Consider the following 54,886-nt stretch of genomic DNA (forward strand, 5'->3'; position numbering starts at 1 on the left):
GTGTGGAGAGCGCGACCATGCCTGTCTTGTGGCAGGTGCAGCGGCAGGTGCAGCGTCAAGAGGCAGTGGCCGGGGGTCAGCTGATCGCTTGGTCGACTATTTGCTTGGCCTCGCCCTGCACCTGCCGCAGGTGGTCCTCACCCAGGAACGACTCGGCATAGATCTTGTACACGTCTTCAGTTCCGCTCGGACGCGCGGCGAACCACGCGTTCTCGGTCACGACTTTGACGCCGCCGATCGCGGCGTCGTTGCCCGGGGCCTTCGACAGCTTGGCGGTGATCGTCTCCCCGGCCAGCTCCGTCGCCTCGATCGCGTCGCCGTCGAGTTTGCCCAGCTTGGCCTTCTGCTCCTTGGATGCCGCGGCATCCACCCGCTGATACACCGGGTCGCCGAACTGCTCGGTGAGCTCCCGGTAGAGCTGCGAGGGCGTCTTGCCCGTGACGGCGATGATCTCACTGGCCAAAAGCGCGAGAAGGATGCCGTCTTTGTCGGTCGTCCACGCTGTGCCGTCGAGGCGCAGGAACGACGCGCCCGCGCTCTCCTCGCCGCCGAACCCGACGGATCCGTCGACCAGGCCAGGTACGAACCACTTGAAGCCGACCGGCACCTCCCAGAGGCGACGGCCCAGTGATTCGGCAACCCTGTCGATGATCGTCGACGACACGAGCGTCTTGCCGATTGCAGCATCCGGTCGCCAGTTCGGCCGGTGCGTGTACAGGTACTGGATGGCGACGGCCAGGTAATGGTTCGGGTTCATCAGGCCGCCATCGGGAGTGACGATGCCGTGCCTGTCGGCATCCGCATCGTTGCCCGTGAGCACATCGAAGTCATTCTTGTGCCGCAATACGGATGCCATGGCCGACGGGCTCGAGGGATCCATGCGGATCTTGCCGTCCCAGTCCAGCGTCATGAAGCCCCACTGCGGATCGATCGCTGGGTTCACGACCGTGAGGTCGAGCCCGTACTTCTCGCCGATCAGAGCCCAGTAGTGCGCGCTCGCGCCGCCGAGCGGATCGGCGCCGATGCGCACGCCCGCCCTCTTGATGGCATCCACGTCGATGATGTTGCGCAGGTCGTCGACGTAGTGCTCACGGAAGTCGTAGGTGGCCACGCCGCTCGGTTCGGCCCGTTCGACACCGCGCAGCCCGTCGGCGATGAGCTCGTTGGCGCGGTTCGCGATCCAGCTGGTGGCGTCCGTGTCGGCAGGGCCACCATGCGGCGGGTTGTACTTGAAGCCGCCGTCGCGTGGCGGGTTGTGCGAAGGGGTGACCACGATGCCGTCGGCCTGAGACTCATCGGGATGCTCGCGGTTGTACTTGATGATCGCGTGGCTGACAGCGGGGGTAGGAGTGAAGTCGTCGTACTCGTCCACGAGCACGTCGACGTCGTTGCCCACGAGCACTTCGAGCGCCGTGGTCTGCGCAGGCATGCTGAGGGCGTGGGTGTCAGCGCCGATAAAAAGCGGCCCTGTCGTGCCCCGCGAGCGCCGGTACTCCACGATCGCCTGAGTGACCGCCGCGATGTGGTCCTCGTTGAACGCCGTGTCGAAGGCGCTGCCGCGGTGACCGCTCGTGCCGAACACGACGCGCTGTTCGGGCACCGAGGCATCCGGTTTCAGGTCGTAGTACGCGCGCACGAGCGCCTCGACGTCGATCAGGTCTGCTTCGGTTGCTGGTGTCCCTGCGCGTTCGGCCATGCGCCCAAGTCTCCCACCGCGGATAGCCGCGGGGCCAGGCGCGGGAAGACGGTGTATGGGCGGAAGGTCGGCGCGATCGGGCGGCGTCCCGGCGACCGTTAGGCTTCCACCATGTCGGATGCCAGCCCTGATAGCGCTTCGGAGACCGGTCGCCAGCAGCCAGAGGCATACAGCTTTCTCGGCCCCTCCGGCACCTTCACCGAAGCGGCTCTCGCGCAGGTTCCCCAGGCGGCGGGCAAGCCATGGCGCGCCGTCAACAACGTGGGGGAGGCGCTGAACGACGTCGTCGACGGACGCAGCGTCGCCGCGATGATCGCCATCGAGAACTCCATCGAGGGCGGCGTCTCTGCAACTCAGGATGCCCTCGCCACCATCCCCGGACTGCGCATCGTCGGCGAGTACCTCGTGCCCGTCGGGTTCGTGCTCGTCGCGCGGCCGGGAACGACGCTCGCCGACGTCAAGACGATCGCCGCGCATCCGGTCGCGTACGCCCAATGCAAGGAGTGGCTGGGCAAGCACCTGCCCGCGCACGACTATGTGCCGGCGTCGAGCAACGTCGCCGCTGCCACCTCCCTCCTGGAGACGGATGCCTCCGGCCGCCCCGCGAGCCCCGCCGACGCCGCGATCGCCCCGCCCGGCATCGTTGAGCACCACGAGCTCGCGCTGCTCGCCGACGACATCATCGACAACCAGAACGCCGTGACACGCTTCGCGCTGGTCAGTCGCACGCGGGGCATCCCGGAGCCGACCGGCGCCGACAAGACGAGTCTCATCGTCGAGCTGCCGTCCGACAGGTCTGGAACCCTCGTCGAGATGCTCGAACAGTTCTCGACTCGAGGCGTCAACCTGAGCCTCATCGAGTCGCGGCCCATCGGCGACGAATTCGGGCGATACCGCTTCATCATCGACGCGGACGGCCACGTCAAAGAGGAACGCGTGGCGGATGCCTTGCTCGGCCTGTTCCGCTTCAGCCCGAACATCACGTTCCTGGGGTCGTACCCCCGGGCTGACGGGGTCCCCGCCGACTTCGATCCGCGCTACGCCGACGAGGTGTTCATCGAGGCACGCGACTGGCTGCGCGGCCTGATCGGCGGCGAGCCCGGGCTTTGAGGCGCGAGCGCTGAAGCGTTCCTGCGCGTCGGTGAGCCGGGGCGCCGAGCCTCTCTTGTCCGGGCCGCACTTGCGTCAGCCGCGGTTGTGAGCGCGGGCGATCAGGCGGAGGGGACGCGCACGACAAGAGCACCGGCATCCGCCCAGAAGTGGGCCGTGCTGACCTCGCCGAAGCCGTCGCCGTCGAGTTCGATGGGCTCGGATCCCTGCACCTCGACCTGCACAGACGGACCACGCAGGTAGGTGAGCATGCTGGCGTTGTCAGAACCGGTGAACCGGATGATCTTGCGCCCGAACGCAGACCGGCGCAGCACGCGGTTCTCCCACGTCATCTTGCGCCAGATGGCCAGCCATCCGAAGATCGTGCGCGGCTGAAGCAACGCGATGTCGAGTTCCCCGTCGTCGAGGCTGGCGTCGGGCATCAGCTCCATGTTGCCCGGTAGCACGCCGCAGTTGCCTGCGAGGATCGTGCTCACGTGCGCCGAGTGCGCTGGATGCCCGGGCAACCGGTAATGGATGTGCAGCTTCTTCGTGCGCAGGGACCGCAGGCCGCCCTCGATGTAGGCCAGCCATCCGACCTTCTTCTTCAGCTGCGGATTCGTGTTCGCGAACATCGCGGCGTCGATGCCGATGCCCGCCATGACCAGAAAGACGTGATCGCTCGAAGCGCCGTTGTCGCGCGTGAGTTCCGCGACGCCCACATCGATGGCCTTGTCCCGGCCGGTGAGGGCGGTGCGAACGGATGCGTCGACATCCGAGAGCGGGAGCCCCAGGTTGCGCGCAAGCAGGTTGCCCGTGCCCAGCGGAACGATGCCCATCGGCACGCCGCTGCCGCGCATCCCGGATGCCACGGCGCGAATGGTCCCGTCACCGCCCGCCGCGATGACGAGGTCGGCTCCTTCGTCGAGCGCCCGGCGGGTGAGGCCCTGGCCCGAGTCATCCACCGTCGTCTCCAGCCACACCGGATCGGCCCAGCCTGACCCGCGGGAAGACCCCTCCCGCGAGGCGGCAACCCCGGCGTCCACGGCGGCGCGCAGCGTCTTCGCATCGACCTTCGTGGGGTTGTACACGACCACGAGACGGCGCAGCGATGCAGCCTGCGCGGCATCCTGTGCCGGCTCGGATGCCGATGCGACGGTTTCGCTCACCGGAACAACGGTACTCAGTCTTCCCCTGCGGCAGTACGGGTGGCGGTGCGGTGGGTGGATGTGCCTCCATCGGCAGCGGCGCCGCGCGAGAAATCGGAGATTCGGGCCGACGCGCCGGGTGTGCGTTCTCACGGTCGGCGTGTCGGGACAGATCTCCGACTTTTGGTGGGTGAGGTGCGGGTGGGATGCCTGGGGCTCCGCCGCCCATATCGCTGCTCCGCCGCTCAGAGGCTCAATCGGCCTGGCCAGCGCGAGCGAGCTCCCGCTGACCAGGCCTCAATCGCCCATAGACTCGGGGGGTGATCGATCCGGTACTTCTGCGCGAAAACCCAGACATCATCAGGCGTTCGCAAGAGGCACGCGGAGAGTCCCCGGGCACCGTGGATGCGGCGCTCGCCGCCGACGCGGAGCGCCGAGCGACCATCACCGAATACGAATCTCTGCGGGCCGAGCAGAACGCATTCGGCAAGCAGGTGGCATCCGCTCCGAAGGAACAGAAGAAGGACCTCGTCGCGCAGGCCCAACAGCTGGCCGCGCGCGTGAAGGAAGCGCAGGCGCGGGCATCCGACGCCGAAGACCGCTTTGACGAAGCGGTGCGCCGCATCGGAAACGTGATCGTCGAAGGGGTTCCGGCAGGCGGCGAGGACGACTTCGTCACCCTGCGCGAGGTCGGCACGATTCCGGCGTTCGACTTTGAACCCCTCGACCACCTCGAGCTGGGCGAGAAGCTGGACGCCATCGACATGGCCCGTGGCGCCAAGGTGAGCGGTGCGCGGTTCTACTTCCTGAAGGGCGTCGGCGCGAGGCTCGAGATCGCGCTGATGAACTACGCACTCGACAAGGCGCTCGGCAACGGCTTCATACCGCTGATCACCCCGACGCTCGTCAAGCCCGAGATCATGCAGGGCACCGGATTCCTCGGCGCCCACGCCGACGAGGTGTACCACCTCGGCTCGGACGACCTGTATCTCACGGGCACGAGCGAGGTTGCGCTGGCCGGATACCACTCCGACGAGATCATCGACCTCGCGAAAGGCCCGTTGCGTTACGCCGGCTGGTCGACTTGCTACCGACGCGAGGCGGGCAGCGGCGGCAAGGACACGCGCGGCATCATCCGTGTTCACCAGTTCAACAAGCTCGAGATGTTCGTGTACACGACACCGGAGGATGCCGACACCGAGCACCTGCGCCTGCTCGGCTGGCAGGAGGAGATACTGCAGTCTCTCGGCCTCGCGTACCGAGTGATCGACACCGCCGCGGGCGACCTCGGATCCAGTGCAGCACGCAAGTACGACGTCGAGGCCTGGGTGCCCACGCAGGGCCGGTACCGCGAGTTGACCTCCACCTCGAACTGCACCACGTTCCAGGCGCGGCGCCTGCAGATCAGGTACCGCACCGAGAGCGGCAAGACCACTCCTGCTGCAACTCTGAACGGCACGCTCGCCACCACGCGCTGGCTCGTCGCCCTGCTCGAGACGCATCAGCAAGCAGACGGTTCGGTCGTGGTTCCCGAGGCGTTGCGACCCTACCTCGGCGGCCTCGAGGTGCTGCTGCCGGTCGGCTCGTGAGCGGCGCCACGCGCGGCGAACCGTCCGAACGTCTTCTCATCGCGCTCGACGTCGACGGCACCCTGCTGCACGAGGACGGGTCGGCCTCCGACGCGGTGAAGGATGCCGTCGCGGCCGTCATCGACGCGGGCCACGAGGTCACGATCGCCACGGGTCGCAGCTGGGCGACCACAGGCGACCTCCTCGCACTTTTCGGCATGTCGCCTGAGTACGTCGTCTGCTCCAACGGCGCCGTGATCATGCAACGCGACGGCGACGGATACCGTCGCGCGATCGTCGAGACCTTCGACGCCCGGCCCGTGCTCGAGATGGTGCGCGCACACCTGCCAGAGGGCGGGTACATGGTCGAGGAAGCCGACGGCATGCGCCTGTACACCGAGGGCATGGGCGAGGCCGGCTGGGCACTCGGACGCGCGGTCGCTGTGCCGTTCGAGGAGCTCGGCAGGCAGCCCGTCAGCCGTGTGGTGGTCGTTTCGCCGTCGCGCGGCGCCGACGAGTTCCTCGACATCGTCGAGCAGATGGGCCTGCACAAGGTGACCTACGCCGTGGGCTGGACGGCGTGGCTCGACATCGCACCTGACGGCGTCAGCAAGGGCAGCGCCCTTTCCCGCCTGCTCGACCGGCTCCAGCTGCCGAAGGATGCCCTGCTCGTCATCGGCGACGGACGCAACGACATCGAGATGTTCCAGCTGGCCAGGTCGTCCGGCGGTCGAGCGGTCGCGATGGGGCAGGCGCCCGAAGACGTCAAAGCGGCCGCGGGCGAAGTGACGGGCAGCATCGACGACGATGGCGTGGCATCCGTGCTGTTGTCGGTCGCGGCGAGCGCACCGCCGGTGGTGGAGCAGTAGGCGCGCGGTACTCAACCAGCGGTGGGGTTGCCCCTGGCCCCACTCAGGGGGTCTTTGTTACCCTCGAACCTTGAGTGCTCCCGCCCGACGCGAGCGCTCGCCCCCAACGAATTCGTTGCGGCGCCTGGAGTAGGCGCTGCGATACCCGGAGTCCATGACTGCTTACCCCACTCGACGCGCCGCGCGTGAGGCATCCGCCTCAGCCGCTCGGCCTGCTCGGACGAAGCGGCGCGTGGCATCCACTCGTCGCCGAACGGATGCCGTCACCACCTCGGTAGCACACCGCGCGGACCCAAGGCCGTGGCGCTCGCCTATTCGCGTGACGGCCGCAGCGGCGGCGGCCATCTTCCTCGCAGGCAGCGCGATCGTGGCGCTGCCTGCGAACGCCGCCACCTCACCGACCGGCACCGTGTATGCGAATCAACTGCTCGCGCACACGTCGCTGGCCAAGCAGTCGCTGCACGTGGCGGGCGACGTTGCGCAGCAGACCGTGGAGCAGCCCAAGTACGACTCGGCCGGATTCACCAGGCCCGACGGCGGCGCGGCCATCACGGTGGGCGGCACGACGAATGTGGACTGGGCTGCGATGGTGCTGCAGGACGGGCACTTCCCGGTAACTCCGAACAACCTCACCGTGATGCTGCAGTGGATGGACTCGGAGAACGATCCGCACAGCTGGTGGCTGCGGAACAACCCGCTGAACAACGGGTTGGGCTCGGGCGGCGGAGCGGGCTTCGGCAGCTACGACAACCTGACGATCGCGGCGTCCTACGTCGCACAGCAACTGCGGCGCGATCTGTTCTCCGGCATCGCCCAGGCGTTCGACTCGAACGCCGCGGTCTCCGTCAGCGTGCAGGCGATCATCGAATCGCCGTGGGCAGGCGGCCATTACAACTATGGTGCGATCTGGCATTCCGTCGACGTGCCGATCGTTTCTGCGCCGGCCGCTGACTGGTAGGACGCACCCGTGGGCGGCACAGCGGCCCGGCTAGCATCACGTCAGTGACCGAACCGCACCGTCTCACTCGCCAGGAGGCGCGTCGCATCGCCGTGCGCGCCCAGCTGCTGGATGCCGCGCGCCCGGTCGACATGCTCGACACCGTTCGCAGGCTCACGCTGGTGCAGTACGAGCCCACTGCCGCGGTCGCGCCGAGCGCCGACCTCGTGCTGTGGAGCCGGCTAGGACGTTTCTATCGCCCCGAGGATCTGCAGCGAGCACTGGCATCCCACGTGATCGTCGAGTTGCGCAGCATGATGCGGCCGGCGAACGACGTTGCCCTGTATCGGGGAGAAATGCAGGAGTGGCCGGGTAAGGATGCTCCTGGCTGGGCGCGCGCGCAGGCAGAGTGGGTGGAGACGAACGACGCACTGCGGCGAGACATCCTCGACCGCATTCGGCGTGGCGGCCCGATGATCTCGCGGGACCTGCCCGACGACAAGTGTGTGGAGCCGTGGCGATCCAGCGGCTGGAACACCGGCCGCAACGCCGCCATGATGCTCGAGTTCATGGAGCAGCGCGGCGAGGTAGCGGTCGCCGGTCGTCTCGGCCGCGAGCGCCGGTGGGACCTTGCCGAGCGCGTCTACCCCGATGACCCCGTTGTGCCCCTCGAGGATGCCGAACGTGAGCGCCGCGCTCGCCGCCTGCGGTCCCTCGGCATCGCCCGCTCGCGCACCACCCAGACGCAGTTCGAGCCGATGGATGTCGGCGACGCCGGCGAACCAGCCGTGATCGAGGGCGTGCGTGGGACCTGGCGGGTGGATCCAGGGGCGCTGGCCTACGTCGAAGACTTCACCGGGCGCACGGCGATTCTCTCCCCATTCGACCGCCTCGTCTTCGACCGCAAACGCCTGGCCGAACTCTTCGAGTTCGACTATCAACTCGGCCTGTACAAGCCGGTGGCGCAGCGCCGGTTCGGCTTCTACCCCCTTCCCGTGCTGCACGGCGACCGACTGGTGGGCAAAGTGGATGCGACGAGCGACCTGCCGGCATCCGTCCTTCGCATCCACCGGGTGCACGAAGACGAGTCGTTCACGCGTGAGTTGACGGATGCCGTGCGCAGCGAACTCGAAAGCCTCGCAGAGATGCTGCGCCTTCGGCTCGAGTTCGAGTAGCGGCGCGGGCTCGGTAGACTCGGCGGCTGGAGGGCTGTCCGAGCGGCCGATGGAGCTGGTCTTGAAAACCAGTGGGCGGAAACGCCTCGTGGGTTCGAATCCCACGCCCTCCGCTTGAGTGAGCGGCCCAAAGTTCCTTGAGAACACTGGGAACGCGAGGGTCGTTGGGTGTGTCCAGCTACCGTTTGACGACAGATTTGACGACAATCCACTTCTCGCGGGCCTCATCGAGCGCCACTGCAACGGCGTCAAGGTCATCGTCGAAGAGGTCTGCGTAGACATCGAGAGTCATCGCCGCCGAGGCGTGTCCCAGCATGCGTTGCACTGCCTTCACGACGAGCGGGAGCTCGGACACTAAGACCAGCGGGGACACAAAGAAATGGGGACGGTGGTGACCGCCACATGAGGGCCGTTCCGCCCTGGACGATCACCTGGACGAGAGCCGTTCAAGGAGCAGCTCGCCCCCGCTGGCGGGGTTTCCGTGACAAGCGGAGAGTCGGTCTAGGAGCTACACTGCCGGCGCTGGTCGCCTCTGCGGCGACGTGCTTGCCGCCCGCAGCCGACCTGGGCATGGTCATCACCGTTGCATGCGTCGACGGTGAGAACAATAATCGCGGGGTGGCTCCCACTGAACGTGACGACCAATCGCTGCCTGAGAGATGGACGCCCTCGACTGTGTACCTCGACATGTGGGTCGATCCGGATGATGATCCCCGTGAGAAGGCTCCGCGACCGGCTGGAGAGTTGGCCACGCTGCTCGACTATCTGCGGAGGTACCGGCTCACTCTCGAGATGAAGTGTGCCGACCTGAACGCCGAGCAGCTCGCGAGCCGTTCGGTGCCGCCTTCGACGATGTCTCTGCTCGGCCTGGTCCGCCATCTGAGCGAGGTCGAGCGCAGTTGGTTCCGTCGGGATCTTGCCGGACAGGATGCGCCGTCGCTGTACTGCGCCGACGACCACGACGGTGACTGGAACGGCGCTCTGGCCGACTCTGGACTCGTGGACGAAGCGTGGCGCATCTGGCGGCAGGAGGTGGCGTTCGCCGAACAGTTCGCCGCCAACCTAGAGGATCTCGGAGCCCAGGGCACGAGCGGCAGACCGGCTCGCGACATCCTCGTGCACATGATCGAGGAATATGCGCGCCACTGCGGACACGCTGACCTACTGCGCGAACGCATCGACGGCCGCGTCGGTCAGTAGGCGGCCGCTCTCCGCTAGAGGTCTTCTCTCAGAGTCTTCGGGATTCTCGAGTTGCGGGGTGGCAAACGTGTATTGGTGAAGGTCAGACACCGCGACGCCTTCGGGCTCGTCTGTGCCTAGTCAACGAGTCCGGGCCCGCATGAGCCAACGGGTCCGAATACGACAACTGGGTGAGCTTCGACACGAGGAACGACCGTTCGGCCTCGGACGGCGCAAGGGCCACGGCCTCCTTGTAGTAGGAAGCAGCCTCCGCACGTCGGCCGAGCCGCCGTAACAGGTCGCCTCGTGTGGCGGGCAGCAGGTAGTAATTCGCGAGTTTGCCCTCCGCGACGATGCCCTCCACGAGCCGGAGTCCGACCTCCGGGCCGTCCGCCATGGCGACCGCCACTGCCCGGTTGAGCTCGATGACGGGCGATCGAACGACGAATGCGAGCTCTCCATACAGGTCGGCTATTCGTGGAAAGTTCATGGTGTCCAGGGCGTGGTGGGCTGCGATGCTCGCCTCCAAAAAGTACCGGCCGCCAGGTTCCTGTCGGTGCCCCAACCGCATGGACACTGTGTTCAGTAGGTCAACGGCCTCCGCGATCGCTTCGCGGTCCCACAAGGTGCGATCCTGCTCGCCGAGCAAGGTCGGCTCTCCCTGCGGCGTGAATCGCGCTAGGTCGCGTGAGCTGTGCAACAGCATCAACGCCAGCAGGCTCTGGGCCTCGCACAGTTGTTCGGGTTCAGTGAGGAATTCAAGAAACGCTCGCGTCAGCCTGATCGCTTCGGCCTCCAGGGCCCTGTCGATCCGCGAGCTGCGACCGGTTCCCGTGTATCCCTCGTTGAAGAGCAGGTAGAGGACGGAGAGGATGGCGTCGGTCCGGTCGATGAGCTGTTTCGGCGATGGAAAGCGGAATCCCGTGCCGGCGTCCTTGATCTTGGCTCTTGCCCTGACAAGCCGCTTTGTCATGGTGGGAATGCTGACGAGGAAAGCTCGCGCCGTCGCTTCGAGGCTCAGTCCCGCGACCGTGCGGAGGGTGAGCGCGATGCACGAGTCGGTGGACAGCGCTGTATCGCAGCAAATGAAGATCAAGCTCAGCCGGTCGTCGATCGCTCGGTCGTCGCCCGAACCCTGCCTGGTCTCACTGTCCAGGGTGAGGTCGTACGCGATCCGGCCGAGCGCACGCTGCTCGCGGGCATCGCTGCGGACGCGATCGATCGCTCTATTCTTCGCAACGGTCGTCAACCATCCACCCGGATTGGCTGGTATTCCGCGCTCGGTCCAGGTGTGGAGCGCCTTGATGAAGGCATCCTGCATGCAGTCCTCGGCCAGGTCCCAGTCGCCTGTCACGCGAACGACGTGGGCGACGATCCGGGCTGCTTCCTCTGCGAAAGCCGCGTCGACCGCATTCTGAACGTTCGGTGGAGTCATGTCTCGCGAGGCGTATCGGCAAGCGGCCAGAAGGGGCGGATCTCGATCTGTCCGTACCGTGCCATGGGATGCCTCGAGGCCACATCGACGACGTCTTCGAGGCTGTCGCACTCGAGGATGTCGAATCCGCCGATGTACTCCTTCGTCTCGACGAACGGCCCATCGGTAACTATCAACCTGCCGTCTCGCACTTTGACCGTGGCCGCGTCGCGGGGTCCACGCAAGCGGTCGCCTGCGATGGCGATTCCACGACGATCCACCTCGGCTTGCCACTCCATAAGGGTTTCGTCGTCGGCTGGAATCTCCTCGGCAGTCGAGTCGGTGCAGATGAAGAGCATGTAGCGCACGGGATCTCCAATCGATTGGTTACCCAGACGACGAACGAGCCCTCTCGAAACAGACATTTCCGGCGGCGAATCATTCGTTCTCGCGAGGTTCTGTCCTCCGAGTGGCCCGGCGAGCGTTGGTACCGCATGTTCAAGGCTCTCGAAGACAAGGATGCCCGGTCGGCGATGCCGTCCCGTTCCGCGCGGAGGAGTTCGCCGGTGCGCTCGACCGTCACGTGGATACAACGTGCGCTGACCCCCTTCACGGCGGGGAAGATCCGTCGTTCAGTGCTTCCGAGCACGTCACGGCCACTGCGCGCCGGCGCTCCCTCCGCCCCGGTCACCTGGCCTGATCCGGGCTCCACCTTCGATCCGTACTCACCGGAGGCGGTTCATAGTCACGGATACCCGCGCATGCTTGCCTGACGGCCAGGGGCATCCGAACGGGCAGAGTCATGCCTTGCCGGTAGGGGCGGGCCGCCGTAAAGGCCGTCGTATTTCGCTACGGAGAACTCAGACCCGCCTACGTCCGCGATGCCCGCAACCAATTGTCGTTCCGTCCCCGATGCTGCGGATGATTCACAGCCCGTCTTGGTCGTTCCAGTGCTCCTGCCACCGCCAGTCGATCGGTTCTGTCGCTCGCTGGTAGCGGATGTCTGTCGACAAACGGATTCGTCGCTCAAGATCGACGTTGTCCGTCGAAGCGTGAACCATGTATGCGGAATGCACCACGACGTCACCTGCACGATAGTCAGCGGTCAGCCATCGGGAATCGTGCTCATCGGCGAGCCCGGGCAGATCGGCAGTCATGGAACGGGCGGGCGGGCGCACACCTTTGTCTCGTTCATCGGCGAGCGCCCAATGGTGGCTTCCCTCTAGGTAAGTCAGCCCGCCCATCTCGACGGGACAGTCTCCGAGGGGAATCCACATCGACAGGACGCGATCACTGCCCTCCCTGAGGTAGACGAGGTCGTAGTGGGCCTGGGTGGCCGTTCCTATGCCGTTCTCACCAGGACGGATATGGCGGATGATCTTGCGCTTATGCAGGTGGACGGCGTCGTCAAAGAACCATGCGAACCAATCCCGAATGGATGGATGCGCGGTAAGTGCGGAGTAGTAGTCACCGGGCACGATGTCGTCGAACAAGATGCGTCGCAGCTCACCGCGATCTGTGGGCGCACCGGAATCTCGTCCTATTCCTGGCGCGAAGCTCTTATCGATCAGACCGATTGGGGAGAGTGCGCGGAAGTAGTACTCGCGGAAGGACTGCACGACCTCGGGATCGAGATGGCCCGTCAAGTAGAGATAGCCGTCGGACCGGAGGCGGTCCCACAACCCGTCCCTGGAACTCCGTGCTGCATCGGGAACAGGTGGCAGCTGTCCCAGGCGCGAGGGACTCTCGTTCATTACGTAACCGTTGGATGTCAACACAAGGCGAGCCTGGCCCAGCTAGTACTAAAGTTCGATGGACAAACGCATCTTTCCCTTGTGTTTTCCTGCAGATGGTGATGACTGTTGGACAAATTCTCCCCGAGCTGGGCGGCGTTTTCCACGACGTCCGAGGCGCTGGTGGATCACTCGCTCGCTGTACTCGGCGTCGGAGGCCAGAGTGGGCGCATTCCACCTGTGACGAGGAGAACGCTTTCGTCCCACGGGCTACTGATCGTCGGTTCGGGTCGGGGTACGTTCACAAACCAATTCGGGATCGTTAGCGACGTCGTCGGGCCCTGCGCTCTCTGGCTTTTTCCAGGCGTACAGCACGGCTACGGTCCTGATCGGGGAGGTTGGCAGGAACAGTGGATGCTCTTCGGCGGCATCAGCGCGCTGGTCTACGAGAACATTGGTGCCATCTCGCGCATCGAGCCGGTCATGCCGCTCCGGCACGAGTCCGACACCGTGGCGGCTTTGATCGGCGCTCTCCGGCAGAGGGTCGGCCTCGCCGGCGTCATCGACCGGTTGGCCGCTTCCTCGCTCGCGACTCAATTGCTCATCGAGGTCTTGTCCCTGGCCACCCGCAGGAGCGAGGGTCGATCGATCAAGGCGCTCCACGCCTTCTCAGCGATCGCGCACTTGAGCCTTCCGCTCGCCGACCGGGCACGCCGCCTAGGAATGACAGAGTCGGCCCTGCGCACATTGGTGTACCGCGAGACCGGCTTGACGCCGCACGCATTTCTAATCGAACAGCGGATATCCCGAGCCAAGACGCTGCTGGCCACGACATCGCTCGGCATCGCAGCGATCGGGACCGCGGTCGGATTCAACGACCCGGCGTACTTCTCACGGATCTTCACCCGCCGAGTGGGATCCTCACCTAGCGCCTTTCGGCGACAGCACCCCGGCGGTGCCGTCTAGTTGGAAAGGACTCCGCTCGCGTAACGGACCCGACGGCCTTGATGGTCTCGAAGTCGGAGTCGTCCCTATCAAGCGCGCCGGAAGGCAAAAGAGGCGCCGAGCGCCATCGCTGCAGACGCGTGACCGAGCATCCGCTGGCCGACCTGACATGGGGCTGGAGTTGCGCCCGGTCACTGCCGGATCGTGCGGAAGTTGCGGTTGCGGCTGCGCTAGCTGGCACGCTCGCGATCTTGCCGGCGGAGGCGGTATTCGCGGATGGTGAGGATGACGATGAAGATGTCGAACGCCGTCAAGCCGGCTAAGCCCCAGCTGGGGTGGGCGATCAGTTCGTAGCTTTGGTAGCCGATGAAGACGATGAGGAAGCCGATCAGACAGGGGTAGGCCCATAGTTGGCCGCGGAGCACCGCCACGACGAGGAAGACCTTGACTATGCCGTGTGCGAGTAGGTAGATCGCGCCGAACAGTGTCGTGGAGACGTTGAGTGTGTCCGCGTAGTGCACCAGGGTGTTGGCGATGAAGTCGCCTGGGTCCTCGTGGAGTTCGTGTCGGGTGAGCGCGTGGACGGCACGGTCGATCTGCTGCGGGGTGACCAGCAGCAGCGCTATGCCGCCGATGAGCTCGACGAGGCCATCGAGGCCTTTCAGGATCAGGCCGATGAAGAAGGTGCGATCCAGGAGGGCATGACCGGTGTGCGTCGCCATGTAACGGATGTTACACTCTTCTTCGTGACGGATAACGTGTCCTGGCTCTTGGTTCTGCTGCAGCTGCCCACCGACCCTTCCCGGCATCGGGTCGCGGTCTGGCGGGAGTTGAGAAAGGGTGGCGCGGTCCCGGTCTCCCAGGGTGCCTGGGCGATCCCTGATGCGCCGGCGTTCCATCCCTCGTTGGAGCGTGCCGAAGAACTCGCTCACGCGGGTGGTGGCACTTTCGCTGTCATCGAGGCGACGCCGCGAAGTGAGGCAGGGCTGGCACTGATTCGCGATGCGTTCGTGTCGGCTCGTCTGGATGAATGGAACGAGTTCGAGGCCGACTGCGGCAAGTACGAGGCAGAGATCGACAACGAGGTCCGGAAGAAGAAGTTCACTTTCGGTGAGCTTGAGGAGGAGGAGCAGAGCCTGGATCGGCTGCGCCGGTGGCACCGCGATCTGAAGAAGCGCGACATCCTCGCCCTTCCCGAGGCGGAGGCCGCGGAACGTCGGCTGAGGCACTGCGAGGATGTCTTGGCCGACTATGCCGAAATGGTCTACGAGACCATGCGTGGCAACTCCCCGGCCAGTGCCGGCACGACAGATCCAGACTCCGCGGGGTAATCCCACCTGTCCGGACCTCCCTTCGTCTCGTAAGCGCGACCAGGAGCCGAGAGAGGGCAGGTTCGTTAACCCCGTCGTGCGAGACTCAGCGCGTGGCAAAGGAATCTAAGGACGAAGAGCTCCTTCAACAGATCGTGGAACGGCTGCAGGAGAAGTTTCCCGGGGTTGCACAAACCGAGGTAGAGCGGGTCGCGCGAAGCGAATTCGAGGAGTACGTCGGTCGCCCGGTTCGCGACTATCTGACCATCCTGGTCGAGAGGTCAGCGAAGAAGAAGCTGAGGAAGGGCATCTCGTCAACGTGACCGAGACGAGTTCTGCGGTTCTATGGTCGCATTGAGCGCACAGAACGGAGTCCGGCGCCAGGTGCTTCCCGTGGCTTGTACCGTTCGACGAGATGTGCCCGCTGGCTGGCGCTGACTTGACGAGGGGTTGTGTGCGATTCGAGCATCGCGCGACTGAGCGCTTTCGAGCCTGGGCAGTCGATTCCGTCACGCTCAGGGCCGCAGGGCGGTGACGGCCGGAAGTTGACCGCGAACCTCGCCATTTGTACTCTTTGACAACGAATTGGCGAAGGGCAACGATGCGTTCGGATGGGTGGTCGCCGGACTTCCTGCCTCCCGGCCGCGCCGCGCGGAACATCCGGAGACTGCCAGGGGGATTCGCCAGCCCGGTCTGGATCTGCGAGCTCGACGACGATCAAACGGTTGTCGTCAAGGCATCGCTCGATACCGACTCGGACCTCTTCAGTGTCGAGGCCCACGGTCTGCAAGTCCTCAGCACATTGGGCGGTCTCAGGACCCCGCGAGTGCTGACGGTAGGTCGGCGGTCGATCGTGCTCGAGGCGCTGCATCCGGATCTTCCGGATGATGAGGCGTTCTGGCGGTCGGCCGGTCGTAGCGCCGCGCTCATGCACCGCAACACCGGGCATGAGTGGTTCGGCTGGGAGGAAGACGGCTGGCTTGGTCTGCTTCGGCAGCACAACGGATGGGACCCGGACGGGCACCCCTTCTTCGCCGAGAAGCGTGTGTTGCGTTACCTCGGGGAGCCGCGGGTCGAGGCGGCGCTCGACGCTGCCGACCGCAAGGGTATCGAGCGCGTGTGTGCGCGGTTGCCCGAGTTGATCCCGGACACAGGCGCGTGCCTCACGCATGGCGACATGTGGCGCAACAACGTGATCGCCGATTTCGCCGGCGGTCCGGCGTTCCTCGATCCGGCGGTCAGCTACGGGTGGGCCGAGGTCGATGTTGCCCACATGCTGTGCTCGGGCGGCGTGCCGGAATCGTTCTTCCTTGGGTACGAGGAGATCCGCCCGCTCCACCCGGATTGGCGGGAGCACGCGCGCATCCTCAATCTGCGGCAGCTCCTAGCGATGCTTGCAGGCGGCGTACCTCTCCCGACGATCGTCGCGTCGATTCGCGAGCTCGTCAGCGTGTACGCGTAACGGCGCAGAGACGAGCTGCCCCTAGAACACATCCAGGGAACCGCGCAGAGCTGTCCCCAGAACCTCGAACCGTAGAACCATCGGGCGGTCAGCGGCGGCGATCACTGCCCGTTTCCATGGACGCACGGAAGCGTTCGTCCGGGTGCCTCAGAAACCTCCGGCCGTCCTCGGCGACCTCGGTGATGTGCGCGCTCATCAGCTGACCGCAGATCGGGCAGGGAACGGCGTCCAGCGTGGCAGGAGGGTCGACCTCGGGTTTGTCATACGGACCCAGTGCCGGCGGCCCGAGATACGGGAAGAGCTTCTCGTCCAGCCATTCGACTGCCTTCTCGAGCTTGGATTCCTTGTGGTCGTGCCGATTGATCTCGCCCTCTCCGATGGGCTCATGTCTGGTCATCTCGATCTCCTCTCAAACTGGACTAATTCGTCCACTGTATGCTTACAATCGATGCGTGCAAGAAGTTCCAACCCAAGCGAAACAGCCCACGCGACTGACTGCACGTGGGGCGCAGACGCGGTCGCGGATCGTCTCGACGGCGGCTCAACTCATGCGCGCGCAAGGTGCTGGCGCAACGACGCTGGACGACGTCGTCCGTGCTAGCGGTGTGAGCAAGTCGCAGTTGTACAGCCACTTCGCAGACAAGACCGCACTTGTGCGTGCGGTCGTCGAGTACATCGGTGAGCTCAAGGTGGGTGGTGAGCGCGAGCGCCTGAGCAAGGTGAAGTCGTTTGCGGGGCTGAAGCGTTGGCGTGATGCGCTCATCGCGAATAATGCGCTCGAGCAGGGCCGATACGGATGTGCACTGGGCTCGCTCGCGAACGAGGTGGCCGATCACGACGCGGTTGCTCGCGCACAGCTTTCGGCGCTTTTCACGGCGTGGGGTGAACTCTTCGAGGATGTCCTTCGCCGATTCCAGAGGCAAGGCTTGATTCCAGAGGATGCGGATGTCGGGCAGCTCGCGACCGCTCTGCTGGCCGCGGTGCAGGGCGGGTATCTGCTCGCGCAGACCGCGCGGGACGTGGCACCGATGGCATCGGCGGTCGACACGGCGCTGGCACATCTGCAACTGCTCTCGAGCACGAGCACGAGCACGGACATAAGGAGGAAATCATGAAGGCGATCATCGCGACGGATCGTGCGGCCGAAGCGGCGGGAATCACGCTGACAGAGCTGGCGGAGCCCAAGCCCGCGATCAATGACGTTGTCGTCGAGGTGTACGCATCGGGATTCGTCCCTGCCGAGTGGGAGTGGCCGTCCACGTGGGCGGATCGCGCAGGCCGCGATCGCACGTCACCGGTGATCGGCCATGAATTCGCTGGTGTGGTGTCGGCTCTTGGGTATGGAACAAGAGGGGTGTCCCTTGGGCAGCGCGTCTTCGGGATCACCGATTGGCACCGGGATGGCACGCTGGCCGAGTACACCGCAGTGGAGGCGCGCAACCTGGGCCCCCTGCCGGGTGACGTGGACTTCACCGTGGGTGCGAGCCTGCCGATCTCGGGCCTGACCGCATGGCAGGGACTCTTCGATCACGGTCACCTTCAGTCAGGGCAGACCGTCATCGCCCACGGCGCGGCCGGCGCGGTCGGTTCGGCGGTGGTTCAGTTGGCACGCGAGTTCGGCGCCTATGTCATCGGCACGGGTCGAACCGCCGATCGTCAGGCAGCGCTCGACTTCGGCGCGAACGACTTCCTCGACCTGGGCACCGATGATCTCGAGGATGTCGGCCAGGTCGACCTGGTCTTCGACGTCATCGGCGGCGGCGTCCAGAAGCAATCGGCCGATGTCATCCGGCCCGGTGGCGCACTCGTGACCATCGTCGGGCCGACCGAGCTGCAGCCGCCAGGGGTGCGTGCCGTCGACTTCGTCGTCGAGTCCGACCGTGCTCAACTTACCGAGATCGTTCAGCGGGTGCGTGACGGCCGCCTCCGCACCAACATCGGCACCGTCACCAGCATGGATAACGCCCTACCGTCACTGAATCCGACGGAGCGCCGCAAGGGCAAGACCGTCATCACTGTTCGTTCATAGCTACTGCAGGCACTCCCGGTTTCGGTCACCCGTCCAATTCGCGCGAAGGAGCATCGACATGACCAACCCATCCCCGTCCAAGCGGTACCAATTCGAGTACCCGGATGAAGCCGGTTATCCAGACGGCGTCGGCACTCTCACCGAGGATCGGGTAACGCTCATCGACCAGGTTCTCGACGCCGACGAGAAGGCCGACACGAACATCGCCGTCGTCAACGAAGAGGAGAGCCAGGTCTACACGGCAATCGTGGGAGACACCGCGGTCGGTGGCGTCACATACAGCCGCGTCGGCGATCGCCTCGTGCTGCAGGCTGCAGCCGTCTACCCGGAGTTTCGTGGCCAAGGCATCGCAACCGAGATGATCCGCCAGGTGCTCGACGACGTGCGCAGTCACGGGGAGAAGGTCACCAACCTCTGCCCGATCGTGCGCACGTTCGTCGACAAGCACCCGCAATACGAAGACGTCATCGACCCGAAGAATCCCGGTGTCGTGAGCAGGAACCGCTCGTAACATCGGCTCCGACACCCGTCGTCTCCCGTGCGACGGCGGGTCCCGATCTCAGATCACGGTGGCACCGCCGTCGGCAACCAGCTCCATGCCGTTGACATAGCTCGAATCGTCGGACGCCAGGAACAACGCGACGGACGCGATCTCCTCAGGGCGGCCCATCTCGCGCCGCGGGATCAGCGACTCGAACGAGGCCTTCATCTCCGCGTCCATCACCTCGAGCATCATCGGCGTCGCGACCTGGCCGGGGGTGAGCACGTTCACTCGGATTCTCCGGTCCCGCAGTTCGGCCACCCACACTCGCGCATAGGCGGGCAGCACGGCCTTGCTCGCTGCGTACACGCTCCAATCGGGATAGCCCCTGAGCGACGCGTTCGACCCGGTCATGACGATCGAGCCGCCATCGTTGAACAGTGGAAGCGCCTTCTGCACTGTGAACAACGTGCCGCGAGCGTTCAACGAGAAGGCGGCATCGAAGTGCTCCTCGGTAATCTCGCCGAGCGTCCCCTGCTCGCCTCCCCCTGAACTCGCCCACAGCACGTCGATCGCGCCCTTCTCTTGCTGGACGGTCTCGAACAGACGGTCCAAGTCGGCAAGGTCGGACGAATCGGCCTGCACGCCCGTCACATTCCGGCCGATCAGCTTCACGGCTTCGTCGAGCGCGTCCTTCCGCCTGCCCGAGATGAAGACGTGAGCTCCTTCATCGACGAACAGCTTTGCGCCGGCCAATGCCATGCCACTCGTCGCGCCCGTGATCACCGCGACCTTGCCATCGAGCTTTCCCATGATTACTTGGCCCCGAACGCGATGCCGAAGCCGCCGCCGTTGCGCGCCAAGCCCATGAGCAGGATTCCCGCCCATTCCAAGGCGTGGGTCGTCTCAAGTCCTCCCGCATCGAGCGGCCGCATGCCCAGGCTCTGCAGGAACGCCGCGAACTGCGCCCTCGCCTGGGCATCGCCTCCGGCGAAGAACACGTCCAAGGGCTCGTCTGCAGCGAGCACGCCACGGAAGATCGTGTTGAACGCCTTGACGACGTCCGTGCCCTCAGGGGCGGCAGCGGCGATCTGCTGGGAGACCGAGTTGCCCGGGGTGGTCACAACCCCACTCGCATCGGCATTGAACGGGTTGGTGATGTCGACGAGGATCTTGCCTGCCAGCGCGTTGCCGTAGTGTTCGACCACGTCCACCGCCCCGGCGTAGAGAACGGCGAGGAAGACGATGTCGCCCGCCGGCCGTTCCCCGTACGCGCCGACGGAGGCGGAGTCGCCTATCTGGTCGACGGCGGCCTGCGCCTTGGCGACGTCGCGACTCATGATCTCGACGGTGTGGCCATGCTTCGCCGCCCGGGTACCGATGGCCATGGCCATGTTGCCCGAGCCGATGATGCTGATCGTGGACATAGTGTCCCCCTTCGTGGTGTGTATCCGTTGGTCGGGGTGCTCGCTCAGCCGTCTGTAGGACCGCGAAGGTGAGGCACCCCTCCGGTCTTTGTCGAACCGGAGGGGTGCCTCAGCTATTCCGAATGTGCAGATGGAATTGCCGAAGCGCCTTGTCCTCGTGGTCGGTCCGTCGTTGTCGAGCCAGAAGCTGAGGGTGCCCTCGGCTTCGGAGGTACATTGGCGAAGTGAGCACGATCGACACCGAACAGAGGCGGATGCCCCTGCGCCGCGACGCGCAGGAGCGTCACGACAGACTCATCGCCGCGGCTCGGCGCGAGTTCGCGGCCCGGGGCGTGGACGCCTCCCTGGAACGGATTGCACGCGACGCCGGCGTCGCCATCGGAACTCTCTATCGTCACTTCCCGACCCGCATGGATCTGCTCATGGCCGCGTTCGAGCCCCGATTGCGGGAATTCCTCGAGGGCTCCGAAAAGGCCATGCAGATCGAGGATCCGTGGGAAGCGTTCGTCGACTACCTGGAGAACCTGTTCCGCGTGCAGGCGGGAGACCGAGGTTTCAACGATTTCCTTTCCCGCCGCTTCCCCGGGAGCGCGGACACCGAACGCATCCACGACCAGATGTGCCAGCAGATCGACGACGTGCTCACCCGAGCTCAAGAAGCCGGCGAGGTGCGGCCCGATATCACTCTGGCCGACATCGTCAACCTCATCTGGTCCAACGGCCGCATGATCGACGCCACCAGCGTCACCGCGCCCAATGCCTGGCGGCGCCAGCTCTACCTCATGCTCGACGCCTACCGGGCCAAGCGGGCGCATCCCATCCCCGAGCCGCCGATGACGGACGAGCAGCTTTACGACGCCATGGTCCGGCTGAGCACCGCTGACCGACGCGCCGCGATCGACGTGCTGGGCAGCGATCTGAGATGATCGTGGCGCCGGGGGATGCACGATCCGCATCCGCCCGGGAGGGGGTATCACGGTGCAGAGCCGCGCGGCGGAGACCCGGGAGACACTGCTTCTGGCTGCAGCCCATGAATTCGACGAGCACGGCTACGGCGCGTGCAGCCTGCAGCGAATCGCCGAGCGCCTGGGCAAGACGAAAGGCGCCCTGGGCTACCACTTCCCGAGCAAGGCGTCGCTGGCGCTCTCGATCGTCGAGCGCTTCTACGAGGAGTTGCCCGGTCTGGCCGTGGCCTACCGCACAGGCGAACGGATGGACGTCCGCTCGCTCGTCGCTCTGTCGCTGCACGTCGCCGAGCAATTCCGCGACGACGTCATGGTGCGAGCGGCCGTGCGTCTGCAACGGGATGCCGACGTTGTGGAAGTGCCGTTGCCTGCCCCGTACGTGAATTGGTTGGCTCTCACCGAAGCGGCGCTGACCGACGCCCAGAGCAATGGGCAGCTCGTGGAGGGCGTTGACGTGGTCGCGACCGCGCGCGTGCTCGTTGCCGGGTTCTTCGGCATACAGCAGGTCGCGAGTGCCCTCGGGCACCGGGCCGAGCTGACCGCCTGGGTGCTCGACATGTGGCGCGTCATCCTGCCAGGAGTGGTGGGGGACGAGGCAGAACGAATCCTCATCGACGTCACCGCCGGAGCTTCGGGCGCCGGCGGCTATTCGAACAGGTCGAAGACGCCGAGGCTGTAGTCGACGGCCTCGGGGTTGAGCCGGTGGATCGCCTCGTGCATGTACTGCACGATGTGCAGGTTGTCCGGCTCGGCTTCGGCGCTCGCGGTGGTCAGGGCCATGACCGGAGCGGCGGCATCCAGTACCAAGTACGCGTCCACCCGTTCACCGGCCGACGTGAGCGCACGTAGTTCCACGGTGTCGGCGCTCGCGCTGCGGGCCAAGACCGCCGTGTATTCCACGACCGCATCTGCGGCATCGTCTCCCACCAGCAACGAACGGCCGGCGAACACCAGCTCTTTCACCCGGGCAATGCTATACGGCGTCACGACCCCGTTGACGGGGCTTGACAGCTCAGGTTGCCCGACGGCCTTCCGTCGCCGGCAAGGGAGCAGGGTGTGTGCGGGAGGGCCATGTCGGATGCCCACCGGCTGTTAGTGTCGCCGCCATGGGAGAGACACCAGCGGTGGCGCAGATCTCGCCAGAGCTGGCCGATGCCATCCAGCGCGGTTACGACCAGCGCGATCGGGCGAACATGGCGCCGACCATCGATTACTTCCAAGAATTGCTTGCCGCGAGCCCCGACCACCCGGTCCTCGTATATGAGGTGGGCGGCGCCTACGACACCGCTGGTGAGGAGGAGACGGCCTGCGGCTACTACGAGCGCGCGTTGTCCCTTGGGCTCGAGGGCGACACCCTGCGTCGATGCCTTTGCCAATACGGCAGCACTCTCCGCTGGCTCGGGAGGTTGGACGAGTCGTTGGATGTGCTCGCCAGGGCCCGCGCGCAGTTCCCCGATTCCGACTCCGTACGCGTGTTCCGCGCGCTGACGCTCAACGACGCCCAGCGGGGAGACGAGGCTGTGGCCGAGCTGCTGACGGTGATCACTGAGCATGCCGACGTCACCGACCTCGGGAGGTACGCCACCGGGCTGCGTGGTCTGACGGGTTGGCTCGCCGACGGTCGGCCTGAATAGGGTGCATGTCCGGGTCGAGGTGAGCGCGTTCTAGCTCGAGGGGTCCGCGGCGGCTCTTGTGCGCGGCATCCTCGTCGGACACGCTGGGCTGGTGGACTACCGAGGCCGCGTACCGGCTGCCCCGCTCGACCTGTTCATCGATGACATCTACGTTCTCAGCGGTGAGCCGACGCATCGACGGCTGAACGTTCCGCCGATGCCATCTGCCCACCTGTTCATCAACCTCGCAGAGCTCGTCACGCTGGTGGACTCGCTGCGACCGAGCGTACCCACTGTGTTCACAGACGCTTGGTTCATGGGTGTCTGGACGAGACGGTTCGAGATCGAGTTCGACGCTCGGGTTCGGGTGGTCGGCGTTCATTTCAAGCCTTGGGGCCTCTCGCCGTTCGTCCGGGTCCCATCGCACGAGGTGCGTGACAGGTGGATTCCGGCCGAGGCGCTGTGGGATGCCTCTTCGCCGCGTTTGCGCGAACGGCTCGGCTCGGCCGCTACCCCTGCCATCGCTCTGCAGATCTTGGAGGCTGAGCTCCGCTCGCAGCTGGTCGCCGCACCGCCGCGCGGACTCGAGCTGGTCAACCACACGGCGGTCCGCCTCGAGCGATCGTGGGGCGCCCTTCCGATCAGCTCCCTAGCCGACGGCGCCGGAATCAGCGGCAATCATCTGGCCACACAATATGCATCGCATGTCGGCGTCACACCCAAACGGTTGGCTCGCATCTACCGCTTCGCGCGGCTGATCCTCTCCGTCGACGCGCGGCATCCCGTCGATTGGCCCGCGCTCGCCCAGACCGCGGGATTCATCGACCAGGCCCATCTCAGCAAGGAGTTCAAGGAGTTCACCGGGCAAACACCAACGGACTATCTGGCGCTCCGGCGCCGGTTTCCGTCGCGGCAAGGGTTTCCACCTGATGCCGGGCCAATGCCGGTGATGGATTTCTTACAAGACGCACCTTCGACCCGGAGGACAGGCTAAGCACACGCATCAAATTGGAGGAGAGCCATGGGCAGCGTGGTCATGCACAGCGTCGTATCGGTGGACGGCTTCATCGCCGATGAGCACGACGACGTCGGCTCCCTCCACGAGTGGTATTTCAGCGGCGATACTCCGATCCTCGACCCCGTCGACGCAACCGACGACCACTCTTCCGAGGAGACGTTCGACCATTCCGGGGAGGAGAAGGGCTTTCTCGTCTCGCGAGCATCCGCGGGGTATGTGGGCTCCACGTGGAAGTCGCTGGGTGTGATCGTCATGGGGCGACACCTTTTCGATCTGGTGAACGGCTGGGAAGGTCAGCCGCCTGCCGGGGAGCACGTGGTCGTGGTGTCCCACCGTCCGAAGCCCGAGGGCTGGCATCCAGAAGCCTCGTACCACTTCGTCGACGACCCGACCGCGGCCATCACCATTGCCCAACGACTTGCGGGCGACCGCACGATCAGCGTGAACGCCGGGGAGGTCGGCAGCCAGATCCTGGCAGCCGGACTCGTCGACGAGGTCGCAATGGATGTCGTTCCCGTCATCTTCGGCTCGGGCAAGCGCTACTTCGGGAGCATCCGCGACCAGCACCTGCTCGAAGACCCGCATATTGTCATCCAGGGGGAACGGGTTCTGCACCTGCGCTACAAGGTGCGGCGCTAGTGAAAGCGGTGCCGATGCGGCAATCAGCTCTTCTTGCGGCGACGTGGCGCAGCGGAGCGCGGGGGCGCTGAACGCATGTGGTCGCGGACGCGGCCCAGCACGTCGGCGAGTGACTCGACGTCTTCGCGTGGCAGGGGTTCGAACAACAACTGGTCGAGCACGGCGATGTGGCCCGGAAAGACCTTCGTCAGGGTCTCGCGGCCCTGCTCGGTGATGGTCACGGTGGTTGCCCGCTCATCCTCGAGCGACGTCGCGCGAGTGACCAACCCTCGCTGCTCGAGCGACTGCGCCTGATAGGTAAGCCCGCTCCGGCTGTAGACCACTCCGTCGGCGAGGTCGGTCATGCGACAGCTGCCTTCTGGGGAGTCGCCAAGGCGCGCCAACAGCTGGAACTGCACGTAGCTGAGATCGCCGGCCTCCCGCAGCTGCTGTTCGACAGTGTGCCGCAGAAGGCTGCTCACTTCGATGAGCGAAAAGTAGGCACCCAACTCCGTGGCGTCCAGGGAACGTGCTTCAGCGGCCATGGGGACAGTCTACTTGTGCTACGAACTCAAAGCAGTTGCTACGAACTTGAAGTAGTGCTACTGTTCCTAACAGATGCTTCACATTCGAAGCAATGAGAGGGAGAACATCATGAAGGCAGTACGTTTCCACGAGTTCGGTGCTCCGGAGGTTCTCCGCTACGAGGATGCGGATCAGCCCGTCCCCGAAGCAGGGCAGGTGCTCGTGCGGGTCGCGGGATCCGCGTTCAACCCGGCCGATGCAGGCATCCGCGAGGGCACGCTGCCCTTCCCGGTGGCACTGCCGCATGTGCCGGGCTATGACCTCTCGGGGACCGTCGATGGGGTCGGGGACGGCGTGACGGGCCTCGAGGTCGGCGACGCGGTTGTCGGATTCATCCCGATGGGCGAAAACGGGTCGGCGGCGGAATTCGTCGTGGCACCAGCGGACTCCCTCGTCAAGGCGCCGACCAGGATCGACCTCGCCGACGCGGCCGCGCTGCCCTCGGTCGCGCTCACGGCGTGGCAAGCGCTCTTCGACCTCGCCGAGCTCAAAGACGGTCAGCGGCTGCTCATCACGGGAGCCGGGGGAGCGGTCGGGGGATATGCGGTGCAACTGGCCAAGCGAGCTGGTTCCTATGTGATCGCCACCGCGAGTCCGCGCAGTCGCGCGGCCGTCTCCGCGGCCGGCGCCGACGAGGTGATAGACCACACCACGTCGACAGTGCTCGACTCGGTGACCGAGCCCGTCGACGTGCTGCTGAACCTCGCACCCATCAGCCCCGACGAGTTCGAGGCGCTCGTGCCCCTCGTTCGCGACGGTGGCATCGTCGTGGCCACAACTGCATGGATGACAACGCCAGGTGACGACGAGCGCGGGGTGCGAACTGCGGGAGTGTTCGTGCAAGCGGATGCCGACGACCTGGCCGAGCTTGTTGCCCTGGTCGACAGCGGAGAGCTCACCGTCGATGTGGCCAAGCGCGTGCCGTTGAGCGAGCTACCCGCCATCCACGCCCAGGCGGCTGCAGGCGAGCTCCACGGCAAGGTCGTCGCCGTGCCCGACGCGGCCTGACCCGAGCTCACGTCGATGAAAGGGAAGGCACGGGGCTCGAACATCCGAGGCCGCCCCGTGTTTGCGCGCTACCTGCCCTCCGCAGCGCTGCCTACGACCAGTACGTGAGCTTGTGCGGGTTACGAACGACCCACAGGTTCTGCACCAGGCCGTCAGCCACGGCGATCGCCGCAACAGTGACGGTCTTGCCCGCGGCGTCCACGCCAGCCATGCCGGTTCGTCCGTTGACCGTGGTCAGCTCGAAATGCAGGTCTGGCACCATTCGGCGCAGGTTGACCAGATAGTCGGCGATGGCCTGAGCACCGACTATCGGCTTGATCGCCGCGCGCACGATGCCGCCCCCGTCGGCGATGGCCGTGGCGTTGGGGTCGAGAAGCTGGATGAGGGCTCCGACGTCGCCGCCTTCGACAGCTGCCTGGAACGCGGCGACGACTCGAGCATGTTCGGCCGTCGAGACCCTGTCGCGCCGCGCTGTGCCGATACGACGTCGAGCGGCGGATGCCAGTTGCCGGCAAGCCTGCGGAGTTCGGCCGACCATCTCACCCACCTCCGCGAAGCTGTACGCGAAGACGTCGTGCAAGATGAACGACACCCGCTCAGCCGGCGTCATCGACTCGAGTACCACGAGCATCGCCATGTTCAGAGATTCGTCGAGAGAGACCCGGTCGAGTGGATCGTCCTCACGGTCGGACCGCGTCCGACTCGTCCACGCCAGCCCCGACGGGAGCGGCTCGGGGATCCATTCCCCCACGTAGCGCTCGCGTCTGGCGCGGGCCGAGCCGAGCACGTCGAGGCAGATTCTGGTCGTGACGGTGACGAGCCAGCCGACAGGCGAGGTGATCTCGTCGCGGTCGGCGACAGGCATGGCGTACCAGCGCGCAAACGCTTCTTGAACGGCATCCTCTGCCTCGCTTGTGGACCCGAGCAGCCGGTACGCGATGCTCATCAGCAGTCTGCGATCAGCTGTCACCGTCGGCCGCCTTCTTCTGGAATCTCTTTCCCATGTCTGGATGACGAAGCAGCACTACCAAACGTCAGACCAGACATCCCGGTGAGCTGTTCCGTCATTGCTCTTTGAGGCGGGAAAGTCCCGCTCGCTGACGAATGCGAGTACGCCATCCTCTACTTCATCATCACCCTCGTCGCTGTTGCAGCGAACGCTTTCACTGCCGCCGCCACTTTCGCCCGCGCCAAGTTCGTCGTGGACACGCTGGGCGGCGTGCATCTACCTCGATCGTGGGTCCCCGTCTTCGCGTCGCTGCAGGCGGCGGGAGCGGTGGGCCTGCTGCTGGGGTTGGCAGGCATCCAAGCCATCGGGGCGGCCGCAGCGGTCGGACTCGTGCTCTTCTTCACAGGCGCGATCGTCGTTCACCTCCGAGCGCGCGCCTACCGCAGCTTGCCGTCGCCCGCTCTCTTCTTCGTGCTTGCGGTCGCGACCCTCGTCGTCACGGTCACGCGCTGAGGCGTGGTCGGAGGATACGGAGCTGCATCTCAAAATACTGATAGTAACTATCAAAAAAGTGCTACCCTCGTGATGGAGGTAGCTGTCATGAAAGTAGAATTTCGTCGGTGGTGGGCGCTCGTCGCGGTTGCGCTCAGCGTGCTCGCTATCGGTGTCGACGGAACTGTGTTGTCCGTCGCGCTCCCCACCTTGGCCGGCGCCCTGCGTGCATCCGAGTCGCAACTTGAGTGGTTCTCCGCCGGTTACCTACTGATGCTGGCCGCGGCGGTGCTGCCTGTCGGTCTGCTCGGCGACAGGTATGGCCGCAAGAAGGTGTTGCTCGCTTCGCTTGCCGTTTTCGGGGCGGGGTCCGCGCTGTGTGGCCTCTCCACAACGCCCGACGAGTTCCTCATTGCCCGGCTCCTGATGGGCCTGGCGGGTGCCGGTGTCGCCGTCATGGGACTCACCGCGGTGACGGTCTTCTTCGACGAGGCGACGCGGCCGAAAGCGGTTGGCATCTTCGCCGCGGCGAACTTCCTCTCTTTGCCGCTCGGTCCGATCCTTGGCGGGTGGATGCTCGCAAACCTCTGGTGGGGCTGGGTGTTCCTGCTCAACGTTCCGATCGTCCTGATCGGCTTGCTCGCCGTTGCCATCCTCATTCCCGAGTCACGCGCAGGCCAGCGTCCAGGGCTCGACAACGTGGGAGTGGTGGCATCGGTCGCCGGGCTCGTCGTCTTCACGTACGGCGTCATTGAGGCGGGCCAGCGAGGCTGGACGGATGCCTCGGCACTGGCGTCCCTTGCCACAGGCGTCGCCGTACTGATCGGGTTCGTCTTCTGGGAGATCGCGCTCACGAGACGGGGCGGCTCCCCGCTCGTCGACACGGGGCTATTCCGCTCGAGGGCGTTCTCCGGCGGCGCTGTTCTCGCCGGCGTGTCGGGGATGGGCATGGTGGGCCTGCTGTTCGTGATGCCTCAGTTCTTCCAGGCCGTGCAGGGCGTTGACGTGTTCGGATCAGGCCTTCGCCTGCTGCCGTTCGTCGGCGGCATGCTCGTCGGCGCGGTACCCGCGGGCCGCATAAGTGCTGCGATCGGGCCCAAGGCCACGGTGACAATGGCGTTCGTGGTCATCGCCATAGGCTCCGTGCTCGGCTCGTACACTGTGCGCTCGACCGGCGAGCTGTACATCGCGATCTGGATGGCCGTCGTCTGCGCGGGCGCGGGACTCGGGCTCACGGCATCCATGTCCTCGGCGGTGTCGCAACTGACGCCGGAGCGTAGCGGCGTGGGGTCGGGAGTAGTGCAGGCGATTCAGAAGACGAGTGCACCCCTGGGCACGGCTATCCTCGGCAGTGTGGTCGCCGCGGTGTACTCCGCTCAGCTGACCAAGGCCCTGTCCTCGATTCCCGCACTCTCCGGCTCCGGTGCATCGGCCCTGAAGTCCAGCGTGTATGCGGGAGCGGCGGTGGCTGCGAGGCTTCACTCCTCCCACCTCGCTGACGCGGTGCGCGCCGCGTTCACGCACGGAATGAGCGCAGCCATGCTCGTTTCGGCCGGCATCGCCGTCATCGGGGCCATCATGGCAGTGGTGATTCTTCCGCGATCGGTACAGACCGAGGCGGTGGCGCCATCCGCCACGATCCCAAGCCGAAAGGCACCGTATGTCGAACCGAACGGATGAAGAAGCACGACCGGGTCTGCGCGAGCGCAAGAAGGCCCGGACCAAGGCGGCGATCCAGTCGCACGCGCTTCGCCTGTTCACCGAACAGGGCTACGACGCTACGACGATCGACCAGATCATCGACGCAGCAGAGGTGTCGGAGAGCACGTTTTTCCGCTACTTCCCGAGCAAGGAATCGGTGGTGCTCTTCGACGAGTTCGACCCGACGATCATTGCCGCGTACAGCGCCCAGCCCGACGATTTGGCCCCAGCGGCCGCGATGCGGTCCGCGCTCCGGAATGCCTTCGCCGACCTCACAGGCGAGCAGCGGAAGGAACAGCGCGAGCGCCTAGCAGTGATGATGTCGGTGCCGGCTCTCCGCGGAGCAATGCTCGATCAGTTGTCGCAAGGCGTGCTCTTGCTCTCCAATGTCATTGCCGAGCGGGCCGGCCGGCGGGCAGAGGACTTTGCGGTGCGCACCCTCGCCGGTGCCATCGTGGGATGCATGTTCGCGGTGCTCGCTCAGCTGATCGAGCACCCGGAAGCGGAGATGTTCGAGCTCATCGATGAGGCGTTTTCCTACCTGGAGAACGGGCTCGCGCTCTAACACCGCACCGAGTGAAGCGTCAGTACGACGAGAACAGCGCCTTCTGGGCGATCGCCAGCGCCGCTACTGCGTCGTGTTCGCTCTGAGCCGCGCGCAGGGCATCCACGTCGAGCACGTCAAGGCCACGGTGTGCGGCCTTGAGGAACCGGATGGCATGGTTCGCGGCCGCCACGCCGTCTTCTCGGAACGGGAACTGGTCGAGCTGCCAAACGCCCTCCCAGTCGTTCTTACGGAGTGTCCAGAAGAACTCGAAGAGCTCGATCGGGTGGATGGTTCCGGCGACCATGTCGTCGTCCCATTGCCGAAGGTTGTCGTTGACGTCCATTCCGAAGAGGCGTCCGTAGTCGATGGCCATCTGTGCCGAGTCGGCGGGGGATTCGCCACCGAAGAGCGCATGGCCGAAGTCGAGGAGGATTCCCACGTTGGGCAGTCCGATCTTCTCGATGCCGAGCAGTGTGCGAGCGAGGGAGTCGAAGCTCATGTGCACGCGCGGCTCTCGCGGTTTGTATTCGATGACGAAGCGCAGGTCGGGGTTCTCGCTCGCCAGCTGTGCGACACCATCGATCGAGTTCTTCCATAGGGCACCGTGGTCGACCTGGAACGGGTAGTCCCAGCCGTCCTGTCCCGGCCACAGCTTGACGTAGCTGGCGCCGAAGTAGCGCACGACGTCGGCCGCCCGAGTGACCAGATCGTGGGCCTCCCGGCGCACACCTGGGTCGGGATTCGTGAACGCGCCCTTCGCGAACACCCTGGTGTAGATCTCGGGCGTGATGCCGATCACGCCGAGGCCGTTGGCGTCGAGGGCATTCTTTATCTGCTCGTTGGAGAAGTCTCCACCGAAGAACGGCCAGTTGAGGTCGACCACCGAGAGGTCGTCCACCTTGCCTGCCAGGTTGATCGCGTCGACAATGCTCCGAGGCTCGCCGTATCCGTCAGTGGCGTAACGGTCGACGTAGGTGGCGAAATGCCAGATGCCTGCTCCGTACTTCGGCTCACTCGACATGCTTGTACTCCCTTGAACTGGTGGTTTCGGATGTTTGCCCGCGGCGGTCGGCGGCGCTTCCGCGAGCGGATGCCACTGCTGCTGCCCACGAGCGGCGTCGCTCCTCGGCCGTGACGGAATCGAGTCGCGGGACGAAGGTGTCGCCGGATTGCAGCCCGCCGAGGTCCGGATCCCAGAGGCCCCGAGTCGCGCCGGCCAGCAGTGCTGCACCGTAGGCAGACAGCTCGGCGACCCGCGAACGTTGGACGACTCGCTGGCTGAGGTCGGCCTGAAGTTGTACGAGCCAATCGTTGGCGGACGGGCCGCCGTCCAGCAGCACGGAGCCGATCCTCAGCCCGCCGGCCTCGCAGGCCGCGAGCACGTCTTCCACCTGAAGCGCGATGGAATCGGCGGCTGCCCTGGCCAGCGCGGCGCGGTCTGTTCCCAGCGTGAAGCCGCTCAGCGTTCCCACGGCCGAGGCATCCCACCACGGAGCGGCGAGGCCCGCGAACGCCGGAACGAGGTCTATGCCGTGGAGCACCGGAGCGCCGGCCGCGATCTCGAGCAGTTCCGCGGGCGTCGTCTGCAAAAGGTCTGCGAGCCAGACAAGAGTCGCGCCCGTGGACAGGATGTTGCCCTCGAACGCGCGCATCGTCTTGCCCTGGATCGTCCAGGCGATGGTGCGTGCCAATGACGAGGGCACATACTGCCCCTCACCGACGAGCCCCATCACCGACGAGCCCGTTCCGTAGGTCGCCTTCGCCGCACCCTGGGCACGCACACCATGGCCGTACAGTGCGGCATGCGAGTCGGCGAGTACTGCCGCCAACGGTGCATCACCGCCGCGGCCGGCTCGGTCGGCGTCCGAGGCGATGAGCTCAGGTAACGCTTGCTCGGGGATGTTGAAGATCTCGAGAAGGTCGGCATCCCACGCGACCCGATCGATGTCGAGGAGAAGCGTTCGACTGGCGTTTCCGGTCTCGATCACGTGCTCACCTGTGAGGTTGTACGCCAGCCACGAATCCACCGTGCCGACCGCCAGGTGACCTGCGCGAGAGAGGCGGCGGTCTGGATCCGATTGGTCCAGGAGCCACTCCAGCTTCGGAGCCGAGAACATCGGGTCGAGCGGCAACCCCGTTCGGGCGGCCACGTCGGCGGATATCCCGTCGGCGATCAACCGTTGCACTACGCCGGATGTGCGCCGGTCCTGCCATCCGAGCACGGGGCCGACGCTACGGCCTGTCGCGCGCTCCCAGACGAGCGCCGACTCGCGTTGGGTTGAAAGTCCGACGGCGCAGATGCGGGACCCGTAGGCATCCCGAGCGCGTCGAAGAACGGTCAGCACCGATCGCAGGATCTCGGCGGCGTCTTGCTCGACCCAGCCCGGCCGCGGATGCTGTTGGGAAATCGGAACCGTGTCGACTCCGAGCACTCTGCGCTCCGAGTCCACCACCACGCACTTGGTGGAACTCGTGCCCTGGTCGACCGCGACGATGACCGGAGAATCAGGCACGCCGGAGCGCCGCCTTCGCAGCTTCGGCAATGGACTCCGCGGTCAGACCGAAGTATTCGAGGAGGAACGCCGTGCTGCCGGTGGGAGCGAAATCGCGCAGACCGAGAATCTCAACGGGCACTCGCGCGGCTGCCTCGAGACCGGAAACCACGCTGCTGACGGCGGCGCCGAGGCCACCCGAGACGTTAGCCTCTTCGGCGGTCACAATGGCACGGGTCTCACGCGCGGCGGCGATGACGGTGTCAGCGTCGAACGGAGCCAGGTAGGCGGCATTGAGCACTCGTGCTCTGATGCCTTCTGATGCGAGCAGGTCGGCGGCGGCCAAGGTTCGGCTCACCGTGGTCCCGAGTCCGATCAGTGTGACATCCGTGCCTTCTCTGAGGAGCTGGATCGTGCCGCGCTCCAGTGGGGGAGCGCCCTCGGGGAGGTCAGGTACCTTGAACCGTCCGACCCTGATGAACGCCGGTCGAGGATCCCGTGTCGCGTCTCGTACGGCCTGTCGCGTCTGCTCGCGGTCTGCCGGTACGACGATGTCGAGCCCGGGCAGCGCGCGGAGCCAGGAGAAGTCTTCGACGGAGTGATGCGTCGGACCGAGTTCGCCGTAGGCCATGCCTGGACTCATGCCGCAGAGCGTGACCGGCAGCTGGCTGTAGGTCAGGTCGGCCTTCACCTGCTCCAATGACCGCCCGGTCACGAAGGGCGCCGCGCCGCACGCGAAAGGGATCATGCCGGCGTTCGCCAGCCCGGCGGCCACACCCACGAGGTTTTGTTCGGCGATGCCGACATTGATGAGGCGGTCCGGGAACTCCTCGCGGAACGCCACCAGGTTGCTCGATCCGACCGAGTCGTTGCAGACCGCCACGACGCGCTCGTCGTCGCGCGCTTGCGCTATCAGTTCCTCTGCGAACGAAACTCGGTTGTCGAACACCTCGGCCGGCCGCGAGAGGGCTGTTTCGATCGTTGTCATGTGAGTTCCTCCAGCGCTGCACTCGCCTGATCGGCGCTCGGCACCTTGTGGTGCCATTCGACTCGGTCTTCGATGAACGACACCCCGCGACCCTTGACGGTGTTCGCCACGATCGCCACGGGCCGCCCGGCGCTGGAAGGGCCCAGCGCGGTCAGCAGTTGGTCGTAGTCGTGTCCGTCGACGACGCGTACCTCCCAATTGAACGCTGCGAGCTTCTCGTCGAGGGGATCGAGAGCGTTGGTGTCTTCTGTCCTGGCCCCTTGCTGAAGCCTGTTGCGGTCGATCACCGCGGTCAGGTTGTCGAGGCGGTAGTGCGAGCCGGCCATAAGCGCCTCCCAGTTCGACCCTTCCTGCATCTCGCCGTCGCCCAGAACCACGAAGGTGCGCGATGTGCGGCCGGCGAGCTTTGCACCGATCGCCGTTCCCACCGCTACCGGGAATCCGTGGCCGAGCGGCCCGGTATTCGTCTCCACGCCTGGCACCTTGTTGCGGTTCGGATGCCCATTCAGCGGTGAGAGCGGCGCCATGAATGCGCTCAGTTCGTCGGGTGAGAAATATCCGCACCTGGCAAGGGTCGAATACAAGGAAGCAGCGGCGTGGCCTTTGCTCAAGATGAACCTGTCACGATCCGGCCAATCGGGATGAGCCGGATCGACGTTCAATACGGCGAAGAACAGTGTGGTCAAGATGTCGGTCACCGAGAAGTCTCCGCCGATGTGACCCTGCTGGGCAGTCTCGATCATGGACACGACCGAGCGCCGTATCCAAGTCGCCTGCTCCTTGAGGAGCGCGTTGCGCTCGGCCGGAGGCGCCTCGGCGATCATGTGGCGCAGCAGTCGCCAAGCGTCCACTCGTTCAGCATCCGGATGCAGCATCTGGGTCTTTCTTCCCGTTCTAGAAGGCGAAGCGCCGGTCATCCCTTGACCGCCCCAGCGGTGAGGCCGGAGACGATCCAGCGCTGAAGGCTCGATTGAATAGTCATGGTGGAGGGAAGGGCTCGGCTCACGGCCGAGCGGCGTGGGCCTTGAGCTTCGCGAACATGTCTTCGAGTAGAAAGCGCACGTCGACGCTTTCGGCGACACGCACGGTCCTTCCTTCGACGACGACATTCGTCATGCGAGCGTCGTCACCAAACACGTGGACGGCGCGGTGTCGCCAGATCGCACCGTCGGGGTTGAGAACGACGCTGACAGCGGGTGAGTCGCCCAGCGTGCGGTACTCGATCTCGGGATCCACATGCGCCGCGTTGAATTCCTTCAACTGGCGTACCAGGTACGCGCCGAGCTCTCCGTGGGGCGCGACCTTCTCGTCCAGTTCGGCGTATCCCACGCCGACCATGCGATAGACCGACATCGGGATCTGCCACACCCGGAGGTTCGACTGGAAGACGACGTTCGCGCTGATGACGTCGTTGCTGAGATTGAACTCGCCCTGCGCTTCACCCCCGGTGATCTCGTCGTACGGGGTGCCGCCGATCCAGACGACCGTGAGATCGGGATTGTCCGCGATCGTGGGATCGAGGAGCAAGGCGCTCGCCATGTCGGTGAGCGGCCCGAGGAAGATGACGAACAATGGGCCTGGCTCATGTGCTGCTCGCACGATGAGCCGAGCGCCGTCCGAGTCCACCGGGGTGCCGGCATTTCGCATCGCGTGCGGTGCTCCGTTAGCGACTACGACGTCGGTGCGGCCAAGCAGGCCCAGTAGCAGGTCGACCTCGTCCCGACTTTCCTGCATGCTGTGCGGGCTCCGCCGCTCACCGAAATGGGCGGGAACGATGCCAACCACGTCAAGGCTCGGTGACAGCAGAGCATGCACGATGGCGTACTGATCGTCTGCCTCGTTCTTGGCATCCGTGTTGACGATGAGCCGCCGCTTCACTGTGCGTCACCCCCATCGGCACTGTGCATGCGGATCGAATTCCAAAAGCGTTCTGTCAGACCACGTCCGTGCGCCGTTGCAGGGCCCGTCATTGTTCTCCTTCGTGGGAGTTGGTGGGGAGATGGTGTCGCATGAAGATGCGATGGTGCATGTTCATGCAACAATAGGACTGCGCGCATTCCTTGTCAATGGTGGGCAAATATTCGATTGGAAGACGGCGGCAGGACCAGTGGCAGACACGGGGGCCGCCCATCCGGCTGCCGCTGCATGTTTATGCAGTAAATTCGTGCCTATGACAACTGCCGCGCCCGGGGCGTCCGCTCGGCCACCCGCGCAGAAGAAGGTCGCCCTCCTCACCAAGGTGGCCCGCATGTATCACGAACGCGGTATGACTCAGCCTGAGATCGCCGAACAACTGAACCTGTCCCAGTCCCGGGTCTCACGCTTGCTCAAGGACGCCGTGGAAATGGGTGTGGTGCGCACCATCGTCGTTGCGCCGCCTGGAGTGCATACCGACCTGGAAGACGACATACGTGCTCGGTTCGAACTCCGGGACGTCGTGGTCGTCGACGCGCCTGCCGAACACAACGAAGAGGCCCTCCTTGCGGCCTTGGGCAGCGGGGCCGCTGGGTACCTGGAGGCGTCACTTCGCCCGGATGATCGAATCGGCATCTCTTCGTGGTCTTCGACGCTCCTGGCTGTGCTCAGGGCCATGTCGCCGAGAACCACACGCATGGCCAGGGAGGTCGTGCAGATTCTCGGTGGAGTGGGCAACCCGGCAGCCCAGGTCAAGGCGACTCATCTCGCTGACGGACTGGCTCGCGTGACGGGAAGCAGCGCCGTCTATCTGCCCTTGCCCGGGATCGTGGCCGATGCATCAGTCGTCGACGTTCTTTTGAATGATTCGTACACGGGAACGGCGCCGTCTCTCTGGGATGAGCTGACGGTTGCCCTGGTGGGCATCGGAAGCCTTCAGCCTTCCGAGTTGCTGAAGTCTTCGGGGAACACGATCTCCGCGCAAGACGAGGAGCAGCTACGCAAGCGGGGCGCAGTGGGAGACGTGTGCCTTCGGTTCTTCGACGCCGCGGGCGATCCCGTCGAAAGCGACCTCGAGCGGCGCGTGATCGGGATTTCGTCCGATCAGTTGAAGCGCACGCCGCGTCGCATCGGCGTGGCGGGTGGCGACAGAAAGCACGACGCCGTCGTCGCGGCAGTGCGTGGCGGCTGGGTCAACGTTCTGATCACGGATGAGGACACAGCGGAGTACCTGCTTCGGGCAGACGAGAAGTCGCGGCGCTGACCGCGGCTAGGGCATCCGACTAGCGCGGCGCCGCCCCGGTCGAGCGCCGCACGACCACCTGCGCGGGCGTCGGCCGCAGTTCGGTCTGCTCGCCCGTCATGAGGGTGAGCAGGCGACGGAAGGTCTTGCGCCCCTCTTCTTCGAGCCCGAGGCGGATCGTGGTGAGCGGGGGACGCAGGTACGCGGCCTCGGGAATGTCGTCCATGCCGGTGACCGAGACATCCTCTGGCACGCGCAGTCCCCTGTCGGCGAGCGCCAGGATAGCGCCGATGGCCATCTGGTCGTTGGCTGCGAGTACCGCCGTGTAGGGGAGCTCGGGGCCGAGAGCTCGCACGGCGTCGTATCCGGATTTCGGCGACCAGTCGCCGTGCACGACACCGCCCAGCTCGAGGCCGCGAGCCCCCAGCGCCTCCTCGATGTCCCTCAGGCGGTTGCGGGCCGATGCCCAGCCGACCGGGCCGGCCAGGTGCAGGAAGCGGCGATGACCGAACTCCACCAGATGGCCGACGAGCTCGGCCATCGCATCGCTTCTCGGGTCTTCCTCGAAGGGAATCACGACGGGCACGTGGAACGTCGTGCTCTCGAATGCGTCGTGCAGTTCATCCGTGGATGCGAGCGCGAGGATGCCTGCAACATCCTGCTGGTTCACCAGCTTGATCGCGGCTTCGATGTTCGCCCTGTCACCGACGTCGAGGGCGATGATGTCGAGCACATAGCCGTTTGCGCGCGCCTCTTCGCTCGCACCCTTCGCGACTTTGCCGGGCCCGACCTGGGTGATCTCCTGAGTGAGGGCGACGACGCGGTGAGAGCGGCTCGTGGCAAGCGAACGGGCGGTCAGGTTTGGCCGGTACTGCAGTTCGTCGAGTGCCTTGAGCACCCGCTCCCTGTTCGCGGGCTTGATGCCCGGGTCGCCCTTCAGCAGTCGGCTCACGGTCTGATGGGACACGCCTGCGGCGCGCGCGACGTCGTAGATGGTCGGCTGCTTCGTGGGCGGATGGTCCGCCTGAAGGCCTGTGCCGTCTTGTGACATCTGCCCTCCCGTGCGCGGCGCTGCTGGCCATAACTGTAGGTGTGCCTGGCCGGGTTGCCGCACAGGAATGATCGTGGCACAAGAACGGCACTTCGTTACCGGTAACGAAATCATTACAACATATTGTTACCGGTAACGAAATGGGTTAGCGTTCACCGCGACGTTCCACTCGAGCAGCAGTTCTCAAGACCCGCAACACGCTCGCGGCAACGCCGCCCTGAACAACGCACCCCAGCCAGACAACGGAGTCCCTATGCCGGCAGCCCACTCGTTCGAGCCGACCCGCGTTCTGTTCGGCGCCGCCTACTACGCCGAATACCACACGAGCGACCGCACCGAAGAGGACCTCGACCTCATGGCTGCGGCAGGATTCTCGGTGATCCGCGTGGGCGAGTCCGTCTGGTCGACGTGGGAGCCACGCGAGGGAGTGTTCGATCTCGACTGGCTGGAACCCGTGCTCGATGGGGCGCACCGGCGAGGCATCCGCGTCATCCTCGGCACCCCGACGTACGCGGCGCCGCCGTGGCTGCAGACCGCGTACCCGGAGATCGCGGGCGAGCGCGAGACCGGGAGGCGCATCCCGTGGGGGAGCCGCCAGGAGATGGACTTCACCCACCCGGCATTCAGGTACTTCGCGGAGCGGATCATCCGCAAAGTCGTCGGGCGGTACGCGGGGCATCCTGCGGTCGTCGGGTTCCAAGTGGACAACGAGCCAGGGCTCGAGCTGTTCCACAACCACGGCACCTTCACCCGTTTCGTGCGGCGGCTGGAGCGGCGTTACGGCGACGTCGACACGTTGAACCGTGAATGGGGCCTCACCTACTGGTCGCACCGCATCGCCGACTGGTCCGAGCTCTGGGCGCCCGACGGCAACACGCTGCCCCAGTACGACTTGGAGTGGCGGCGGTTCCAAGCAGAACTGACCACCGAGTTCATCGGGTGGCAGGCGGACATCGTGCGCGAGTACTCGCATCCGAACCAATTCGTGACGACGTGCCTGGCCTACCCCCGACCGGCCGTCGACGACCGCTCGCTGACGCAGTCGCTCGACATCACGGCGGGCAATCCGTACTACGCGATGCAGGACCACCTCGACCTCACGAAGCACGAGGATGCACAGACCCCCTGGACGACCTCGGGCGTCGGCGGATTCTTCCGGCAGGCCGACCGCCTCTTCTCCTCAAAGCAGAAGCGCTTTCTGGTGACTGAGACGAATGCGCAGTCCATCGGCACCAGCTTCATGAACCTGCCGCCCTGGCCAGGCCAGCTGCGTGCGGCTGCGCTCGGCCTGATCAGCCGTGGTGCCGCCATGATCGAGTACTGGCATTGGCACACCCTGCCGTATGGCACGGAGATGTACTGGGGCGGAGTGCTTCCGCACAGCCTGAAGCCTGGCCGCATCTATGAAGAGGTAGCCGAGATCGGCCACCTGCTCGAGCGCGTCGGCACCGCTCTCGACGGTTACGTTCCCGACGCCGACGTCGCGCTGCTCTGGTCGAACGACTCCAGGTGGGCGCTGGAGTTCTTCCCTCCGCTCAGCAACCGGGGCGAGCCGGACCGCCAGTCGTACGAGCACATCTTCGACGCGTTCCACGGCGGCGTGATCGAGTCGGGTGCGCAGGCGCGCATCCTGCACGCCGAGCAGGCGGTGGAGATCGGCGGCGCCGCGCTGGCGCAGCGGTACCCGACGCTCGTGGTGCCCGCGCTGTACGTCGCCGACGACAGGATGCTCGACCTCCTCGGCGCGTACGCGCACGCGGGCGGGCACCTCGTTCTCGGGCCCCGAACCGCATACGCGGACCACCTGGCCAGGGCTCGCGTCGCGGTCGCGCCCGACCGGCTGACCGACGCCTCAGGCGTGCACTACGACGAGTACAGCAACCTCGAGGCCCCGATAGGCGTGGCATCCGATGTTCTGCAGCTGCAGGAGGATGCCGCCGCCACCGGCTGGGTCGACGGGCTGATCGCCGACGGGGCGGAGCAGGTCGTGAGCTACCGGCATCCGCACTTCGGCGGCTTTCCCGCCGTGACCACCAAGGCACACGGCTCTGGACGGGTGACCGTCGTGGGAACGGTGCCGTCGCGCAGCCTGTCTGCCGCTTTGGCCCGGTGGGCCGTGCCGAACCGTGTCGCCGACGAGCTGGCATCCGACGCGAGTGCCCCGGTGACGGTCTCCTCCGGGCGCCTGCCCGACGGCAGCCGCGCCTGGTTCCTCATCAACTGGAGCGGCGATGAGCAGCGCATCGAACTGCTGCAGACGGCCAGGGACGCCGGCGACGGCACCGAGTTGTCGCCCGACGCGCCGTACACGCTTCCGGCCTGGTCGAGCCGGATCCTCCTCACGGAGCACAGCGACCACCGCGAGGGCGACCTCGCCCCCAGCACCACCACAGAAAGAGAAGGTCGACGATGAAGTTCCGAAAGACAGCACTGGCGCTGGCCTCCGGTGCCACCGCGCTCGCGCTGCTGCTCAGCGGATGCAGCAGCCCTGGCGCAAACAGCGGAGCCACGAAACCGGTGAGCCAATCCGACATCGACAAGGCAATGAACACGCCCACCACGCTCACGTTCTGGACCTGGGTTCCGAACATCCAGGACGAGGTGAACCTCTTCGAGAAGAAGTACCCGAAGATCAAGGTGAACGTCGTCAACACGACGGGCGGCGCGCAGCACTATCCGAAGCTGCGTGCGGCACTCAAGGCCGGCAAGGGCGTCCCCGATGTCGCGCAAGTGGAGTACGACTACATCCCGTCGTTCACGCAGACGAAGAGCCTGCTGAACCTGAACCCTTACGGCGCCGCCGGCCTGAAGAACGACTATGTGAACTGGGTGTGGAACCAGGTTGCGAACACCTCGGGCGTGTGGGCAGTTCCGCAGGACTCCGGCCCGCTCGGCACCCTGTACCGGGACGACATCTTCAAGGCCGCCGGCCTGAGCGGTGCACCGGCCACGTGGGATGACTTCGCCAAGGCTGCGGCCGACGTGAAGTCGAAGACGGGTTCGTACATCACCGATCTGCCGGGCAACGACATGTTCCAGATGATCGGGTTCTTCTGGCAGGCCGGAGCGCAGCCCTTCAGCTACGACGGCAAGAAGACGGTCGGGATCGACCTGAACTCGGCCACGAACCAGAAGGTCGTCTCCTACTGGCAGGACCTGATCGACAAGGGCCTGGTCGCCACCGACCCTGACTTCACCGACTCCTACTACCAGGGCCTCGCCGCTAACAAGTACGCGAGCTGGCTCGTGGCTGCTTGGGGCCCCGTGTTCCTGCAGGGCACGGTGAAGAGCACCAGCGGCAAGTGGCGTGCGGGCAACATTCCGCAGTGGCAGGCGGGCGCGAACGTCTCAGGCAACTGGGGAGGCTCCTCGGATGCCGTCATGGCCGCCACGAAGAACCCGATCGCCGCGTACGAACTGGCGAAGTTCATCAACAACGACCAGTCATCCACTGTGATGATGGCGAACAAGCAGTTCCTGTTCCCCACCACCAAGAAGACGCTCACTGATCCGCAGTTCGTGGACGCGAAGAGCGACTTCTACGGCGGCCAGCAGGTGAACAAGTTCTTCGCCGGGGTCTCTGACACCGTCAACCCGAAGTTCGAGTGGCTGCCGTTCATGGACTACGTCAACTCGAGCTACACGAGCACGCTCGGCAAAGCGATCGCCGATCACGGTGACCTGAAGGCCGCACTGGCGACCTGGCAGAACCAGGTCGTGAGCTACGCGAAGCAGCAGGGCTTCACCGTCAAGTAATGCGGCCGGGCTCGGGTGGCCGCGCGCCGCCCGGGCCCTTTCGCCGAAGGAGTCGATCATGTCCGTTCTCACCGCCCGGCGCACGGCGCCGGGCCAAGCTACCCGGCCACGCAGGCCGGAACGGATCGGCGCAGCGCAGACGCGCGCTGCGTGGGTCCTCGTCTTACCCTTCCTCCTGGTGTTCGCCGCGATGTTCCTCGCGCCGCTCATCTACTCGCTCTACCTGAGCCTGTTCAGCTCGCAGCTCGTGGGCGGCCAGGTGTTCGCCGGGCTGGGCAACTACATCCGTGCCGTGCAGGACCCGAGCTTCTGGGCCGGCCTCGGCAGGGTGGGACTGTTCTTGCTCATCCAGGTGCCGATCATGCTCGTCGCCGCCATCTGCTTCGCGCTCGCACTCGACAGCAAGCGCGTGCGAGGCGGCCGGGTGGCGCGGCTCCTGGTGTTCGTGCCGTATGCCGTGCCGAGCGTCGTCGCCACGCTGATGTGGGGCTACCTGTACGGCACCGACTTCGGGCTCATCACCCAGGTCTTCCACGCACTCGGGATGTCCGCTCCCGACCTGCTGTCGCCGCAGAGCATCCTCGGCTCGACCATGAACATCGTGTGCTGGGAGTTCATCGGCTACAACATGATCATTCTCTACGCGGCGCTGCGTTCGATTCCGGAGGATCTCTACGAAGCGGCGGAGATCGACGGGGCCGGTCAGTTCCGCATCGCGTGGAGCATCAAGCTGCCGGCCATCAGGCAGGCGCTCCTACTCACCGTGATCTTCTCGATCATCGGGTCGTTCCAGCTCTTCAACGAGCCGAACCTGCTCGCGAACATCGCGCCCAACTCGATCGGCACCGACTTCACACCGAACCTCTACGCGTACAACGTGGCGTTCAAGAACCAGGACATCAACTACGCCGCGGCCATCGCGTTCCTGCTCGGAGTCATCATCATGGTCGTCTCGTTCGTCGTGCAGACCGCTGCGAACCGAAGGGAGCGTCAAGCATGAGTGCGACAACGCGCGAGGCCACGGCTGCCGTGCCGACGAGGGCGATGGGACGCAACCGGGGGCGCAAGCCGGTAGAGCGGGGCAAGCGCAGGAGCACCCTGCTCACCATCTTCGTGTGGATCTCGCTCATCTACTTCATCGTGCCGCTGCTCTGGCTGTTCATCTCCACCACGAAGGACAACTCCGACCTGTTCAGCACGTTCGGGCTGTGGTTCGGCAACTCCTTCCAGTTCTTCGCCAACTTCGGGAACCTGTTCACGTTCCAGGGCGGCGTCTTCTGGCAATGGGGTCTGAACACGATCATCTACTCGGTCGTCAGCGCCGTTGGAGCGGCGGCGCTCGCGACGGCCGCCGGATACTCGCTCGCGAAGTACCGGTTCCGCGGTCGCACGGCCGTCTTCTCCGTCATCCTCGGCTCGATCATGGTGCCTTTGACGGCACTCGCGATCCCGACCTACCTGCTCTTCGCGGCCGCGAACCTGACCGACTCGATGTGGGCGATCATCCTGCCTTCGTTGGTCAGCCCCTTCGGCGTCTACCTCATGCGGGTCTACGCGATGGAGTCGGTCGACGACAGCCTGCTCGAGGCGGCGAGGATCGACGGGGCTGGCGAGTTCAGGATATTCGGCACCATAGGCGTGCGCTTGCTTGCTCCCGGAATCGTGACGGTGCTGCTGTTCCAGCTCGTCGCCACCTGGAACAACTACTTCCTGCCGCTCATCATGCTGAACACGCCTTCGCTTTTCCCGGTCACGGTGGGTCTTGCGCAATGGCAGGCGACGGCATCCGCGGGCGGGGGAGCGCAGGTTCTGTTCTCCACCGTGCTCACCGGTGCGTTCGTGTCGATCATTCCGCTGATCGTCGCGTTCCTGTTCCTGCAGCGCTATTGGCAGTCCGGCCTCGCGACGGGAAGCGTCAAGGGGTGACGAGCCAGCAACCGGCTGAACGCACGGTGCGCGTTCCAGGCATCCGGGCGATCGCTCGAATCCCGAACGGACTCTTCACCATGGTGCAGAAGTCGAACGGCGTCGTGTACTTCCAGTCGACGCAGAACAGGTCGCTCTATCTGACCGGATCGGCACCGGGAGCTGGCCTCACGCTGCAACCGTCCGACAATGACGCCGGCTCGCAGGATTGGCAGCTGGTGGCGCAGTAGGCACCTCTCCGCCGCCGCGCCGTTTCCGGCCACGCATGACCGCGATGCCCACCCCGGGATCGACTCCCCCGGGGTGGACATCGCTTGCGGTGCGGCTCGGCGCGCGGCTTGCGTGACGCCTTTCCTGAAGAGCTGGGGTCTCTGGCTCGGCGGCATGCCCAGTTTTCAGTCGACCCGATTCCAGTGCGCGAGCTTGTCGGTTCCGAGCACGATCCAGACATCCCGGATGAGAGCATCATCGGCATCCAGAAGGACAGCTGCGACGACGGCACCATCCCTTCGACCGAGCAGCCCCGTCGTTCCGTTGATCGAGCGCGGTTCGAGTTCGCAGAGTGGAGTCCTCAGTGCGGCGCCGATCAGATCGAGTGCCTCGCGCATGCCGAACGCTGGCACTTCCGTGCCGGCAAGCACCCCACCGCTGTCGACGACGACGCGCACGTCCTCGGAGAGGAGCGCGGCGAGACGGTCGCGATCGCCGGAGGAGCAGGCAGAGCCGAACGCTTCGACGAGGGCCGGATTCGCCGGCTCATGACCGGCTCGCCTGCTCGATGCTCGCCGCATGTGCTCGTTCCTCACCGACGCCATCGTCATCGTGCTGCACCGGCACCATCCGTTCCTCGAAGAAGAACTCGGACAGCCTTGCCCGCAGCCGGTCGGTGAGATGCAGGTGTCCATCATCGTCGGGTCGCGCCGTCACGGGCAGATAGTCACCCGCGCTTCCCAGATGCCAAGCCTCGCCGGCATCCACTTGCCGATGCACCTCGACGTATTCGCCACCCGGAAGCCGCACAATGCGACCGGTCTCGTAGCCATGCAGGAGGATGTCACGGTCCTTGTGCTGCAGTCCGATGGCGACGCGCTGGGTGAGGACGAACGCGATGATCGGTGCGATCAGCAGTGCGACTTGCAGGAACACGACGACGGACTCGACGGCCAGGCCGAAGTGCGTGGCGACGAGGTCGGCACTGCCGGCGCCCCACAGCACGCCGTAGAAGACCATGGCCGCCACGCCGGTCGCGGTGCGCACGGGCATGTTCCGCGGACGGTCGAGCAGGTGGTGCTCCCGATGATCTGCCGTGACCCATTCCTCGATGAACGGGTACGCCAGGATCGCGATCAGGAACGCACCCACCACCGCCAGCGGAACGAGAACCGACAGCGTCCAGGTGTGCCCTAGCCAGACGAAGTCCCAGCCGGGAGGCACGAGTCGGAGCGCTCCGTCGAGGAACCCCGTGTACCAGTCGGGCTGGCTGCCTGCCGATGCGCCGGCCGGGTCGAAAGGTCCGTAGAGCCACACCGGATCAACCGTCACGAATGCGGACACCAGAACGAGCACACCCGCGACGATCGCGAACAGGCCACCATCGCGTGCGGCGTGGTTCGGCCAGAGCGGCAGGCCGACGACGACCCGGTCGCTGGCGCCTGGCACCGGGAACTGGGGCGGCTTATGCAGCCAGGCGCTGCGCGCGCGCAGCACGAGCAGCGCCACCAGGAGCACGGGAACGATCGCGACGTGCAGCGGGTACAGATGCTCGATGATCGACCCGGGGAACTCGCCGCCGAACAGCAGCGCCGACAGCCAGGTGCCGACAACGGGAATGCCGAGCACGATGCCCTGCGTGATCCGCACTCCTGTTCCGGAGAGCATGTCGTCGGGCAGGGCGTACCCGCTCCAGCCGCCGGCCAGGGCGACGATGAGGATGCCGAACAGCAGCACCCACATGCCCTTGCGCGGCCGCCTGAACCCGCCCGTGAAGAAGGTGACGAGCAGCTGCAGGATGATCGCGGCAGGCAGCAGAAGCGCCGCCCAGTGATGCGCCTGCCGCAGCAACAGGCCGCCGCGAACGTCGAACGAGATCGAGAGGGTCGAGCGCAGTGCCTCGGACATGACCGAGCCGTGCAGCGGCGCGTACGAGCCCTCGTATCGCACCTGCGTGCCGGACGGCTGGTAGAAGAACATCAGCGCTATGCCCGTCACGAACACCACGACGACGCAGGCCAGGGTGACGATGCCGAACAGGTTCGTCCAGTGCATGGCTGCGTGGCGGTGCCGCAGCTCTGTGCGGAAGGCTATGAGTCGACGACCGGTGACCGACGAGGTGATGGCGCGAGACATCCGCTCGGTGGCCGAAGGGTGGTGACGGCGATCGACGGGCATCAGAGGCTCGGCTCGTACGAGTGCTGTGATGCCGGTCGGCGCTCGGCCTGGGCTGCCGGCATGTAACCGCGCGGGTCGATGACCGTGATCTCCGCTTCGTCCGCTCTCAGCCGCTTCTCCAGCTTCCACGCCGTGTAGAAGCCCGCGTATTGGCCGCCGACGATGAGGATCCGACGCATGATGTGCCCCCTGTCTCATTAATAGAGACCGGACAGCGGGCCGAAACGTGACAGATCCGTGCCACGAGGTGCGAATGATCCTCGATCTCGCGGTCAGTCAGGGAGAACGAGAGGCAGGTCGCCTAAGCGGGTTGGAGGGCGGAGAGCTTGGCAGGGTTGAGCACCCACATGAGCTTCTGGATGCCGTCCGCGTCGGCATCCAAGGTCACGACGGCGAAGACAGAGCCGTCGCGCTCCAGTGCGGCCGCCGGCGCTCCGTTCGCCTCGAACTCCCGAACGCTGGCCCCCGACCAGAACCGGTCGGCGAACGAGCGGTAGTACTTCGCCACGATTTCGCGACCGCGCACCGGGATGCGGGACGCCCCCTTGATGCCGCCGCCGTCGGAGTAGCTCACCACGTCGGCGACGAAGATCTTCTCGAGAGCATCCATATCGCCCGACCGTGCCGCAGTGAGGAAGGCCTCAAGGAACTCGCGGCGTCGCGCTGGGTCGACCTCGTGCTTCGGCCGCTCGGCGGCGAGGTGCTTGCGCGCTCTGCTCACCATCTGGCGTGCCGCCGGCTCCGAGGTCTGGACGATGCGTGCGATCTCCGGATACGGATAGTCGAACGCCTCGCGCAGAACGTAAGCGGCCCGCTCGGTGGGCGGAAGCTTCTCGAGCAGAACGAGCACGGCGAACTCGAGCGCCTCGCCCTTCTCCGCGCCGAGCAGCGGGTCTTGGCTGGTGTCGACGGGCTCGGGGAGCCATGGACCGATGTAGGTCTCGCGCCTGGCGTGGGCGGACGTGGCTGCATTGATCGCGAGCCGAGTAGAGGTCGTGGCGAGGAACGCGGCCGGTTCTCGCAGCTGCGACTTGTCGTAGTTCTGCCAGCGTAGCCAGGTCTCCTGCACGATATCTTCGGCATCGGCCACCGTGCCGAGCATGCGGTAGGCGATCCCGAAGAGGCGACGGCGCACGGCCGCGAACGTCTCGGTCGCGTACGCGAGGTCCTCGGATGCGGTGTCGCCGGGCATGCTTGATGGTATCCAGACGGGCGGGACCGACCCATCGCCGTCCCGCCCTGCCTGTCAACGGCTGCGTTGGGCGTCGAGCCACTCCTCGAAGCGTGTCGCGCCATAGCGGTGCTCGTTCACGCTGGGGTCGTTGCCCGGCGTGAGAGAACGGTCGTCGACCGCGCCGCCGAAGTACCCGGCATCCGGATCGGAGACGACGGTGCGGGCATCGCCCCGCGCCTGCAGGATGCGTGTGGCCAGGTCGGCGAGCCGCAGCGGCTCCGGTCCAGCCAACTCGATCACCTCGTTGGCGGGTTCCCGCACGGCGATCTCCGCAAGCGCGGCCGAAACGTCCGCTGCCGCGATCGGCTGCATCAGCACGGTCGACAGGTGAGCGGTATCGCCGACCGTCGCACCGTCGATGAGCGCGGGGATGAACTCGAAGAACTGGGTGGCACGCACGATGGTGAACGGCACATGGCCGGACTTCACGAGGTTCTCCTGGGCGACCTTGGCGCGCATGTAGCCGATGTCGGGCATCCTGTCCGCCCCCACGATGGACAGCACCAGGTGGTGACCCACCGCGGCGCGCTCGGCCTCTTCGACGAGGTTCGTCGTCGACTTCTCGAAGAAGTCCAGCACCGCCCCGTCTTCGAACGACGGCGAATTCGGGATGTCGACCAGCACGTCGGCACCGGCGAGCGCCGAGGCCAGCCCTTCGCCCGTGACGCTGTTGATTCCGGTGGAGGGTGAAGCGGGCACGACGTCATGGCCGTTCCCGCGCAGAATCTCGACGAGCCTGCTGCCGATGAGGCCGGTTCCTCCGACGACGACGATCTTCATGATTATCCTTTCCTGTTGCGACGGAACAGGTGTTCCGTGCGTTCATCAACTCGGACCGGGCAGCCCTTCGATCTGTGACGGCTTCTGGGGATGCGAGTGGAATTCGTTCCGGCGAGCTGTGGCGCCCGCCGGCCGCCGACGTTCAACGCAGGCTCACGTGGTGCGAACGATGGGTTGCGGGAATCGGGGCGACGGCGCCGTCGGTGAGGGCGGTAGTCACCGCCGGCGGATTGCGGATGCCCACAGCCGCGACGAGACCGCCCGTAACTGTCGCGAGGGCCGCGGCTGCCACCAGCGTGTGGAAGTCTGCGACGTTCGCAAGCCCCGCGCCTCCCACGGATCCCGCAAGGGCGACCGCGATCAGGCCGGCGACGCGCGACACCGCATTGTTCACAGCCGACGCGATCCCCGATCGTGCACTCGAGACTGCACCGAGCACGGTGGCGGTGAGCGGAGCGACCGTGATCGCCATTCCGAGGCCGAACGCCGACACGGCCGGGAGCACCTCGGTGAGGTAGTCGGCGTGTTGGCCGATCCGCAGCATGAGCGCGAAACCGCCGCCCGCAACGATCGGGCCGATCGTCATCATGATGCGCGGACCCACCTTGGCGCTCAGTCGGCCGAATGCCGCAGACAGCGCGATCAGCAGGATGCTCGATGGCACGGTGGCGAAGCCGGCGAGTGTGGCCGAATATCCGGCACCCTGCTGAAGGAACAGTGCGAGGGCGAACATGCCGATCCCGAGACCGCCGTACACGAAGGCGGTCGCCACATTGCCTGCGGCGAAATCGCGGATGCGGAAAAGTCCGAGTGGCAGCAGGGGGTGCTTCGAGCGGCGTTCCCACAGGAGGAACGCCGCCAGTGTCGCAGCCCCTACCAGCGTCGCCGCCAGAATGAGGGGCGACGACCATCCGTATCGCGGACTCTCGATCAGGGCGAAGATCGGCAGCCCCAGCCCAACGACCGCCAGCACCGCGCCGATCACGTCGACGCGGGCATCCGCGGATCTCGGCGGGTCGGCGTGCAGGCGCCGCATCAGCACGAGCGTCGCTGCGATCGGCAGCACGTTGATGCCGAAGACCCAGCGCCACGAGAGGCTGTCGACGAGCACACCGCCCAGGATGGGGCCGGCGATGCTGGCGACGCTCGTGATGGCCGTCCACGTGCCGATCGCCTTCGTCTGCTCCGAGCCGTCGAAGGTGCCGAAGATGAGCGCCAGGGAACTGGGCACGAGCAGTGCGGCCGCGACGCCCTGCACGCCGCGTGCGGCGATGAGGAGCCCGATGTCAGGCGCAACGGCGCATGCGACGGATGCGACACCGAAGCCCACGAGTCCCCAGAGCAGAACACGCTTGCGACCGAAGAGGTCGGACAGCGATCCTGCGAGCAGGATGACCGAACTCAGGCTGAGCAGGTAGGCGTCCACGACCCACTGCTGGCCCGCCAGCCCGCCGCCTAGCTCGCGATCGATCGCGGGAAGCGCCACGTTCACGACGCTGCCGTCGAGGAACGCGACGAAGGAAGCCAGAATGGCCACCGCCAGCACTGTTCGCTTCGTCGATCGTCCGGCGCCCGATCGATCACTCGGCCGCCCCGATGTGTTCCGTCGCGCTTGTGCGCTCTGCGTCGCCATGGAGTCCTCCTTCATCGGCGTTTCGCTCCGTGTCGTCTGAACGGCGCATCGCCCGCCCGCTAAGACCGAGTGCCGGTGCGATCTGTGACCGACGGGTCACAACGACGACGGGTGCCCGGTCATAGCTCGCGTCGGCCGATCGGCGCCGACCAACACAAGGACAGGTAGGAGGAGAGCGCAATGAAGGTCGTCGTTATCGGGGGAACCGGACTGATCGGATCGAAGGTGGTAGCCAAGCTCACCGCTCACGGCCACACGGCAGTCGCGGCGTCGCCCAACTCAGGAGTGAACACGCTCACCGGCGAGGGGGTGGACGACGCACTGGCGGGGGCCGACGTGGTCGTCGACGTGTCGAATTCGCCGTCGTTCGCCGACGACGCGGTGATGGACTTCTTCACGAAGTCGACGAACACCTTGATCGAGGCCGAGCGGAAGGCTGGTGTGAAGCACCACGTGGCGCTCTCGGTCGTCGGGACCGATCGCCTCACCGACAGCGGGTACATGCGCGCGAAGGTCGCGCAGGAGAAGCTCATCGAGGGCTCAGGCGTCCCATACTCGATCGTGCACGCCACTCAGTTCTTCGAGTTCGTGAAGTCGATCGCGGATGCCGCAACCGACGGTGACGTGGTGAAGCTCGCTCCCGTGCTGATCAAGCCTATGGCGGCCGAAGACGTCTCGACGGCGGTGTCACGTGCCGCCGTCGGCTCGCCCACCGGCGGCATCCACGAGGTGAGCGGTCCGGAGGAGTTCCACCTCAACGAGTTCGTCGCAAAGGGGCTGGCCGCCCGGCAGGATCCGCGCACCGTGGTCGTGGATCCGGGCGCCACCTACTTCGGCGCCATCCTGAGTGAGCGGGAGCTGGTTCCGGCACCCGACGCCGAGGCGTACAGCACCACGTTCGCCGAGTGGCTGGCCGCCGCGAAGTAACCGCCCGCCGTGACGGCGACGACCCGATGCGTCGCCGTCACGGCGCGCCAGTCAGTCACGGCGCGGAATCAGAGGTCGCGCCGTCCCCGGATGCGGCCGACCCACACCACAAGCGCGCCGACGGCGGCGATCCCGACGGCGATCCCGATCACGTAGGCGATGGCCCCGCCGTACCCACCCGTGGTCGGTGAATTCGGGTCTAGGAACGGGTAGGGATACCACGAGGCGCCACCCGTCGCCGGGTTGGTCACGAGCGGGCCACGCACCATCGTGTAGACGACCCAGACCAGCGGGAAGATCAGAGTCAAGGCGATGGCGCCCCAGCCCAGGCACCTGCGCCGCGGCCCGACGAACAGGTCGATGAGCAGGAAGATGGGCGCGATGACGTGCAGCACCTCGTTCGACCACGGCACGGTCGTTCCCTGCGGCAGCTCGATCCCGCGCAGCAGAGTGTTGTAGACGATGCCGGTGATCCCCATGTAGGTCGTGACGCACGCGAGCGAGATGGCGAGCGAGCGCGGCTCGGGCGAGGCATCCGTGCGGCCACGCAGGCAGAACCACACGACGGCCCACAGCATCACGGCCACCGTGAGCACGTTGGAGAGGATCGTGAAGAAGCTGAAGAAGTTCGTCACGGTCGTCGCCACGTCACGGTGGTGTGTCACCGCTCCGCCGAACGTGGTGACGGCTTGAGCGATGATGGCGGCAGCGACCACGACGGCGATGGCGGCACGCAGCGCCGTCCACGTCCAGGTCCATGCGGGGGTGCGCAGCATGGACCACACCCTATTGGAGACCGGCCGCGCCCCGAGATGTAGTCGAGCGGATGCCGCCTCAGCCTTGCGAAGCCGGCGCGGGTGAACGTCGCCTGAGCCTGGGCGCGAGGATTCTCACGCACAGGTTCCACAACCAGCCGATCAGCAGCGCGCCGGCCGTACCGGCGAGCAGCGCACCGAGGATGTCTGTCGGGTAGTGCGCGCCGACGTACAACCTCGACCATGCGGTCACCGCCACGAAGAGGATGCCCGCCACGGCCACCACGATGCGCGTCACCGTGCCGCGCGCCACCGTGAGCACCGCGATGGTGAGCGTGACGGCGAACACGGTGTGCCCGCTCGGATAGCTCAGGGTCGCGTGCGTGACGTTGAGCTGGTGCGAGACCGCGCTCAACGGCGGCCGGAGCTCGCCGACGATCGCCTTCGGCGCCAGACACAGCACCCACCCGGCGCCGGCTATGACCACAGCCGCCAGGGCGCGAAGCCACGAGGAGAGCAGTCCTATCACGACAGCGACTACGACCAGGATGACCGCGACGACGACGACCGAGTCGAGCCTGTCCAGCGCCTTGGCCAGGGCGTCGTGCAGCGGGCTGTGCGCCGCGTTCAACGCGCGGTCGACGCTGAGCTGTGCTGTAAGCCACGGCTGGGCGGCCTTGGCGCCGAAGCCCAACGCGAAGGTCGCAGCCCAGAGCACGATGGCGATGAGCAGCGCGCCTGGCGGCAACGACACGAGCGGAGTGGGTTTGGTCCGATGCGCCGACATTGGGCCAGTCTGTCCGGTCTCGGCTGCGAAGACCCGCTTGGACGTGCCGTCAGCCGCTGTGAGTTCCCACAGGACGCGTCATGCGCCGGATGTGCTCGGCGTGCCCTCGTCTGTGCTCGCCGTGCTCGACGAGTCACCGGTCCCGACGTCGGTGCTCTGCTCGTCGGTGCTCTTCTGGCCCGTGCTCTGCTCGTCCGCGGCTCGTTCCGGTGCTAGGCGCCTGCCCGCCTCGATGGCGAGCGTAGAACCGATCACGCCCGCGACGAGGGCGAACACCGCCCAGCCGGCGCCCCATTTCGAGCGACCGAACAGGGCGTCGACGGATGCCTTGCCCGGCCTCTCCGCTAGCAGCAGCGCGGAGGCCGCCATCACGAGATTGAACTCGTAGCCGCCCTTGGTGTTCCAGATGCCGTTCTGGGCATGCACCTTTCGCACGGCCGTCGCCATGGTGGCGATGAGCCCGGCGGATGCCAGCGGCGTCGCGGCTCCAAGCGCGAGAGCAGCACCTCCGGCAGTCTCGGCGAGCGCGGCCGTCCGGGCCTGCAGCTTGGCGGGATGCATGCCGAGGGCATCCATCGTCTTCTCGGTGTTCTCGATGCCACCGCCGCCGAAGCGGTGGGTCAGCTTCTGCAGCCCGTGCCCGACGAACAGCAGGCCGACGACGATTCTCAGAATGAACGTGCCCATGATCGATCCCCTCCGATTCGAGCCGGCGTTCTGTTCTCAACCCACGTTCTGTTCTATACGTCTGCCCCGGACTTGTACACGGCACTGCTCACAGCGATCTCGCAGCCAGGAGCCGGGCATCCGGGAACTTAGCAGCCACCGGGCTTGTTCCTATCAGTGCATGGAGTTGTCGGACCATCGGGCCGACAATGAGAGAGCAACGAAGAGGAGACCACGTCATGAGCACAGAGGCCGTGAGCAGCCAGTCCACGAGCAATCGACCGACCAGGACCGAGCGGGCGATACTCGCGGGCGGATGCTTCTGGGGAGCGCAGGAACTGCTCCGCAAGAAGCCGGGCGTGATCTCAACGCGCACCGGATACTCCGGAGACCCGAACACCCCGAACGCCACCTACCGCCGCCACGGCGACCACGCGGAGTCGGTGGAGATCATCTTCGACCCGGACGTGATCAGCTACCGCGAGGTGCTGGAGTTCTTCTTCCAGATTCACGACCCGTCGACCAAGAACCGTCAGGGCAACGACATCGGGCGCAGCTACCGCTCCGCGATCTTCTACACCTCGCCGGAGCAGGAGCGCGTGGCGCGTGAGACGATCGCCGACGTCGACGCGTCTGGACTGTGGCCAGGCAAGGTCGTGACCGAGGTCGAGCCTGCCGGTGCGTTCTGGGAGGCCGAGGAGGAGCACCAGGACTACCTGCAGAAGTACCCGCAGGGCTACACCTGCCACTGGGTGCGCCCGAACTGGCGTCTTCCCCGTCGTCAGGCCGCGCAGACGGCGTAATGGCCGGCGGCGCCGGCGGGGCTGGGCCAGCCCGAGTCGCCGCTCACCACTCGGCATACCCGCCGTCGGCGCCGGACAGGACGGGAGAGTTCTCGGTCTTCGGGTCCGGCGGCGCTGCGGCAGCGGCTCGCACGGCATCCTCGTCGACCTCCACGCCGAGCCCCGGCCCGGTCGGTGGCAGCACGTAACCGTTCTCGAACCGGAACGGCGTGCTCGCGATGAACCGCTGCCAGGGATGCCCACCCGACTCGTGCACCGCGAGCGGAGACTCCTGGATGAGAAAGTTGTCGATCGCCAGATCGATCTGCAGGCACGCGGCGAAGGCGAGCGGGCCCGTAGCGCAATGGGGTGCGAGGTGAACGCCGTGCACGCCGGCATAAGAGGCGATCCGCATCACCTCGCTGATGCCGTGAGCATGGGCGAGGTCCGGCTGCAGAACTGCGATGCCGGTGCCGATCACATCCGAGACCTCCCAGCGGTCGTAGAGGCGTTCGCCTGTCGCTATCGGGATGCTCGTCGAAGCGCAGATCCGACGCAGCTCGCGCTGCAATTCGGGCGGCTGCGTCTCTTCGACGAAGAGCGGATCGATGGTCTGCAGTCGGTCGAGGAGTCGCCTGGCAGCGGGCACGGAGAACCTGCCGTGCAGGTCGAATGCGAGATCCACGCCCCTGCCGACCGCTTCGCGCATGGCTGACCACTTATCGACGAGGGCATCGAGTATGGCGGGGGACTCGAGGTACCGCACCGGTGGTGCGGGAGCCAGCTTCAGCGCGGTGTAACCGGCAGCCACGAGTTCTCGAGCCCTGTGCACCATCTGTTCGATCGGCGCCTCATGCACAGACGTGTAGACGCGCACCCGGTCCCTGGTCGGTCCGCCGAGCAGCTCGTACACGGGAACGCCCAGCGCCTTGCCCTTGAGGTCCCACAGTGCCTGGTCGATACCCGCCACCGCCGAACCGAGCACCGGCCCCCCGCGGTAGAAGCCGCCCTTGCGCAGCCGCTGCCAGAGCAACTCGATGCGGCGGGCATCCTCGCCGAGAAGGATGTCTGCGAGCTCGCCCACGGCCGCCTCGACAGTGCGCGAGCGGCTCTCCAGTGTCGCTTCGCCCCAGCCGACGAGCCCGGAGTCTGTCCCGATACGGACGAGGCAGAAGCGCTGGGAGACCCGCAGTGTCTCGACCGAAGTGATGCGCATCAGCCCTTCACGGCTCCGCTGTTGCCGGCCGCCCGCAGGATGTCGCGCTGGAAGATCATGAACAACGCGACGGGCACGAGCACCGAGACGAACAGCACGGCCATGAACTGGGCGAGAGGCATGGTGTGCGAGAGCGACGGCAGCACCACCGAGATGGGCTGAGACGCAGGGTCTGGGAGGGCGAGAAGGGGCCACAGGAAGTCCTTGTAGCTCCCGATTGCGCTCAGCAGCGCGACCACTCCGATGACCGGGCGGGACAACGGAAGCACGAGTGAGAAGAAGATCCGGAACGGGCCCGCGCCGTCGATGCGTGCAGCCTCGAAGATCTCACCAGGGATGCTTGCGAAGAATCGCTGCACGAGCAGGATGTTGAAGGCGCTCGCCGCGGCC

At 65.9% G+C, this 54,886-nt stretch carries 59 protein-coding genes, 1 tRNA gene and 1 pseudogene (1 of these 61 cut by a window edge); 31 read left to right on the plus strand and 30 right to left on the minus strand.

Translation table 11 applies throughout. The features are described from left to right. Positions 1–76: 76 nt before the first annotated feature. Entirely contained in the window at positions 77–1,696 is a 1,620-nt protein-coding gene (gene pgm, locus ACO2Q7_RS11725; protein ID WP_423355778.1) for a phosphoglucomutase (alpha-D-glucose-1,6-bisphosphate-dependent), read from the minus strand. Between the two features lie 111 nt (positions 1,697–1,807). On the opposite strand from pgm, the gene pheA reads away from it, so the two are divergent. Continuing rightward, positions 1,808–2,806: a prephenate dehydratase gene (pheA, locus tag ACO2Q7_RS11730; RefSeq protein WP_423355779.1), complete on the plus strand. Its 999-nt coding sequence runs from the start codon at positions 1,808–1,810 to the stop codon at positions 2,804–2,806. A 101-nt stretch (positions 2,807–2,907) separates the two neighbouring features. Here the strand turns inward: pheA and ACO2Q7_RS11735 are convergent, their stop codons facing one another. Beyond that, positions 2,908–3,954, minus strand: coding sequence for a diacylglycerol/lipid kinase family protein (locus tag ACO2Q7_RS11735; RefSeq protein WP_423355780.1), 1,047 nt, complete (start codon positions 3,952–3,954; stop codon positions 2,908–2,910). Between the two features lie 299 nt (positions 3,955–4,253). Here ACO2Q7_RS11735 and serS point away from each other — a divergent pair, with 299 nt between their 5' ends. The 5 genes from serS (at position 4,254) to ACO2Q7_RS11760 (ending at position 8,595) form a co-directional block, all read left to right on the plus strand. Then, positions 4,254–5,522: a serine--tRNA ligase gene (gene serS / locus ACO2Q7_RS11740; protein ID WP_423355781.1), complete on the plus strand. Its 1,269-nt coding sequence runs from the start codon at positions 4,254–4,256 to the stop codon at positions 5,520–5,522. Next, positions 5,519–6,370, plus strand: coding sequence for an HAD family hydrolase (locus ACO2Q7_RS11745; RefSeq protein WP_423355782.1), 852 nt, complete (start codon positions 5,519–5,521; stop codon positions 6,368–6,370). Before serS ends, ACO2Q7_RS11745 begins: the two co-directional genes overlap by 4 nt. Positions 6,371–6,689: 319 nt before the next feature. Next, entirely contained in the window at positions 6,690–7,328 is a 639-nt protein-coding gene (locus ACO2Q7_RS11750) for a hypothetical protein (protein ID WP_423355783.1), read from the plus strand. A gap of 44 nt (positions 7,329–7,372) precedes the next feature. Next, positions 7,373–8,482 carry a DNA glycosylase AlkZ-like family protein gene (locus tag ACO2Q7_RS11755; protein ID WP_423355784.1) on the plus strand — a complete coding sequence of 370 codons (1,110 nt, stop codon included), beginning with the start codon at positions 7,373–7,375 and terminating at the stop codon, positions 8,480–8,482. 28 nt (positions 8,483–8,510) lie between these two features. Beyond that, positions 8,511–8,595: transfer RNA gene (locus ACO2Q7_RS11760), tRNA-Ser, on the plus strand. Between the two features lie 65 nt (positions 8,596–8,660). On the opposite strand, the pseudogene ACO2Q7_RS11765 reads toward ACO2Q7_RS11760, so the two are convergent. Beyond that, a pseudogene (locus tag ACO2Q7_RS11765) lies at positions 8,661–8,816 on the minus strand (site-specific integrase); the annotation flags it as partial. A gap of 284 nt (positions 8,817–9,100) precedes the next feature. Here ACO2Q7_RS11765 and ACO2Q7_RS11770 point away from each other — a divergent pair. Then, the gene (locus ACO2Q7_RS11770) at positions 9,101–9,682 is read left to right on the plus strand and encodes a DinB family protein (protein ID WP_423355785.1); all 582 of its coding nucleotides are present in this window, start codon (positions 9,101–9,103) and stop codon (positions 9,680–9,682) included. 82 nt (positions 9,683–9,764) lie between these two features. Here ACO2Q7_RS11770 and ACO2Q7_RS11775 read toward each other — a convergent pair whose 3' ends face one another. The 3 genes from ACO2Q7_RS11775 to ACO2Q7_RS11785 form a co-directional block, all read right to left on the minus strand. Further along, positions 9,765–11,096, minus strand: a complete 1,332-nt coding sequence (locus ACO2Q7_RS11775; protein ID WP_423355786.1) for an RNA polymerase sigma factor — start codon at positions 11,094–11,096, stop codon at positions 9,765–9,767. Continuing rightward, complete coding sequence (locus tag ACO2Q7_RS11780) at positions 11,093–11,434, minus strand: YciI family protein (protein ID WP_423356020.1); 342 nt, start codon at positions 11,432–11,434, stop codon at positions 11,093–11,095. Before ACO2Q7_RS11780 ends, ACO2Q7_RS11775 begins: the two co-directional genes overlap by 4 nt. 567 nt (positions 11,435–12,001) lie before the next feature. Continuing rightward, positions 12,002–12,829: a phytanoyl-CoA dioxygenase family protein gene (locus tag ACO2Q7_RS11785; RefSeq protein ID WP_423355787.1), complete on the minus strand. Its 828-nt coding sequence runs from the start codon at positions 12,827–12,829 to the stop codon at positions 12,002–12,004. Positions 12,830–13,048: 219 nt separating this feature from the next. Here ACO2Q7_RS11785 and ACO2Q7_RS11790 point away from each other — a divergent pair, with 219 nt between their 5' ends. After that, positions 13,049–13,774 carry a helix-turn-helix domain-containing protein gene (locus ACO2Q7_RS11790; RefSeq protein WP_423356021.1) on the plus strand — a complete coding sequence of 242 codons (726 nt, stop codon included), beginning with the start codon at positions 13,049–13,051 and terminating at the stop codon, positions 13,772–13,774. Between the two features lie 209 nt (positions 13,775–13,983). Here the strand turns inward: ACO2Q7_RS11790 and ACO2Q7_RS11795 are convergent, their stop codons facing one another. After that, entirely contained in the window at positions 13,984–14,475 is a 492-nt protein-coding gene (locus tag ACO2Q7_RS11795; protein ID WP_423355788.1) for a DUF2127 domain-containing protein, read from the minus strand. Between ACO2Q7_RS11795 and ACO2Q7_RS11800 the strand changes: the two genes are divergently transcribed. The 3 genes from ACO2Q7_RS11800 (at position 14,455) to ACO2Q7_RS11810 (ending at position 16,525) form a co-directional block, all read left to right on the plus strand. After that, the gene (locus ACO2Q7_RS11800; protein WP_423355789.1) at positions 14,455–15,084 is read left to right on the plus strand and encodes a Chromate resistance protein ChrB; all 630 of its coding nucleotides are present in this window, start codon (positions 14,455–14,457) and stop codon (positions 15,082–15,084) included. The two genes, ACO2Q7_RS11795 and ACO2Q7_RS11800, sit on opposite strands and share 21 nt — an antisense overlap. Before the next feature lie 92 nt (positions 15,085–15,176). Further along, positions 15,177–15,386 (plus strand): three-helix bundle dimerization domain-containing protein, encoded by a 210-nt coding sequence (locus ACO2Q7_RS11805; RefSeq protein WP_423355790.1) that lies wholly within the window; start codon positions 15,177–15,179, stop codon positions 15,384–15,386. A gap of 278 nt (positions 15,387–15,664) precedes the next feature. Further along, positions 15,665–16,525, plus strand: coding sequence for a fructosamine kinase family protein (locus ACO2Q7_RS11810; protein ID WP_423355791.1), 861 nt, complete (start codon positions 15,665–15,667; stop codon positions 16,523–16,525). An 88-nt stretch (positions 16,526–16,613) separates the two neighbouring features. On the opposite strand, the gene ACO2Q7_RS11815 is transcribed toward ACO2Q7_RS11810, so the two are convergent. Further along, positions 16,614–16,922, minus strand: a complete 309-nt coding sequence (locus tag ACO2Q7_RS11815; RefSeq protein WP_423355792.1) for a hypothetical protein — start codon at positions 16,920–16,922, stop codon at positions 16,614–16,616. A gap of 55 nt (positions 16,923–16,977) precedes the next feature. On the opposite strand from ACO2Q7_RS11815, the gene ACO2Q7_RS11820 reads away from it, so the two are divergent. Genes ACO2Q7_RS11820 through ACO2Q7_RS11830 form a run of 3 tightly spaced genes read left to right on the plus strand, consistent with a single transcriptional unit; the run spans position 16,978 to position 19,065 of the window. Continuing rightward, complete coding sequence (locus ACO2Q7_RS11820; protein ID WP_423355793.1) at positions 16,978–17,640, plus strand: TetR/AcrR family transcriptional regulator; 663 nt, start codon at positions 16,978–16,980, stop codon at positions 17,638–17,640. Then, complete coding sequence (locus ACO2Q7_RS11825) at positions 17,637–18,554, plus strand: NADP-dependent oxidoreductase (RefSeq protein WP_423355794.1); 918 nt, start codon at positions 17,637–17,639, stop codon at positions 18,552–18,554. The genes ACO2Q7_RS11820 and ACO2Q7_RS11825 overlap by 4 nt, the downstream gene beginning before the upstream one ends. Positions 18,555–18,612: 58 nt before the next feature. Further along, the gene (locus ACO2Q7_RS11830) at positions 18,613–19,065 is read left to right on the plus strand and encodes a GNAT family N-acetyltransferase (protein ID WP_423355795.1); all 453 of its coding nucleotides are present in this window, start codon (positions 18,613–18,615) and stop codon (positions 19,063–19,065) included. A gap of 48 nt (positions 19,066–19,113) precedes the next feature. Here ACO2Q7_RS11830 and ACO2Q7_RS11835 read toward each other — a convergent pair whose 3' ends face one another. Together ACO2Q7_RS11835 and ACO2Q7_RS11840 are read right to left on the minus strand one after the other, a co-directional pair. Further along, positions 19,114–19,848, minus strand: coding sequence for an SDR family NAD(P)-dependent oxidoreductase (locus ACO2Q7_RS11835; protein WP_423355796.1), 735 nt, complete (start codon positions 19,846–19,848; stop codon positions 19,114–19,116). 2 nt (positions 19,849–19,850) lie between these two features. Further along, a complete protein-coding gene (locus ACO2Q7_RS11840) occupies positions 19,851–20,462 on the minus strand; it encodes an NADPH-dependent F420 reductase (RefSeq protein ID WP_423355797.1) in 612 nt (203 codons plus the stop codon). Positions 20,463–20,686: 224 nt separating this feature from the next. Here ACO2Q7_RS11840 and ACO2Q7_RS11845 point away from each other — a divergent pair, with 224 nt between their 5' ends. Together ACO2Q7_RS11845 and ACO2Q7_RS11850 are read left to right on the plus strand one after the other, a co-directional pair. Continuing rightward, a complete protein-coding gene (locus ACO2Q7_RS11845; protein ID WP_423355798.1) occupies positions 20,687–21,388 on the plus strand; it encodes a TetR/AcrR family transcriptional regulator in 702 nt (233 codons plus the stop codon). 52 nt (positions 21,389–21,440) lie between these two features. After that, on the plus strand, positions 21,441–22,106 hold the full coding sequence (locus tag ACO2Q7_RS11850; protein ID WP_423355799.1) for a ScbR family autoregulator-binding transcription factor: 666 nt from the start codon (positions 21,441–21,443) through the stop codon (positions 22,104–22,106). Here ACO2Q7_RS11850 and ACO2Q7_RS11855 read toward each other — a convergent pair. After that, positions 22,073–22,390, minus strand: coding sequence for a hypothetical protein (locus tag ACO2Q7_RS11855; RefSeq protein WP_423355800.1), 318 nt, complete (start codon positions 22,388–22,390; stop codon positions 22,073–22,075). The genes ACO2Q7_RS11850 and ACO2Q7_RS11855 overlap by 34 nt on opposite strands. Positions 22,391–22,533: 143 nt before the next feature. Here ACO2Q7_RS11855 and ACO2Q7_RS11860 point away from each other — a divergent pair, with 143 nt between their 5' ends. The 3 genes from ACO2Q7_RS11860 to ACO2Q7_RS11870 all read left to right on the plus strand — a co-directional run bounded on the left by ACO2Q7_RS11860 (position 22,534) and on the right by ACO2Q7_RS11870 (position 24,697). Then, complete coding sequence (locus tag ACO2Q7_RS11860) at positions 22,534–23,061, plus strand: tetratricopeptide repeat protein (protein WP_423355801.1); 528 nt, start codon at positions 22,534–22,536, stop codon at positions 23,059–23,061. A gap of 91 nt (positions 23,062–23,152) precedes the next feature. Further along, a complete protein-coding gene (locus ACO2Q7_RS11865; RefSeq protein ID WP_423355802.1) occupies positions 23,153–24,034 on the plus strand; it encodes a DUF6597 domain-containing transcriptional factor in 882 nt (293 codons plus the stop codon). Positions 24,035–24,061: 27 nt separating this feature from the next. Next, positions 24,062–24,697, plus strand: a complete 636-nt coding sequence (locus tag ACO2Q7_RS11870; protein ID WP_423355803.1) for a dihydrofolate reductase family protein — start codon at positions 24,062–24,064, stop codon at positions 24,695–24,697. Between the two features lie 23 nt (positions 24,698–24,720). Here ACO2Q7_RS11870 and ACO2Q7_RS11875 read toward each other — a convergent pair whose 3' ends face one another. Then, positions 24,721–25,221 carry a MarR family winged helix-turn-helix transcriptional regulator gene (locus ACO2Q7_RS11875; RefSeq protein ID WP_423355804.1) on the minus strand — a complete coding sequence of 167 codons (501 nt, stop codon included), beginning with the start codon at positions 25,219–25,221 and terminating at the stop codon, positions 24,721–24,723. 109 nt (positions 25,222–25,330) lie between these two features. Between ACO2Q7_RS11875 and ACO2Q7_RS11880 the strand changes: the two genes are divergently transcribed. Further along, on the plus strand, positions 25,331–26,269 hold the full coding sequence (locus ACO2Q7_RS11880) for an NADP-dependent oxidoreductase (RefSeq protein WP_423355805.1): 939 nt from the start codon (positions 25,331–25,333) through the stop codon (positions 26,267–26,269). A 91-nt stretch (positions 26,270–26,360) separates the two neighbouring features. On the opposite strand, the gene sigJ is transcribed toward ACO2Q7_RS11880, so the two are convergent. After that, a complete protein-coding gene (sigJ, locus tag ACO2Q7_RS11885) occupies positions 26,361–27,239 on the minus strand; it encodes an RNA polymerase sigma factor SigJ (RefSeq protein WP_423355806.1) in 879 nt (292 codons plus the stop codon). Positions 27,240–27,401: 162 nt separating this feature from the next. Here sigJ and ACO2Q7_RS11890 point away from each other — a divergent pair, with 162 nt between their 5' ends. From ACO2Q7_RS11890 to ACO2Q7_RS11900, 3 genes are all read left to right on the plus strand, one after another. Next, a complete protein-coding gene (locus tag ACO2Q7_RS11890; RefSeq protein ID WP_423356022.1) occupies positions 27,402–27,731 on the plus strand; it encodes a DoxX family protein in 330 nt (109 codons plus the stop codon). Positions 27,732–27,818: 87 nt separating this feature from the next. Then, entirely contained in the window at positions 27,819–29,390 is a 1,572-nt protein-coding gene (locus ACO2Q7_RS11895) for an MFS transporter (protein ID WP_423355807.1), read from the plus strand. Continuing rightward, positions 29,371–29,976: a TetR family transcriptional regulator gene (locus ACO2Q7_RS11900; RefSeq protein WP_423355808.1), complete on the plus strand. Its 606-nt coding sequence runs from the start codon at positions 29,371–29,373 to the stop codon at positions 29,974–29,976. Before ACO2Q7_RS11895 ends, ACO2Q7_RS11900 begins: the two co-directional genes overlap by 20 nt. A 19-nt stretch (positions 29,977–29,995) precedes the next feature. Here ACO2Q7_RS11900 and ACO2Q7_RS11905 read toward each other — a convergent pair whose 3' ends face one another. From ACO2Q7_RS11905 to ACO2Q7_RS11925, 5 genes are all read right to left on the minus strand, one after another. After that, entirely contained in the window at positions 29,996–30,979 is a 984-nt protein-coding gene (locus ACO2Q7_RS11905; protein ID WP_423355809.1) for a sugar phosphate isomerase/epimerase family protein, read from the minus strand. Beyond that, positions 30,969–32,471, minus strand: coding sequence for an FGGY family carbohydrate kinase (locus tag ACO2Q7_RS11910; RefSeq protein ID WP_423355810.1), 1,503 nt, complete (start codon positions 32,469–32,471; stop codon positions 30,969–30,971). Before ACO2Q7_RS11910 ends, ACO2Q7_RS11905 begins: the two co-directional genes overlap by 11 nt. Further along, entirely contained in the window at positions 32,464–33,438 is a 975-nt protein-coding gene (locus ACO2Q7_RS11915) for a transketolase family protein (RefSeq protein ID WP_423355811.1), read from the minus strand. The genes ACO2Q7_RS11910 and ACO2Q7_RS11915 overlap by 8 nt, the downstream gene beginning before the upstream one ends. After that, a complete protein-coding gene (locus ACO2Q7_RS11920) occupies positions 33,435–34,313 on the minus strand; it encodes a transketolase (protein ID WP_423355812.1) in 879 nt (292 codons plus the stop codon). The genes ACO2Q7_RS11915 and ACO2Q7_RS11920 overlap by 4 nt, the downstream gene beginning before the upstream one ends. Positions 34,314–34,440: 127 nt before the next feature. Beyond that, the gene (locus ACO2Q7_RS11925) at positions 34,441–35,316 is read right to left on the minus strand and encodes a nucleoside hydrolase (protein ID WP_423355813.1); all 876 of its coding nucleotides are present in this window, start codon (positions 35,314–35,316) and stop codon (positions 34,441–34,443) included. 292 nt (positions 35,317–35,608) lie between these two features. Here ACO2Q7_RS11925 and ACO2Q7_RS11930 point away from each other — a divergent pair, with 292 nt between their 5' ends. Then, positions 35,609–36,616, plus strand: coding sequence for a sugar-binding transcriptional regulator (locus tag ACO2Q7_RS11930; protein WP_423355814.1), 1,008 nt, complete (start codon positions 35,609–35,611; stop codon positions 36,614–36,616). 19 nt (positions 36,617–36,635) lie between these two features. Here ACO2Q7_RS11930 and ACO2Q7_RS11935 read toward each other — a convergent pair whose 3' ends face one another. After that, the gene (locus ACO2Q7_RS11935; RefSeq protein ID WP_423355815.1) at positions 36,636–37,646 is read right to left on the minus strand and encodes a LacI family DNA-binding transcriptional regulator; all 1,011 of its coding nucleotides are present in this window, start codon (positions 37,644–37,646) and stop codon (positions 36,636–36,638) included. 253 nt (positions 37,647–37,899) lie between these two features. Here ACO2Q7_RS11935 and ACO2Q7_RS11940 point away from each other — a divergent pair, with 253 nt between their 5' ends. Genes ACO2Q7_RS11940 through ACO2Q7_RS11960 form a run of 5 tightly spaced genes read left to right on the plus strand, consistent with a single transcriptional unit; the run spans position 37,900 to position 43,558 of the window. After that, on the plus strand, positions 37,900–40,059 hold the full coding sequence (locus ACO2Q7_RS11940; RefSeq protein ID WP_423355816.1) for a beta-galactosidase: 2,160 nt from the start codon (positions 37,900–37,902) through the stop codon (positions 40,057–40,059). After that, complete coding sequence (locus ACO2Q7_RS11945) at positions 40,056–41,402, plus strand: ABC transporter substrate-binding protein (protein ID WP_423355817.1); 1,347 nt, start codon at positions 40,056–40,058, stop codon at positions 41,400–41,402. Before ACO2Q7_RS11940 ends, ACO2Q7_RS11945 begins: the two co-directional genes overlap by 4 nt. Before the next feature lie 58 nt (positions 41,403–41,460). Then, entirely contained in the window at positions 41,461–42,402 is a 942-nt protein-coding gene (locus ACO2Q7_RS11950; RefSeq protein ID WP_423355818.1) for a carbohydrate ABC transporter permease, read from the plus strand. Continuing rightward, on the plus strand, positions 42,399–43,328 hold the full coding sequence (locus tag ACO2Q7_RS11955; protein WP_423355819.1) for a carbohydrate ABC transporter permease: 930 nt from the start codon (positions 42,399–42,401) through the stop codon (positions 43,326–43,328). The genes ACO2Q7_RS11950 and ACO2Q7_RS11955 overlap by 4 nt, the downstream gene beginning before the upstream one ends. Next, entirely contained in the window at positions 43,325–43,558 is a 234-nt protein-coding gene (locus ACO2Q7_RS11960; RefSeq protein ID WP_423355820.1) for a hypothetical protein, read from the plus strand. The genes ACO2Q7_RS11955 and ACO2Q7_RS11960 overlap by 4 nt, the downstream gene beginning before the upstream one ends. A gap of 165 nt (positions 43,559–43,723) precedes the next feature. On the opposite strand, the gene ACO2Q7_RS11965 is transcribed toward ACO2Q7_RS11960, so the two are convergent. The 6 genes from ACO2Q7_RS11965 to ACO2Q7_RS11990 all read right to left on the minus strand — a co-directional run bounded on the left by ACO2Q7_RS11965 (position 43,724) and on the right by ACO2Q7_RS11990 (position 49,267). Further along, the gene (locus tag ACO2Q7_RS11965) at positions 43,724–44,119 is read right to left on the minus strand and encodes a hypothetical protein (RefSeq protein ID WP_423355821.1); all 396 of its coding nucleotides are present in this window, start codon (positions 44,117–44,119) and stop codon (positions 43,724–43,726) included. Further along, positions 44,085–45,716: a cytochrome b gene (locus ACO2Q7_RS11970; protein ID WP_423355822.1), complete on the minus strand. Its 1,632-nt coding sequence runs from the start codon at positions 45,714–45,716 to the stop codon at positions 44,085–44,087. The genes ACO2Q7_RS11965 and ACO2Q7_RS11970 overlap by 35 nt, the downstream gene beginning before the upstream one ends. Then, positions 45,716–45,895: a hypothetical protein gene (locus ACO2Q7_RS11975; protein WP_423356026.1), complete on the minus strand. Its 180-nt coding sequence runs from the start codon at positions 45,893–45,895 to the stop codon at positions 45,716–45,718. Before ACO2Q7_RS11975 ends, ACO2Q7_RS11970 begins: the two co-directional genes overlap by 1 nt. A gap of 122 nt (positions 45,896–46,017) precedes the next feature. Beyond that, positions 46,018–46,908, minus strand: coding sequence for an RNA polymerase sigma-70 factor (locus tag ACO2Q7_RS11980; protein ID WP_423355823.1), 891 nt, complete (start codon positions 46,906–46,908; stop codon positions 46,018–46,020). 54 nt (positions 46,909–46,962) lie between these two features. Then, on the minus strand, positions 46,963–47,730 hold the full coding sequence (locus tag ACO2Q7_RS11985; protein WP_423355824.1) for an SDR family oxidoreductase: 768 nt from the start codon (positions 47,728–47,730) through the stop codon (positions 46,963–46,965). Positions 47,731–47,872: 142 nt separating this feature from the next. Further along, positions 47,873–49,267 (minus strand): DHA2 family efflux MFS transporter permease subunit, encoded by a 1,395-nt coding sequence (locus tag ACO2Q7_RS11990; protein WP_423355825.1) that lies wholly within the window; start codon positions 49,265–49,267, stop codon positions 47,873–47,875. Between the two features lie 276 nt (positions 49,268–49,543). Here ACO2Q7_RS11990 and ACO2Q7_RS11995 point away from each other — a divergent pair, with 276 nt between their 5' ends. Beyond that, a complete protein-coding gene (locus tag ACO2Q7_RS11995) occupies positions 49,544–50,290 on the plus strand; it encodes an SDR family oxidoreductase (protein WP_423355826.1) in 747 nt (248 codons plus the stop codon). A gap of 68 nt (positions 50,291–50,358) precedes the next feature. Here the strand turns inward: ACO2Q7_RS11995 and ACO2Q7_RS12000 are convergent, their stop codons facing one another. From ACO2Q7_RS12000 to ACO2Q7_RS12010, 3 genes are all read right to left on the minus strand, one after another. After that, positions 50,359–51,066, minus strand: coding sequence for a Pr6Pr family membrane protein (locus ACO2Q7_RS12000; RefSeq protein WP_423355827.1), 708 nt, complete (start codon positions 51,064–51,066; stop codon positions 50,359–50,361). A 58-nt stretch (positions 51,067–51,124) separates the two neighbouring features. Then, positions 51,125–51,832, minus strand: a complete 708-nt coding sequence (locus ACO2Q7_RS12005) for a phosphatase PAP2 family protein (protein ID WP_423355828.1) — start codon at positions 51,830–51,832, stop codon at positions 51,125–51,127. A gap of 78 nt (positions 51,833–51,910) precedes the next feature. Further along, positions 51,911–52,519, minus strand: a complete 609-nt coding sequence (locus tag ACO2Q7_RS12010; RefSeq protein ID WP_423355829.1) for a DoxX family protein — start codon at positions 52,517–52,519, stop codon at positions 51,911–51,913. Between the two features lie 218 nt (positions 52,520–52,737). Between ACO2Q7_RS12010 and msrA the strand changes: the two genes are divergently transcribed. Next, a complete protein-coding gene (gene msrA, locus ACO2Q7_RS12015) occupies positions 52,738–53,301 on the plus strand; it encodes a peptide-methionine (S)-S-oxide reductase MsrA (protein ID WP_423355830.1) in 564 nt (187 codons plus the stop codon). 43 nt (positions 53,302–53,344) lie between these two features. Here msrA and dgoD read toward each other — a convergent pair whose 3' ends face one another. Further along, positions 53,345–54,496 (minus strand): galactonate dehydratase, encoded by a 1,152-nt coding sequence (dgoD, locus tag ACO2Q7_RS12020; RefSeq protein ID WP_423355831.1) that lies wholly within the window; start codon positions 54,494–54,496, stop codon positions 53,345–53,347. After that, positions 54,496–54,886: the 3' end of a carbohydrate ABC transporter permease gene (locus ACO2Q7_RS12025; protein ID WP_423355832.1), read on the minus strand. Its footprint extends 524 nt past the window's final position; the window shows 391 of its 915 coding nt (coding positions 525–915); its start codon lies off the right edge, out of view; the stop codon is at positions 54,496–54,498. Before ACO2Q7_RS12025 ends, dgoD begins: the two co-directional genes overlap by 1 nt.

Origin of the sequence: Rathayibacter sp. KR2-224 (assembly GCF_049446075.1) — a bacterium.
GTDB lineage: Bacteria > Actinomycetota > Actinomycetes > Actinomycetales > Microbacteriaceae > Humibacter.

Bases quoted from the DNA above. Each gene is read 5' to 3' on its own strand.
- pgm (WP_423355778.1), bottom strand. From the start codon at position 1,696: ATGGCCGAACGCGCAGGGACACCAGCAACCGAAGCAGACCTGATCGAC.
- pheA (WP_423355779.1), top strand. From the start codon at position 1,808: ATGTCGGATGCCAGCCCTGATAGCGCTTCGGAGACCGGTCGCCAGCAG.
- ACO2Q7_RS11775 (WP_423355786.1), bottom strand. From the start codon at position 11,096: ATGACTCCACCGAACGTTCAGAATGCGGTCGACGCGGCTTTCGCAGAG.
- ACO2Q7_RS11780 (WP_423356020.1), bottom strand. From the start codon at position 11,434: ATGCTCTTCATCTGCACCGACTCGACTGCCGAGGAGATTCCAGCCGAC.
- ACO2Q7_RS11785 (WP_423355787.1), bottom strand. From the start codon at position 12,829: ATGAACGAGAGTCCCTCGCGCCTGGGACAGCTGCCACCTGTTCCCGAT.
- ACO2Q7_RS11800 (WP_423355789.1), top strand. From the start codon at position 14,455: ATGACCGGTGTGCGTCGCCATGTAACGGATGTTACACTCTTCTTCGTG.
- ACO2Q7_RS11795 (WP_423355788.1), bottom strand. From the start codon at position 14,475: ATGGCGACGCACACCGGTCATGCCCTCCTGGATCGCACCTTCTTCATC.
- ACO2Q7_RS11810 (WP_423355791.1), top strand. From the start codon at position 15,665: ATGCGTTCGGATGGGTGGTCGCCGGACTTCCTGCCTCCCGGCCGCGCC.
- ACO2Q7_RS11815 (WP_423355792.1), bottom strand. From the start codon at position 16,922: ATGACCAGACATGAGCCCATCGGAGAGGGCGAGATCAATCGGCACGAC.
- ACO2Q7_RS11825 (WP_423355794.1), top strand. From the start codon at position 17,637: ATGAAGGCGATCATCGCGACGGATCGTGCGGCCGAAGCGGCGGGAATC.
- ACO2Q7_RS11830 (WP_423355795.1), top strand. From the start codon at position 18,613: ATGACCAACCCATCCCCGTCCAAGCGGTACCAATTCGAGTACCCGGAT.
- ACO2Q7_RS11835 (WP_423355796.1), bottom strand. From the start codon at position 19,848: ATGGGAAAGCTCGATGGCAAGGTCGCGGTGATCACGGGCGCGACGAGT.
- ACO2Q7_RS11840 (WP_423355797.1), bottom strand. From the start codon at position 20,462: ATGTCCACGATCAGCATCATCGGCTCGGGCAACATGGCCATGGCCATC.
- ACO2Q7_RS11860 (WP_423355801.1), top strand. From the start codon at position 22,534: ATGGGAGAGACACCAGCGGTGGCGCAGATCTCGCCAGAGCTGGCCGAT.
- ACO2Q7_RS11870 (WP_423355803.1), top strand. From the start codon at position 24,062: ATGGGCAGCGTGGTCATGCACAGCGTCGTATCGGTGGACGGCTTCATC.
- ACO2Q7_RS11875 (WP_423355804.1), bottom strand. From the start codon at position 25,221: ATGGCCGCTGAAGCACGTTCCCTGGACGCCACGGAGTTGGGTGCCTAC.
- ACO2Q7_RS11880 (WP_423355805.1), top strand. From the start codon at position 25,331: ATGAAGGCAGTACGTTTCCACGAGTTCGGTGCTCCGGAGGTTCTCCGC.
- ACO2Q7_RS11895 (WP_423355807.1), top strand. From the start codon at position 27,819: ATGAAAGTAGAATTTCGTCGGTGGTGGGCGCTCGTCGCGGTTGCGCTC.
- ACO2Q7_RS11900 (WP_423355808.1), top strand. From the start codon at position 29,371: ATGTCGAACCGAACGGATGAAGAAGCACGACCGGGTCTGCGCGAGCGC.
- ACO2Q7_RS11905 (WP_423355809.1), bottom strand. From the start codon at position 30,979: ATGTCGAGTGAGCCGAAGTACGGAGCAGGCATCTGGCATTTCGCCACC.
- ACO2Q7_RS11915 (WP_423355811.1), bottom strand. From the start codon at position 33,438: ATGACAACGATCGAAACAGCCCTCTCGCGGCCGGCCGAGGTGTTCGAC.
- ACO2Q7_RS11920 (WP_423355812.1), bottom strand. From the start codon at position 34,313: ATGCTGCATCCGGATGCTGAACGAGTGGACGCTTGGCGACTGCTGCGC.
- ACO2Q7_RS11930 (WP_423355814.1), top strand. From the start codon at position 35,609: ATGACAACTGCCGCGCCCGGGGCGTCCGCTCGGCCACCCGCGCAGAAG.
- ACO2Q7_RS11935 (WP_423355815.1), bottom strand. From the start codon at position 37,646: ATGTCACAAGACGGCACAGGCCTTCAGGCGGACCATCCGCCCACGAAG.
- ACO2Q7_RS11940 (WP_423355816.1), top strand. From the start codon at position 37,900: ATGCCGGCAGCCCACTCGTTCGAGCCGACCCGCGTTCTGTTCGGCGCC.
- ACO2Q7_RS11945 (WP_423355817.1), top strand. From the start codon at position 40,056: ATGAAGTTCCGAAAGACAGCACTGGCGCTGGCCTCCGGTGCCACCGCG.
- ACO2Q7_RS11950 (WP_423355818.1), top strand. From the start codon at position 41,461: ATGTCCGTTCTCACCGCCCGGCGCACGGCGCCGGGCCAAGCTACCCGG.
- ACO2Q7_RS11955 (WP_423355819.1), top strand. From the start codon at position 42,399: ATGAGTGCGACAACGCGCGAGGCCACGGCTGCCGTGCCGACGAGGGCG.
- ACO2Q7_RS11965 (WP_423355821.1), bottom strand. From the start codon at position 44,119: ATGCGGCGAGCATCGAGCAGGCGAGCCGGTCATGAGCCGGCGAATCCG.
- ACO2Q7_RS11970 (WP_423355822.1), bottom strand. From the start codon at position 45,716: ATGCCCGTCGATCGCCGTCACCACCCTTCGGCCACCGAGCGGATGTCT.
- ACO2Q7_RS11975 (WP_423356026.1), bottom strand. From the start codon at position 45,895: ATGCGTCGGATCCTCATCGTCGGCGGCCAATACGCGGGCTTCTACACG.
- ACO2Q7_RS11980 (WP_423355823.1), bottom strand. From the start codon at position 46,908: ATGCCCGGCGACACCGCATCCGAGGACCTCGCGTACGCGACCGAGACG.
- ACO2Q7_RS11985 (WP_423355824.1), bottom strand. From the start codon at position 47,730: ATGAAGATCGTCGTCGTCGGAGGAACCGGCCTCATCGGCAGCAGGCTC.
- ACO2Q7_RS11995 (WP_423355826.1), top strand. From the start codon at position 49,544: ATGAAGGTCGTCGTTATCGGGGGAACCGGACTGATCGGATCGAAGGTG.
- ACO2Q7_RS12000 (WP_423355827.1), bottom strand. From the start codon at position 51,066: ATGCTGCGCACCCCCGCATGGACCTGGACGTGGACGGCGCTGCGTGCC.
- ACO2Q7_RS12005 (WP_423355828.1), bottom strand. From the start codon at position 51,832: ATGTCGGCGCATCGGACCAAACCCACTCCGCTCGTGTCGTTGCCGCCA.
- ACO2Q7_RS12010 (WP_423355829.1), bottom strand. From the start codon at position 52,519: ATGGGCACGTTCATTCTGAGAATCGTCGTCGGCCTGCTGTTCGTCGGG.
- msrA (WP_423355830.1), top strand. From the start codon at position 52,738: ATGAGCACAGAGGCCGTGAGCAGCCAGTCCACGAGCAATCGACCGACC.
- dgoD (WP_423355831.1), bottom strand. From the start codon at position 54,496: ATGCGCATCACTTCGGTCGAGACACTGCGGGTCTCCCAGCGCTTCTGC.